Source organism: Limosilactobacillus reuteri subsp. reuteri (assembly GCF_000016825.1).
GTDB classification, from domain to species: Bacteria; Bacillota; Bacilli; order Lactobacillales; family Lactobacillaceae; genus Limosilactobacillus; species Limosilactobacillus reuteri.
Window position 1 is genome coordinate 1,891,542 of the sequence record NC_009513.1, and the last position, 57,671, is coordinate 1,949,212.

At 37.4% G+C, this 57,671-nt stretch carries 51 protein-coding genes, 3 pseudogenes, 1 riboswitch and 3 other annotated features (1 of these 58 only partly in view); of the genes and pseudogenes, 25 read left to right on the forward strand and 29 right to left on the reverse strand.

The features are described 5' to 3' along the window. Both LREU_RS09555 and LREU_RS09560 read right to left on the reverse strand, forming a co-directional pair. Nucleotides 1–1,406, reverse strand: partial view of a YfcC family protein gene (locus LREU_RS09555; RefSeq protein WP_003669322.1) — the 5' portion only. 148 nt of this gene lie to the left of the window's left edge; the window shows 1,406 of its 1,554 coding nt (coding positions 1–1,406); its start codon is at nt 1,404–1,406; its stop codon lies off the left edge, out of view. A gap of 168 nt (nt 1,407–1,574) precedes the next feature. Continuing rightward, complete coding sequence (locus tag LREU_RS09560; protein WP_003669323.1) at nt 1,575–2,228, reverse strand: histidine phosphatase family protein; 654 nt, start codon at nt 2,226–2,228, stop codon at nt 1,575–1,577. 131 nt (nt 2,229–2,359) lie between these two features. Here LREU_RS09560 and LREU_RS09565 point away from each other — a divergent pair, with 131 nt between their 5' ends. The 3 genes from LREU_RS09565 to LREU_RS09575 all read left to right on the forward strand — a co-directional run bounded on the left by LREU_RS09565 (nt 2,360) and on the right by LREU_RS09575 (nt 6,158). Beyond that, complete coding sequence (locus LREU_RS09565; RefSeq protein ID WP_003665058.1) at nt 2,360–2,623, forward strand: hypothetical protein; 264 nt, start codon at nt 2,360–2,362, stop codon at nt 2,621–2,623. Nucleotides 2,624–2,748: 125 nt separating this feature from the next. After that, entirely contained in the window at nt 2,749–4,878 is a 2,130-nt protein-coding gene (locus LREU_RS09570) for an LTA synthase family protein (RefSeq protein WP_003669324.1), read from the forward strand. A 158-nt stretch (nt 4,879–5,036) separates the two neighbouring features. After that, entirely contained in the window at nt 5,037–6,158 is a 1,122-nt protein-coding gene (locus LREU_RS09575; RefSeq protein WP_003669325.1) for a glycerol dehydrogenase, read from the forward strand. A gap of 163 nt (nt 6,159–6,321) precedes the next feature. On the opposite strand, the gene LREU_RS09580 is transcribed toward LREU_RS09575, so the two are convergent. After that, the gene (locus tag LREU_RS09580; protein WP_003669326.1) at nt 6,322–7,176 is read right to left on the reverse strand and encodes an alpha/beta hydrolase; all 855 of its coding nucleotides are present in this window, start codon (nt 7,174–7,176) and stop codon (nt 6,322–6,324) included. Between the two features lie 67 nt (nt 7,177–7,243). After that, nucleotides 7,244–8,455, reverse strand: a complete 1,212-nt coding sequence (locus tag LREU_RS09585; RefSeq protein WP_003669327.1) for a D-alanyl-D-alanine carboxypeptidase family protein — start codon at nt 8,453–8,455, stop codon at nt 7,244–7,246. A gap of 70 nt (nt 8,456–8,525) precedes the next feature. On the opposite strand from LREU_RS09585, the gene LREU_RS09590 reads away from it, so the two are divergent. Then, nucleotides 8,526–9,107: a hypothetical protein gene (locus LREU_RS09590; protein WP_003669329.1), complete on the forward strand. Its 582-nt coding sequence runs from the start codon at nt 8,526–8,528 to the stop codon at nt 9,105–9,107. Between the two features lie 198 nt (nt 9,108–9,305). Here the strand turns inward: LREU_RS09590 and LREU_RS09600 are convergent, their stop codons facing one another. Further along, nucleotides 9,306–9,962: a L,D-transpeptidase gene (locus LREU_RS09600; RefSeq protein WP_003669331.1), complete on the reverse strand. Its 657-nt coding sequence runs from the start codon at nt 9,960–9,962 to the stop codon at nt 9,306–9,308. Between the two features lie 516 nt (nt 9,963–10,478). Between LREU_RS09600 and LREU_RS09605 the strand changes: the two are divergent. The 3 genes and pseudogenes from LREU_RS09605 to LREU_RS09615 all read left to right on the forward strand — a co-directional run bounded on the left by LREU_RS09605 (nt 10,479) and on the right by LREU_RS09615 (nt 13,367). After that, nucleotides 10,479–11,864 (forward strand): annotated as a pseudogene (locus tag LREU_RS09605) (L,D-transpeptidase). 266 nt (nt 11,865–12,130) lie between these two features. After that, entirely contained in the window at nt 12,131–12,769 is a 639-nt protein-coding gene (locus LREU_RS09610) for an NAD(P)H-hydrate epimerase (protein WP_003669336.1), read from the forward strand. Between the two features lie 103 nt (nt 12,770–12,872). Beyond that, nucleotides 12,873–13,367 carry a winged helix DNA-binding protein gene (locus LREU_RS09615; RefSeq protein WP_003669338.1) on the forward strand — a complete coding sequence of 165 codons (495 nt, stop codon included), beginning with the start codon at nt 12,873–12,875 and terminating at the stop codon, nt 13,365–13,367. Between the two features lie 125 nt (nt 13,368–13,492). Here the strand turns inward: LREU_RS09615 and hisS are convergent, their stop codons facing one another. The 3 genes from hisS to LREU_RS09630 form a co-directional block, all read right to left on the reverse strand. After that, the gene (gene hisS / locus LREU_RS09620; protein WP_003669340.1) at nt 13,493–14,770 is read right to left on the reverse strand and encodes a histidine--tRNA ligase; all 1,278 of its coding nucleotides are present in this window, start codon (nt 14,768–14,770) and stop codon (nt 13,493–13,495) included. A 321-nt stretch (nt 14,771–15,091) separates the two neighbouring features. Continuing rightward, nucleotides 15,092–16,288 (reverse strand): MDR family MFS transporter, encoded by a 1,197-nt coding sequence (locus LREU_RS09625; RefSeq protein WP_003669342.1) that lies wholly within the window; start codon nt 16,286–16,288, stop codon nt 15,092–15,094. A 1-nt stretch (nt 16,289) separates the two neighbouring features. Beyond that, nucleotides 16,290–16,910, reverse strand: coding sequence for an LVIS_2131 family protein (locus LREU_RS09630; RefSeq protein WP_011953594.1), 621 nt, complete (start codon nt 16,908–16,910; stop codon nt 16,290–16,292). A 224-nt stretch (nt 16,911–17,134) separates the two neighbouring features. On the opposite strand from LREU_RS09630, the gene LREU_RS09635 reads away from it, so the two are divergent. After that, the gene (locus LREU_RS09635; protein ID WP_003665077.1) at nt 17,135–17,320 is read left to right on the forward strand and encodes an LBP_cg2779 family protein; all 186 of its coding nucleotides are present in this window, start codon (nt 17,135–17,137) and stop codon (nt 17,318–17,320) included. A 132-nt stretch (nt 17,321–17,452) separates the two neighbouring features. Here LREU_RS09635 and LREU_RS09640 read toward each other — a convergent pair whose 3' ends face one another. Continuing rightward, on the reverse strand, nt 17,453–18,397 hold the full coding sequence (locus LREU_RS09640) for a LacI family DNA-binding transcriptional regulator (protein ID WP_003669344.1): 945 nt from the start codon (nt 18,395–18,397) through the stop codon (nt 17,453–17,455). A 427-nt stretch (nt 18,398–18,824) separates the two neighbouring features. On the opposite strand from LREU_RS09640, the gene LREU_RS09645 reads away from it, so the two are divergent. Both LREU_RS09645 and LREU_RS09650 read left to right on the forward strand, forming a co-directional pair. After that, the gene (locus LREU_RS09645) at nt 18,825–20,531 is read left to right on the forward strand and encodes a LysM peptidoglycan-binding domain-containing protein (RefSeq protein WP_003669346.1); all 1,707 of its coding nucleotides are present in this window, start codon (nt 18,825–18,827) and stop codon (nt 20,529–20,531) included. A gap of 167 nt (nt 20,532–20,698) precedes the next feature. After that, entirely contained in the window at nt 20,699–21,013 is a 315-nt protein-coding gene (locus tag LREU_RS09650) for an ArsR/SmtB family transcription factor (protein ID WP_003669347.1), read from the forward strand. A gap of 104 nt (nt 21,014–21,117) precedes the next feature. Here LREU_RS09650 and LREU_RS09655 read toward each other — a convergent pair whose 3' ends face one another. The 6 genes from LREU_RS09655 to LREU_RS09680 form a co-directional block, all read right to left on the reverse strand. After that, the gene (locus tag LREU_RS09655; protein ID WP_003669349.1) at nt 21,118–21,354 is read right to left on the reverse strand and encodes a hypothetical protein; all 237 of its coding nucleotides are present in this window, start codon (nt 21,352–21,354) and stop codon (nt 21,118–21,120) included. 103 nt (nt 21,355–21,457) lie between these two features. After that, complete coding sequence (locus tag LREU_RS09660) at nt 21,458–23,440, reverse strand: ABC transporter ATP-binding protein/permease (protein WP_011953595.1); 1,983 nt, start codon at nt 23,438–23,440, stop codon at nt 21,458–21,460. A 97-nt stretch (nt 23,441–23,537) separates the two neighbouring features. Further along, a complete protein-coding gene (locus tag LREU_RS09665; protein ID WP_003669352.1) occupies nt 23,538–24,227 on the reverse strand; it encodes an ABC transporter ATP-binding protein in 690 nt (229 codons plus the stop codon). A 17-nt stretch (nt 24,228–24,244) separates the two neighbouring features. Then, nucleotides 24,245–25,303 (reverse strand): ABC transporter permease, encoded by a 1,059-nt coding sequence (locus LREU_RS09670; protein ID WP_003669354.1) that lies wholly within the window; start codon nt 25,301–25,303, stop codon nt 24,245–24,247. A gap of 10 nt (nt 25,304–25,313) precedes the next feature. After that, complete coding sequence (locus LREU_RS09675; protein ID WP_003669355.1) at nt 25,314–25,826, reverse strand: TetR/AcrR family transcriptional regulator; 513 nt, start codon at nt 25,824–25,826, stop codon at nt 25,314–25,316. A gap of 262 nt (nt 25,827–26,088) precedes the next feature. Continuing rightward, nucleotides 26,089–27,099, reverse strand: a complete 1,011-nt coding sequence (locus tag LREU_RS09680) for a zinc-dependent alcohol dehydrogenase family protein (RefSeq protein ID WP_003669358.1) — start codon at nt 27,097–27,099, stop codon at nt 26,089–26,091. A gap of 522 nt (nt 27,100–27,621) precedes the next feature. Between LREU_RS09680 and LREU_RS09685 the strand changes: the two genes are divergently transcribed. The 4 genes from LREU_RS09685 (at nt 27,622) to LREU_RS10665 (ending at nt 32,735) form a co-directional block, all read left to right on the forward strand. After that, the gene (locus tag LREU_RS09685; RefSeq protein ID WP_003669360.1) at nt 27,622–29,262 is read left to right on the forward strand and encodes an Nramp family divalent metal transporter; all 1,641 of its coding nucleotides are present in this window, start codon (nt 27,622–27,624) and stop codon (nt 29,260–29,262) included. Between the two features lie 265 nt (nt 29,263–29,527). Then, the gene (locus LREU_RS09690) at nt 29,528–30,205 is read left to right on the forward strand and encodes a hypothetical protein (RefSeq protein ID WP_011953598.1); all 678 of its coding nucleotides are present in this window, start codon (nt 29,528–29,530) and stop codon (nt 30,203–30,205) included. A gap of 328 nt (nt 30,206–30,533) precedes the next feature. Beyond that, complete coding sequence (thrS, locus tag LREU_RS09695) at nt 30,534–32,339, forward strand: threonine--tRNA ligase (RefSeq protein ID WP_011953599.1); 1,806 nt, start codon at nt 30,534–30,536, stop codon at nt 32,337–32,339. Nucleotides 32,340–32,600: 261 nt separating this feature from the next. After that, nucleotides 32,601–32,735 (forward strand): hypothetical protein, encoded by a 135-nt coding sequence (locus LREU_RS10665; RefSeq protein ID WP_003665092.1) that lies wholly within the window; start codon nt 32,601–32,603, stop codon nt 32,733–32,735. Between the two features lie 182 nt (nt 32,736–32,917). Here LREU_RS10665 and LREU_RS10415 read toward each other — a convergent pair. Then, a pseudogene (locus LREU_RS10415) lies at nt 32,918–34,151 on the reverse strand (MFS transporter). Between the two features lie 9 nt (nt 34,152–34,160). Continuing rightward, nucleotides 34,161–35,453 (reverse strand): alkaline phosphatase family protein, encoded by a 1,293-nt coding sequence (locus LREU_RS09705; RefSeq protein WP_003669369.1) that lies wholly within the window; start codon nt 35,451–35,453, stop codon nt 34,161–34,163. 229 nt (nt 35,454–35,682) lie between these two features. Here LREU_RS09705 and LREU_RS09710 point away from each other — a divergent pair, with 229 nt between their 5' ends. Further along, nucleotides 35,683–37,077 carry an APC family permease gene (locus LREU_RS09710; protein WP_003669370.1) on the forward strand — a complete coding sequence of 465 codons (1,395 nt, stop codon included), beginning with the start codon at nt 35,683–35,685 and terminating at the stop codon, nt 37,075–37,077. Nucleotides 37,078–37,141: 64 nt separating this feature from the next. Here LREU_RS09710 and LREU_RS09715 read toward each other — a convergent pair whose 3' ends face one another. Beyond that, complete coding sequence (locus tag LREU_RS09715) at nt 37,142–38,098, reverse strand: ketopantoate reductase family protein (protein WP_003669372.1); 957 nt, start codon at nt 38,096–38,098, stop codon at nt 37,142–37,144. 55 nt (nt 38,099–38,153) lie between these two features. Further along, nucleotides 38,154–38,389: a binding site (T-box leader), on the reverse strand. Between the two features lie 152 nt (nt 38,390–38,541). On the opposite strand from LREU_RS09715, the gene LREU_RS09720 reads away from it, so the two are divergent. The 3 genes from LREU_RS09720 to LREU_RS09730 all read left to right on the forward strand — a co-directional run bounded on the left by LREU_RS09720 (nt 38,542) and on the right by LREU_RS09730 (nt 40,792). Continuing rightward, the gene (locus LREU_RS09720) at nt 38,542–38,733 is read left to right on the forward strand and encodes a helix-turn-helix transcriptional regulator (RefSeq protein WP_003669373.1); all 192 of its coding nucleotides are present in this window, start codon (nt 38,542–38,544) and stop codon (nt 38,731–38,733) included. Then, complete coding sequence (locus tag LREU_RS09725; protein ID WP_003669374.1) at nt 38,733–39,260, forward strand: DUF3278 domain-containing protein; 528 nt, start codon at nt 38,733–38,735, stop codon at nt 39,258–39,260. Before LREU_RS09720 ends, LREU_RS09725 begins: the two co-directional genes overlap by 1 nt. A gap of 49 nt (nt 39,261–39,309) precedes the next feature. After that, nucleotides 39,310–39,574: a binding site (T-box leader), on the forward strand. Between the two features lie 81 nt (nt 39,575–39,655). Continuing rightward, entirely contained in the window at nt 39,656–40,792 is a 1,137-nt protein-coding gene (locus tag LREU_RS09730) for a 5-methyltetrahydropteroyltriglutamate--homocysteine S-methyltransferase (RefSeq protein WP_003669376.1), read from the forward strand. Between the two features lie 52 nt (nt 40,793–40,844). Here LREU_RS09730 and LREU_RS09735 read toward each other — a convergent pair whose 3' ends face one another. From LREU_RS09735 to LREU_RS09760, 6 genes are all read right to left on the reverse strand, one after another. Continuing rightward, the gene (locus LREU_RS09735) at nt 40,845–41,090 is read right to left on the reverse strand and encodes a cytochrome b5 domain-containing protein (RefSeq protein ID WP_003669378.1); all 246 of its coding nucleotides are present in this window, start codon (nt 41,088–41,090) and stop codon (nt 40,845–40,847) included. Nucleotides 41,091–41,102: 12 nt separating this feature from the next. Next, complete coding sequence (locus tag LREU_RS09740) at nt 41,103–41,321, reverse strand: cytochrome b5-like heme/steroid binding domain-containing protein (protein ID WP_003665104.1); 219 nt, start codon at nt 41,319–41,321, stop codon at nt 41,103–41,105. Between the two features lie 134 nt (nt 41,322–41,455). Next, nucleotides 41,456–41,689, reverse strand: a complete 234-nt coding sequence (locus tag LREU_RS09745; protein ID WP_003669379.1) for a cytochrome b5 domain-containing protein — start codon at nt 41,687–41,689, stop codon at nt 41,456–41,458. A 128-nt stretch (nt 41,690–41,817) separates the two neighbouring features. After that, complete coding sequence (locus LREU_RS09750) at nt 41,818–42,255, reverse strand: GNAT family N-acetyltransferase (protein WP_003669380.1); 438 nt, start codon at nt 42,253–42,255, stop codon at nt 41,818–41,820. A gap of 178 nt (nt 42,256–42,433) precedes the next feature. Continuing rightward, nucleotides 42,434–43,090 carry an NAD(P)H-binding protein gene (locus LREU_RS09755; RefSeq protein ID WP_011953601.1) on the reverse strand — a complete coding sequence of 219 codons (657 nt, stop codon included), beginning with the start codon at nt 43,088–43,090 and terminating at the stop codon, nt 42,434–42,436. A gap of 127 nt (nt 43,091–43,217) precedes the next feature. Continuing rightward, nucleotides 43,218–43,529, reverse strand: coding sequence for a winged helix-turn-helix transcriptional regulator (locus tag LREU_RS09760; protein WP_003675391.1), 312 nt, complete (start codon nt 43,527–43,529; stop codon nt 43,218–43,220). Between the two features lie 97 nt (nt 43,530–43,626). On the opposite strand from LREU_RS09760, the gene LREU_RS09765 reads away from it, so the two are divergent. Next, nucleotides 43,627–44,229 (forward strand): nitroreductase family protein, encoded by a 603-nt coding sequence (locus LREU_RS09765; protein ID WP_003669385.1) that lies wholly within the window; start codon nt 43,627–43,629, stop codon nt 44,227–44,229. 64 nt (nt 44,230–44,293) lie between these two features. Next, nucleotides 44,294–44,746, forward strand: coding sequence for a winged helix-turn-helix transcriptional regulator (locus LREU_RS09770; RefSeq protein WP_003669387.1), 453 nt, complete (start codon nt 44,294–44,296; stop codon nt 44,744–44,746). Here LREU_RS09770 and LREU_RS09775 read toward each other — a convergent pair. The 3 genes and pseudogenes from LREU_RS09775 to LREU_RS09785 all read right to left on the reverse strand — a co-directional run bounded on the left by LREU_RS09775 (nt 44,739) and on the right by LREU_RS09785 (nt 48,711). Continuing rightward, nucleotides 44,739–46,052: a hypothetical protein gene (locus LREU_RS09775; protein WP_003669390.1), complete on the reverse strand. Its 1,314-nt coding sequence runs from the start codon at nt 46,050–46,052 to the stop codon at nt 44,739–44,741. The genes LREU_RS09770 and LREU_RS09775 overlap by 8 nt on opposite strands. An 11-nt stretch (nt 46,053–46,063) precedes the next feature. Further along, a pseudogene (locus LREU_RS09780) lies at nt 46,064–47,248 on the reverse strand (MFS transporter); the annotation flags it as partial. A gap of 140 nt (nt 47,249–47,388) precedes the next feature. After that, nucleotides 47,389–48,711 carry a C1 family peptidase gene (locus LREU_RS09785; protein ID WP_003669392.1) on the reverse strand — a complete coding sequence of 441 codons (1,323 nt, stop codon included), beginning with the start codon at nt 48,709–48,711 and terminating at the stop codon, nt 47,389–47,391. A gap of 207 nt (nt 48,712–48,918) precedes the next feature. Between LREU_RS09785 and LREU_RS09790 the strand changes: the two genes are divergently transcribed. From LREU_RS09790 to asnS, 5 genes are all read left to right on the forward strand, one after another. Further along, nucleotides 48,919–49,560 (forward strand): NAD(P)H-binding protein, encoded by a 642-nt coding sequence (locus LREU_RS09790; RefSeq protein WP_003669394.1) that lies wholly within the window; start codon nt 48,919–48,921, stop codon nt 49,558–49,560. A 145-nt stretch (nt 49,561–49,705) separates the two neighbouring features. Next, complete coding sequence (locus LREU_RS09795) at nt 49,706–52,237, forward strand: M1 family metallopeptidase (protein WP_003669396.1); 2,532 nt, start codon at nt 49,706–49,708, stop codon at nt 52,235–52,237. 69 nt (nt 52,238–52,306) lie between these two features. Beyond that, nucleotides 52,307–52,405: riboswitch (THF riboswitch) on the forward strand. 54 nt (nt 52,406–52,459) lie between these two features. After that, on the forward strand, nt 52,460–53,020 hold the full coding sequence (locus LREU_RS09800; protein ID WP_011953602.1) for a folate family ECF transporter S component: 561 nt from the start codon (nt 52,460–52,462) through the stop codon (nt 53,018–53,020). A gap of 60 nt (nt 53,021–53,080) precedes the next feature. Continuing rightward, nucleotides 53,081–53,333, forward strand: a binding site (T-box leader). A 65-nt stretch (nt 53,334–53,398) separates the two neighbouring features. Continuing rightward, nucleotides 53,399–54,409, forward strand: coding sequence for an aspartate--ammonia ligase (asnA, locus tag LREU_RS09805; protein WP_003669400.1), 1,011 nt, complete (start codon nt 53,399–53,401; stop codon nt 54,407–54,409). A 19-nt stretch (nt 54,410–54,428) separates the two neighbouring features. Then, nucleotides 54,429–55,727, forward strand: a complete 1,299-nt coding sequence (gene asnS / locus LREU_RS09810) for an asparagine--tRNA ligase (RefSeq protein WP_011953603.1) — start codon at nt 54,429–54,431, stop codon at nt 55,725–55,727. A gap of 193 nt (nt 55,728–55,920) precedes the next feature. Here the strand turns inward: asnS and LREU_RS09815 are convergent, their stop codons facing one another. Continuing rightward, nucleotides 55,921–56,601 (reverse strand): EAL domain-containing protein, encoded by a 681-nt coding sequence (locus LREU_RS09815; RefSeq protein WP_003669403.1) that lies wholly within the window; start codon nt 56,599–56,601, stop codon nt 55,921–55,923. Between the two features lie 15 nt (nt 56,602–56,616). After that, entirely contained in the window at nt 56,617–57,567 is a 951-nt protein-coding gene (locus LREU_RS09820) for a GGDEF domain-containing protein (RefSeq protein ID WP_223659429.1), read from the reverse strand. Between the last annotated feature and the right edge of the window lie 104 nt (nt 57,568–57,671).

A 57,671-nucleotide genomic window follows, 5' to 3' on the forward strand; every position in this document is an offset into this window, starting at 1 on the left:
AATAACATTGCATATTGACCAAATTGATATGCAGTAACAACTGTATACCGTGGAATGTGAACCGTATCAGCTAGTGGCGCTAAAATTGGCATTGCTAGCACTGCTAAACCAGATGATGATGGAACAATAAAGCCTAAGACAAAGAATACCAACATCATCACAATAATGAAAAATGATCCGTTCATATGTGCAACCATTTTTGAAGAAGCATAGAGAATTGTATCAGAAATATAGCCGTCATTAAGCACTTTATTAATTCCCCGTGCCAAACCAATAATTAATGACACACCGACTAAACTAGCTGCTCCATCAGAAAAAGCCGTTGTGGTCTTATATTCGCCTAAACCGTCTTGGCGCCCGAAACAAGTTAAAAATATAATAATAATAGCAATTGTTAAGAAAGCTGATGCCATGTTAGGAAAGGCCCATCCTTTGGCCATTACTCCCCAAATCATAATTGGGAAAGCACAAGCAAATAAAATTAAAATAATTTTCTTTTTTAAAGTAAACCGCTGATCTTTTTCTTCGCTAGTAGCCATTCCCCACATTTGATCAAATTTATCCCGATCATCATATGAATAGGAAAACTGTGGGTTCTGTTGTACTTTGCGTGCATACCAATGCAGATAAAATAATAAACAAGTAACTGCAATTACCAAGCCAAAAATCCGTCCTGCCATTCCTTGCGTAAAAGTTGTCCCAGCAGCATTTGACGCAATAACAACCGAAAACGGATTAATGACTGAAAAGGTTGTTCCAAGTGAACTTGCCAAGAAAATGGCCCCAACACAAACAATTGAATCATACCCCATCGCAATAAAAACTGGGGCTAAAATTGGGTAAAAGGCAACCGCTTCTTCTTCAATCCCACATAGCGTTCCACCAAGTGCTAGTAAAACTGTCACGAGGAATACCAAAATAAATTCTTTTCCCTTAGTCTTGGTAGATAATGCTGCTAGTCCAGATTCAAAAGCTCCACTTGCTTTAACAACACCAATCAAACCACCTAAAACTAAGATAAAAATCATAATATCAACTGATTCAATTGTACCATCAACCATACTAGAGAAAATATCGCTGACCGAAGCCGGATGCTGTGCAAGCCGTTTATAAGTTCCTGGTACTGAAATTGGCTTATTAATTGCTCCTGATTTAAACTGGTCGACATCAATTTGAATGTGCAATTTATCTAATGTTGCCTGTGTCGCAGGATAACTAACTTTTTCTCCAGTTGGTTGCGTTACTTGGAGATGATTATTAACATATGCTAGCTTAGAATAACTTCCCGCTGGAACAATCCAAGTAAGCATTACTGCGATCACTGTCAGAAAGAATAAAATTGTAAATGCACCTGGCATTTTTAACTTAAACCGATGCTTTTTCCCTGCTGTTGCTTCTCCCATCATTCTCACTCCTTAAGTCTTCTTTCTCCCTTCTATTAATTTTAGCAAGCGTTTTCAACAAACTTCGTAATAAGTCAGATTAATTCAACAAATGCATATTTATTATTTAAAAAGCAGGTTAAACCCATTAGATTTACCTGCTTTTTAGTATCTTCACCTTTATTACTTAGGCTACTTATTATATTCAACAATTTTCATATCATTATCAGTCAGCGTTGCACGCGTCAGACTTCCATTTGCTGGACGCTCAGTCACATCATACTTTCCATGACCAAAACGTTCGACTAAGCTTAAAACAGTATTCCCATGACTTACCCATAAAACATTTGCGTCGTCAGGTAAATCAGCATTTCTAATTAATTCAATGCCTTTATCCATTCGTTGCCAATACTCTTCATTATTTTCGGCATCATGAAATGGATCAGCATCCTTTAACCAGTCTTTGGCTTGACCGATGGAATATGCGGTTACAATTTCACGGAAGTTCTTAAAGCCATGAGGGGCACCCGCGTTGTACCAAGCAAGGTCCATATTCGTTCCTTCATATGATCCATAAAACTCTTCCCGAAAATAAGGCGCGGTGACTGGATGAGCTACAGAATTAGCGTTATTAAGATTTAAAATCACTTGTGCTGTTTCCATGGCTCGGGAAAGGTCACTACAAAAGGCACCATCAAAGTGAATATTTTGCAACTTCTCACCAGCTACCTTTGCATCTTCTTTCCCCTTCATAGTTAGTGGAGAATTACTCCACCCTTGCAATTTATTGTAAATATTAAAGAAAGTCTGTCCATGGCGAACAAGATAAATATTCAATTTAGTCATAACAATCCCTCCATAATTTTATTGTACCGCTTACAAGTCCTTAAAACTATTTAAGTATTAACTTTGAGCTTTAAACACATATTCTTCATATTCTCCACGTAGACTAAAAAATATAGAAGGAAGGAATTATTATGAAGCTTAGAGACACTAGTCAACCAAATATTGTTGCTGCTAAGATTATTAATGTTACTCCGAAAAATGTTACCGTAATTACTGAAGAAGGCCACTTACTCAAGATTCCATTAACTAAACAGTATCGGGAAGACAAAACTTTACGGGCATCATTGGTTGATATCTTGAAAGCAGGGATATGGATTCCAGTAAATAAAAAGCTAAAAAAATTATTTAGTTACGACTGGCTTTCTGCTCCTGCCTTGGTCCCAGCAAAGAATTAAGTTTCTTCAATGATTTCCATAAAAAGAATGTTTTATAGTAATCTATGATAAAATAATTCTTGATTTGTCGAAATTGCACTTCGATAATATAGAACAAACCATATTGATTGCGAGGAACATTCCTAATGAAAAAATTAAGCAAATTTGTGGATACTAGGATTGGTTTTTTCACCCTCCTAGTTATCCTTTTTTGGTTAAAGACCCTGTTTGCTTACTTTACTGACTTTAAGCTTGGCGTTACGGGAATTTTTCAATACCTTATCTTAATTTTTAACCCGTTAGCGACTACCTTTTTTATTTACAGTTTAGCATTCTACTTTAAGCGTTCGCGGTTCTTCTACCCGGTTATTATGGGCTTAGACATTGCGAACACATTATTACTCTATTTAAATGTCATCTATTATCGTGAATTTACCGATTTTATGACAATTGCTACGATGACTGGTTATTCAAAAGTTAATCAAGGTTTAAGTGGTAGTTCACTTGCCCTCACTAACTTCCATGATGTCTTTTACTGGTTAGATATCGTCGTAATTCTTATTTTAATGCTCTGTAAAGTTATCAAATTTGATCCACGAGCAATTGGAACACGGTTAGCATTCGCATTTAGCTCCGTTGGTCTTGTCTTATTTGGGGTTAATTTGTCTTTTGCGGAAATGAGCCGCCCTCAATTGCTCAGCCGGACATTCGATCGTTCTTACATTGTAAAATATCTTGGTATTGATACTTTCACTGGTTATGATTTAGTAAAATCACAACATATTAATAATATGCGACAAAGTGCTACTAAACCTGAACTACTAAAAGTTAAAAAATTCACCGATAAGCACTACGCTCCGGCTAATCCCCAAATGTATGGAATCGCCAAGGGCCGTAACGTGATTATCATCCACCTTGAAAGTTTCCAACAATTTTTAATTAACAAGAAGATCAACGGTCAAGAAGTTACCCCATTCCTTAACTCACTTTATAACGGCAAGGATACCTACTCGTTTGATAATTTCTTCCACCAAGTCGGTCAAGGTAAAACCAGCGATGCAGAAAACCTCTTAGAGACTAGTACATTTGGATTGCCACAAGGATCATTATTTGCCACGTTAGGAAGCGACAACACTTTCCAAGGCGCTCCAGCTATTCTTAATCAACGTGCCGGTTACACGAGCGCTGTTTTCCACGGAAATGTCGCTAGTTTCTGGAACCGCAATAATGTATACAAGAATTTAGGTTACCAATACTTCTTTGATGCTAGTTATTACGATACTTCTGGAGACAAGGCTACCGGATATGGACTTAAAGATAAGTTATTATTCAAAAACTCAATCAAGTATCTCCAAAGTTTACAGCAGCCATTCTATGCTAAATATATCACTGTTACTAACCACTTCCCTTACACGCTTGATGACGAAGATAAGGATCCTAACTTCCAAACAACTAATACTGGGGATAGTAACGTTGATAATTACTTTGTAACAGCCCATTATCTTGATCAATCAATCCAAGAATTCTTTAATTATCTTCAAAAGACTGGACTTGATAAGAAATCAATTATTATGATTTATGGTGATCATTATGGGATTTCAAACAGCGAAAATACTTCCTTAGCAAGTGTTCTTGGAAAGAGTGCAGATGATTGGACTGACTTTGATAATGCTCAGCTTCAACGTGTACCACTAATGTTTGTCATCCCTGGTACGGGGCATGGAAAGGTTTACCATACCTATGGTGGAGAAGTGGATGTTCTTCCAACCCTCCTTCACTTGTTAGGAATTAGCAGCAAACGCTACATTCAGTTTGGAACTGATCTCTTCTCTAGCAAGCATAATCAAGTAGTTGCCTTCCGTAATCGAGATTTTGTTACCCCAACTTATACTAGTGTGGGCGGAACAATCTACAGTAATAAGACTGGTAAAGAAGCTAAACTTACCAAGAAGCAACAAGAGAAGTTAAAGAAAGATCAAGAGTTTGTAAATGAGGAATTGACTCTTTCTGATTCGTTAAACGAAAAGAATCTCTTGCGGTTCTACCATCCAAAAGGGTTTAAAAACGTTAACCCAGCTGATTACAATTATTCAAATGGTCTAAAACGAGCACAGCGAATTGAAAAGAAGAAGGGAATTAAATCAACAAGTATTTACTCAGAAAATGGTGACCGTTCAACTGTAGATGACTACAGCACTGACGCCCCTGAGCAAAACCACTCTTCCACTGATTCCAACCGTATTAAGATTACTAATCCAGATGCGAATAATAAGTAGTAAGGGTACAAAATAAGTATAGTAGGGTCTAGCAGAGCACTGTGTTCTGCCTAGGCTCTATTTTTTAAGTTTAAGCTAATTTCAATCAACTAAACTTTTCCTCCAGTAGCAAAAGTGATATTGTTAACTTATACACAAAGAATAATGGAGGGATTTTTATGGTTGAAGAATTTGGCTCACCATCGTCTTACATCCAAGGAAAAGGTGTCCTTTTTGAAAGTGATAAGTATCTTAAAAACTTTGGCACAAAACCGTTATTATTGGCTGGCGAAACAGTCTATAAAATTGTAGGTAAGCGTTTTGAACAGTATCTTCAAGAAAGTGGTTATGATGTCACCCGTGTTCAATTTAATGGTGAATCATCCACTAACGAAGTAAACCGGGTTACAGAAATTGGTAAAGAAAATAATGTAACTGTCGTTTATGGTCTTGGTGGTGGTAAAACAGTTGATACCGCCAAAGCAATTGCCGACAATCTCCATCTACCAGTTGTAATTATGCCAACATTGGCTTCAAATGATGCACCTTGTTCTCGTCTTTCAGTAATCTACACTGATGACGGTGGCTTCGATCATTATCGTTTCTACAACCAAAACCCTAATCTGGTTTTAGTTGATACTCAAGTTATCGCTAATGGTCCCGTTCGGATGCTTATTTCTGGAATTGCTGATGCTTTAGCTACCAATGTTGAGGCACAAGCAGTTGCTCAAGCTCATAGTGATACAATGCTTGGTGAAAAACAAACCCTTGTTGGAAATGCAATCGCCCAGAAATGTGAAGAGACATTATTTAATTACTCGCACCTAGCTGTAGCTGATGCAGAAACCCATGTCGTTACACCAGCATTTTCTAATATTGTTGAAGCAAATACACTAATGAGCGGTCTCGGTTTTGAAAGTGGTGGTCTATCTGGTGCCCACGCTATTCATGATGGCTTAACAATTTTAGAAGAGACTCATGATTTAACACACGGTGAAAAGGTCGCATACGGTACCTTAACACAATTAATGTTGGAAGGCGCTGACCAGGAACGCTATAACAAGTACTTCCAATTTATTCTTTCTTTAGGCCTACCAACTACTCTTGCTGATCTACATTTAGAAAATGTCACCGATGAAGAACTGCTCAATGCTGGAAAAGCCGCTTGTTCAGAACAAGATACCATGGATCGTTTGCCATTTAAGGTAACTCCAGATGACGTTGCTCAAGCATTACGAGCAGTTGATGCATATACTAAACAATATTTAACTAATCATCGTTGTCACCATAGTCGTATGTAATAAAAGGGAGCTGTGACATAAGTTAGGTCACTTCCATAAAAAACGAACAGCGCAGTACAACAATGGCCTTCAGTGTCCGGTAAAGCCGAACACTGAAGGCCTATTGTTGTTTGCGGGGGCTCGAAAACGAAGTCACAAGTGACTTCTGTCTCGCTCCCTTTTGTTATTTACCCCATAAGAAATTAATTAATGCCTTATCAACTTGAGCATTATTATGAAGTTTCGAATGTTGAGCATCTTTTCCTGTTATTTTTAGAACACGGTATGACTTTGCCCGAGCAGCTACTAAATATTTAAGTGACAATGATGAAGCATTATCAACAGTACCGTCTGAATGATTACCAACATCACCAATAATATTAAGAACCGCTACTTGACCTTTGGGATAAGTTTGCCGGACCTCTGTCATTTGACGATATGTGGCGTTCATTTCATTTGGCTTTCCGTCTTTATTTAATTTCATTCCAACTGGTTGCTGAATAGCAGCAGGTACCTGTTTAAAATTCAATCCCGCAAAATGACCTGCAATATCAACCTGTTTTTGTAATTGAGGCATATTCTGATTTTTACCGTTTTGCAACATATAGTAAATAATCGAAATATTTCCCAGGGAATGACCAACCATATTAATCTTAGTTATGCGATAGCGTTTCTGTAATGCCTTTACAACATTTGTCGCATATTCGCCATGCTTATTAAAATCCAACTGCCTATTGTTATCATAATTCACCTCAACAATTGGATTGATGGCCCCTTTATGCATTGAACCATGAAGAGTAACTTTTCCGTTATTAGCAACATCAGCTCGCAAGACTGTGCTCGTTACCCCAGCTTTTTTAGCAGCATTTACCATGTGTTCTTCTGCATGATAACTACTGCCTCCACCATGGAAAAATAACGTTGGCGTTGTTGATTGCACATACTTACTATGTTTTTGCTGACGCCAAACTGCCCCACCAATTATTGCCAGGATAACAATTACTATCACTATACCAATCCCAATATGGCTTTTTTTCATAATTTCACCCGCTTTTTTGTTTACTTAGATTATAAGCCTAAGAACAATAATGCAGTCAAAACTTATTTTAATGCAGGAGACGTTGCCAAAAGTTTCCACGACGAACATCATTAGCACTATATAGAGAGTAAGTTAATGGTTCCCCATTAAGCGTTTCTAACTGATCACTCGTTATCCTTAAACTGCCGACACGTTCACCTTTCCAAATAGGTGCTTCTAATTTTTTCTTTTTATATTGTGTTCCAATTGTATAGTCCGTTTTTGTATCATACGGACTCCAAATAGTTACTTGTTGTGGCGTGAGTTTCATTGTTTTTTCAACACCATTAGCTACTTTACGTGTTGTTACTGATGATGGAACTTTTATTTTTTGTAAATGGTCCTCTGTTTTAAGGATCTTATATAAATTCTGAGTAGCCTTAAATCGGTTGTCTTTATTGCTTCCTTTTGAATGTAAGATAACAGTAATAATGCGATGTCCTTGATACTTACCTGTACTTGCAAAACAAGCTCCCGCACTGTCAGAAGTCCCCGTCTTCAAACCATCAATCGTTACTCCTTTTACAGCGTACTGCTCTCCCGGTAACATCTTATTAAGATTTTTTTCAGTCTTAACTTGATCTTTCGCTATTTGAAATTTTACTTCTTTTTGTGCTGTAATTTGCAAAAGTTCAGGATAATGTGTCACAAAGTATTGCGATAAAATGGCAACATCACGTGCACTCATTGTATTAGCAGCATTATTAGGAAGATCAGCTAACTTAAAACTTTTCATATCTCCATTATCTAATCCAACTGAATTAACAATGTTGGTCTTAGTCATTCCAATTTTTTTTGCTTTTTGCATCATTTTAAGATTAAATTCATCGGTTCCATCCCCGGTAGCGGTCGCAAGTGCCACGGTAGCTCCATCAGCTGACTTTACAAGGGCTGCATTGATTAATGTCCGAACTGAATAAGATTGACCAGATTTTAGGCCGATTGAAGAATAAGCAGCATCATTAGAAATAGCCGCAATTTCAGGAGTTATTTTTACTTGAGTATCCCACGAAAGCTGCTTCTGTTGGATTTCATCTTCTATTACCAAAATAGTTAATAATTTTGTAATTGAAGCCACCGGAAGAGCCTTATCTACATTTTGCTTATAGATAATTTGCCCCGTTGAAGCATCAGCCATGATCGCTGCAGAAGCATCAATTCGATTATTTGCTAATACCGATTGACTTCCTACCATTAGCATCATGAATAGAGATAAAATAAAAACTGTCAATTTTTTCATAAAATCTATTCTCCTATTTTCTCCAAGTACGGTAAGATAAACTTAATAATAAATAATAAAGGAATTCATTATGAATAAAGAACTTAAATCTCTGCTTTTCATCTCAACTGGCCTATTCCTTATTTTTGTTCTAATTTTTAATCTTTATACATATAATGCTGCTAGATCTATTCCCCAAGCTAGCAAAACAAGCCAAATTCTTAACCAAAATCGACTTCGCGCCCCTAACATCCACCGTTCCTCGGAAAATTGGGCATACCCTAAGATCGATAACGCTCCTATTGAATTGGTCGCCGTCAAACAAGCAAAAAGAATTCTAGTTATCAACTCAAATAAGCGACAAGTTATTTACATCATCCACGCACAAATTAATTTACCAGCACAAAAAAATTCTTTTCGCTTACTTCATGCTCGGGGACAGCAAATTTATCACATTAATGGTTCCCAGCAAGCCATCGCTAAGAACTGGTTAGGCATTAATGATGGGAACTACATTGAAACCCCCGTTACAGATATGAATAATCATCAGGTCCCACGCAATCTACGAAAAGCACCCAAGATCGAAAACACTATCCAAGTGTCAACCCCCGATGCTAAATGGCTTCAAACTTTGCCTGAAAATACACCCTTAATAGTTAAGGAGGACTATTAATATGATTTCACGATTAAAACATGGACGTTTTTTTAATCACTTATTTGGAAGTAATCTTATTTTACTAATAATAATTATCTTTTATAATCTTCTTACATACTTCATCCCATTAATCAAAATTTCAATCACGCAAATAATTTTTTTCTTTCTAATAATCGATCTGTTCTTGATTATCTTTAAAATTTTAGCGCTACAAAATTAGCCGACAATCTCAATCTTAGTACCGACTGGCAAATTCTTTTCCATCCATTGTGCGTCTGGCACTGAAAGCCGAATACACCCGTGAGAACCCTGTGTTTTTCCAAGTTTAGCAGCTTCTTGTTCATTATATTTTCCGTCTGCTTTAGTCGGAACACTATGGAACAAGTATTCTCCATGATTCTTCCAAGAAACGTAGTAATTAGCTCCCTCTTTCAACGATTGATTGAAGAAGCTATCTCCTCGCTCTTGTTGAGCATAAAATGTTCCTGTCGGGGTCACACTTTTCAGCTTACCAGTTTTAGGATCTTTTTTATAAATTCCACCTGTGCTATACATTGTGTAAATGACTTTTGAACCATCATACAAATATGTCCGATTATTCTTTAAGTCAACTTTAATCCAAAAGTCCTTCACCTTATTCAAATCTGGATACGGAACTGTTTCCGAGGACTTATGCCAATCAATTGGGGTTCTCATGTGACTTTCGCTGTTATCGATTTCCTTTTCTTGTGTTGGCTTTTCTTTTACTTGCGATTCAACTACTGCTTTTTTGGGATGTGCATTTGAAGCAGCATGTAATTCTGGACCAATTGCAATTATTGCTACTAATAAGCAAAATATTCCATAAATCCAATGCTTTACTCGTAAGTTCAAATTAATTTCTCCTTTACAGATAATTCAAAACATCACTATTATAATTATAGGGAATTTTTTATTCAATATACTTTAAAAAAGGTGTACAAAATGCGAGATAATCTTAAAGTTTCATACTTAACTGCTATCTTTTTCTTTATTGTTGCTATCATTTATGCAAATCTTGCGTAATAATCGTGAGGATTCTACTATGACATCATTTTTTTCATTCATATCAAATATCTGGTCGTATATCATCAACCATAAATGGTCAAAGGATATTTTAAGAGCCAACATCCTTTTTATTCTTTTAGTTATTATTTATGATCTTTTTCACTTTTCATTAAAAATAATTAGTTGGCGGATCTTTTTCAAAGTATTTCTGCTATTAAATATTTGTTTGTTTTTTAAGTTTCTTTTAGATGGCATTGATCGCTATTTAAGGACACGGTAACTTTATAAATTCTTTATTGAGTTATCAATTTTCCGTGCTAAGATAGGAACGTAATTATTTATTTTCGATTTGAGGAAGGTACAATGCATTCATATATTAAATACTGGATAGCAGGAATAGGAGCATTATTAATTATAATGATTGCGGGGATGACTGTTCACCAGAAAAATCATTTCAACAAAAACGTAACCATCAATAATGTTGCCGTTGGGGGACTAACAGCCAAGCAAGCTTTTGAGAAGGTAAAGGGGACCTCAGGAGCCACCAAGGTATATGTTGACAATAAGCTAGTTTACCAAACTAAATCTATGAAGGCTAACTTTAGCAATAATGATGAACAAAAATTTAATCAAGCACTGAAAAAGCAGTTTACATTTTTCCCATCTCATAAAGCAACAAACTTATCAATAAAGCCAGATAACTTTGATCAAGATTCGTTTAATATTGCGAAAAACAAATTAACTAACAAGGTATATCAACTCAACACAAGTCGTAAAGCTCCCGTTGATGCTTACGCGGTCTACCAAAATGAGAAAGTTTCTGTAGTTCCTGCAGTTAAGGGTAATAAATATGATTTACAAAACGCTGTTAATCAACTAAATAATCAAGCCGGAAGTACTAAAATTAATATTACTTTACATAAGGAATAGCCGATTGCGGCAAATAGCAAAACCGTTAAGATCGAGGAAAAACAGTTAAATAAGTTAAAAGGAAAGGAAGTTACTTACCTCGTTCAAAATGAAAAGTATAACCTCACTACCAATCAAATTATTACCCGGGCAACTTATCAAAACGGCAAGTATCATTTCGACACTACGGCCTTAAATAAACAAGTAAAAAAAATTAATGAGAAACATGCAACTCTTGATAAGCCATTTAAATTTAGAACTCATTCTGGAGCAGAAATTACCACTACAGCTAATGGTTCCTATGGTTGGAAAATTAGTGAGAAAAAAGCTGGCAATTCATTAACTAAAGCAATTATCGATGGCCGCCAAGAAGTTGATGGCGAGCACGATATTGAAGGAAAAGGCTATAACACTGCTGGACTCGGCTACAATGTTACATCCAATAATGGTATTGGCGACACTTATGCTGAGGTTTCATTAGCTGACCAACGAGCTTATTTCTACAAAGATGGTAAATGTGTCCTTGAAACAGATATCGTTAGTGGAACTAATAATGAAGGTAACAAAACGCCAAAGGGAGTCTGGTATATTATGTACCAACAAAGTCCTTCTGTTCTCCGTGGACAAAACGATGATGGATCAAGTTATGCAAGTAAAGTTAATTATTGGTCGCCGTTTACTTTAACAGGATGTGGCTTCCACGATGCAAGTTGGCGGCACAATTGGTCCAAGACTGCTTACCTAAGCGATGGTTCGCACGGTTGTATTAATATGCAACCAAGCGTGGCGGGACAAGCCTTCCATGATTTAAAACAAAATGAACCCGTTATTATTTATTAATGCTCTAGGGGGCTCTAGCGTTCGGTTTCCGGACGTTAGAGGCCATTGTTGTACTGCGTATTTGCTTTTTATGAAAGTAACTTAACTTATGTCACAGTCCCTATTATTTTAAAAGAACACCTAACCGGACTGTGGTGAAAAACTCGCAAGCTAGCTTACTTTTTATTCTCTTAATTAATATATACGTAAAAAATTCTCCTTTGCACCTCATAATTCTAAAATAGTGGTACAGTAAAAATGTATCTTAACCTTAGGAGGCTTAGATTATGACTGATAAAATTGTTACTGCAGAAGAAATGCGACATTACGATTTTTACACCATTAATACAATCGGTATCCCTTCCCTTGTGTTAATGGAACGAGCTGCCTTAGCCGTTCGCGATGAAATTTTACATGCTTTTCCGATTGCGCTAAAAGATGTGGTAGTAGTAGCTGGCAGTGGAAACAATGGCGGGGATGGAATAGCCATTGCACGCTTGCTTCATATTGCTGGTGTCCATGTAACAATCCTCAATATAGGTAATCCTCAGCATGCATCTGCTGAACACCAAACACAAGAAAAAATCGCGCAATATTATCAAATTCCCGAAACCTCTGATCTCGCTGTCCTTAATAAGGCAACATTAATTGTCGATGCCATGTTTGGAATCGGAATCGATCGTGCAGTAAAAGGAGCTTATGCCGACGCGATTAATGCGATCAATAACACTGATGCGGTTGTCGTTGCAGTAGATATGCCATCAGGAGTTAATACTGATACTGGAGAAGTAATGGGAACTGCTGTCAGAGCTACTACAACCGTAACTTTTGCCTATAATAAGGTCGGCTTAACCAAGAATGACGGAAAAGATTACGCAGGAAATGTTGTCGTTGCAAATGATATGGGAACCTATGCAGTAGACTGATTGGAATATTATTTACCGAGCCGTTTTACTATTAATCGCTGAATATTAATATTATTATAATAAGTGACGAACGTTTCAGTGAACTAATTTGGAGGTAAATAATATGTCAGAGTTAACAACCAAATTATTTATAGATGTTAAAAATTTTGAAAAATACCAATCAATGTTAAAGTGCCAAGTACACATTGAAGAAGAACGTCATGGTGATTATTGCTTACCAGGTTTTCCTGATCGTCACAATTTCCACCGTCTTCTCCGGATTTTACGTAAACATGATGACGGTTTAACTAGCAAACAACTAATTTACGACTTCGATTACCGGCCAAGTGACCTTGAAGATGCTACCAAGGCATTAGTAACAAACAATTTGGCAAATACCACCCCAATTAACGAGGAAGACTATAAAATTCGGCTTAACACTGAGGGTATTGAAGTTGCTGATAATTTGCTAAAGCGTCGTGACAAGATTGCTGAAGCTGCTTACCACACATTAAGTGAAAATGAACAACGAGAATTAGACCGGCTCGTAAATAAGCTAACTGAGGATTATGCGAACCGCGACGTAAATTACAACGCCCTTGGAAATATTTGCCGTTAAAATATAATATCCTATTCAAAAAAGGCAGAGGCTAAGAGAATTCGTTCTATGATCTCTTAGTTTCTGCCTTTTTAGTAGCGACAAGTCTTATTAAGAAAGTACTTTCCCGCTCACTTTCAATTTAGTTATTTCAAATATTCTGCCGGATTTGCTACAAAATCGCTCACTTTAATAGTTGTTGCATCCTTAGTAGCAGCATTCTTTAGTTGGAAAGTTCCTTCTTCAACTTCACGAGCACCAAACACTGCAAAGTACTTCGCATTACGACGGAAAGCTTCTTTGATCTGCTTACCAACTTTTACCCCGCTGTAATCTTTGTCAGCCACAATTCCTTGCTGACGAATTTTACTGAGGACTTCAAATGCCATTTCATCTCCTTGCTGATCTGCACTAGCAAAGAAGACGTCTAATTGGTCTTGAGGAGCAAATGCAGGATTTTCTTCTTGGAGTAAGAGCATTAATCGTTCAACACCCATTCCGAAGCCAATTCCACCTTCTTCAGGGCCACCAAGCTGGCTAATCAACCCATTATAACGGCCTCCTGCACAAACAGTCGTGTACCCACCACCAAATACTGGTGAGTCTGACATAATTTCAAAAATAGTATGGTTATAGTAATCTAGGCCCCGCACCATATTGGTATCAATTTCAAAATCAATTCCTAATTTATTTAATAAAGCCTGCACTTCGTCAAAGTAAGCTTGTGATTCTTCATCAAGGTAATCAAGGATTGATGGAGCTTCTGCAACAATCTTCTTATCACCCTCATCTTTACTATCAAGTACACGCAATGGATTCTTGTATAAACGTTCTTGAGAGTCTTTACTCAATTCATCATAGTGAGGCTTCAAGTAGTTAATTAATGCTTCACGGTAGTCTTCACGAACCTTCTTATCCCCAAGAGTATTAATAACTAATTTAACATTTGGTACCCCAAACTTCTTAAAGAGCGCCATTGCCATCGAAATAACTTCCACATCAATTTGTGGTGACTCATTGTTTAATGCTTCAACCCCAATTTGGTGAAATTCACGTTGTCGCCCTGATTGTGGCCGTTCATACCGAAACATTGGCCCCATGTAATAAACTTTATAAGGTTTAGGATATTCTGGACCATAGAGCTTATTTTCTACATAAGCCCGTACTACTCCAGCTGTTCCCTCAGGACGCAATGCAATATGCCGATCACCTTTATCATGAAAATCGTACATTTCTTTTTCAACAATATCTGAAGTATCGCCCACATTTCGTGAAAAAACATGGTAGTCTTCAAACATCGGTGTTCGAATTCCACGGTATCCAAACTGGTTAAAAACTTCGCGCGCATTTTGTTCTACTTTTTCCCAAATGCTTGTAGTTCCTGGTAAGATATCTGCGGTTCCCTTTGGCTTTTGATAATCCATATGTTTCCCCTTTCGTTACGTATAAAAACAAAAGCCCTCTAAGACTTTAACAGCCTTAGAGGGCGATATTCATCACTGTTCCACCTCTATTTTACAGTAACCTCACAGTCACTGCCTCATGGAGTTGCGTTAACTCCTGATGATAACGGAATCACCGGAACAGACTACTAAAATTCATCCTTTCAGCTAGTAGAGGTGGATCATGTCTGCTCCCAGCTCTCAGCTCAACTGGGTCTCTGTCAATTACACAGGCACTTTGTTTCTACGTCAATGCTTTTATAATACATTAGTGATTTTACCATAGCTTACAGATTTTGGGTATCATTTATCCAAATTAAGCCGTCGCTGAACTCGGTGTAAATGCCATAAATAAAGACAGATAATAATCAGAGTACCGGTCATTAGACAAAAGACTGAAATAAATAAAAATTGATAACTTCCTTTTTCAATGACAAATCCACCGTACAATGGACCAATCGCCCGTCCAACCGACATCATAATATTAAGCAGTCCTTGGTAATGCCCAGCTTCATCAACATTAGTCAGTTGCGCAATCCAAGCAGGCAAGCCAGCAAAACTAGTCATTTCACCAATTGTTAAGATTACAAAATCAATAACAAAAGCTGTCAGGGTCCGAGCAAAAATTAATAAGAGAAAGGATAAGGCAAAAATAAAGATTCCCACAATAATTTGCGTTGATAAACGAACATAGGGACTTAACTTATTAACAAGTGGTTGGCCGATAATAATTAACACCCCATTTAATGTCCATAACATACTATAGGCATAAAATGGAATCCCCATGTTTGTCATATGAACTGCCATTACACTTTCCCATAAAGAATAGCTTAAATGAACCGTAATATAGTTTATGAGGATAAACCAAACTAAGATGATCCATCGCGAATGCAATTGGCGGGAATCATGATAGTGTTCTTGTATCTCTGAATTATCTTTAATTGCATCTACAGCCACATTAAATGTTAAAACTACTACTAACATTAACAAGGCATAAAAGATTGTTGCTACAGCAAAAACTACCACTACACTAATCGGCAGAAGAACGCCGACCAGCAACGTTCCAATCACAACCCCAATATTAAAGGCCATATAAATATAATTAAAAACATAGCGGGAAGAATGATCGCTAACCAACGTCCCATAAGAATTAACAATCGTGGCATTGATTCCATCACCAAAGCTGTTAATTGTAATTAGGACAGCATACCATGGCCAATCATGAATAAAGATCAATAAGAATATTGCTAGTGTTGAGAGGCTAACTCCTAAAATAGCTGTTTGATATTGTTTCCAATGGTCAAATAACCACCCTCCCAAATAATTTCCCATCATCATGGCAATCGACATTATTAACATCACAAAGCCAGCAGTCGTCAGAGTTTGGCCAAGGTAATTATGAAGATACATAGTTGTAAGCGGCCATAAAAAAGCTGCCCCTGTGTTGTTTAACAGACTTGCAAGGGCAACCCATTTTAATTTTACTGTTTGCTGTTCCATTTTAACGTTCAGATACCATATCAGAGGAAGGTACACGTAAAAGCGTATAGGTTACAGCACTATGATTTGCTTTTAACCCTAAACCATTAATAGCAGTATTTTTATACTTTACATCCATTACCGCTGCAAAAGCATGTCCTGTCTTGGCATCCTCTTTTTCTAATTGCTTTTTATCCCATGGCAAAGCGCTCGCATCTAAGGTAACTATCCGCGATCCATCAGCAACTGATCCATACCGTGAATTTGTTGTGTATTTATCATTTCCAGCCCAGTACGTATATGACACAATTGGGTGCTTGCCGCTTTTACTCCGGGTCGCTAAAACATAATAGAAGTCATCTGAATTATTTCCCATTTGAAGGGGATGATAAGTGATTGAAGTCTGTGTTTGTTGATGATTATTAATGTCAACTGGACGGAAAAATGTGAGATATGACATCCCCCCGAGCCAACATAACGAGACAACTAATAAGATCACGTAACGGATCACTAAATTTAATTTAAATACTTTTTTTGTCTTCGCAATCAGCATTAATTGTTTAACACGGATATAGTGGATTACATAACAAAAAAAGGCAATTGCACATATCCACGATAGCCATCCTAGCCAATTCCAACTCATAATTTTCAATACTCCATTCTCTAAATTATTTACTATGATTATCACACAAATTGATCCACTTGTCGTTAAATCTTAATAACAAACGAATAAATTTAATAAAATAACTACAAGGATAAGTTCAAACTGTGCTAAACTAATTTTTGGTAACAAACTGTGTCTTGATTTAGAATAAGAGATAAGGTTAGTATTATTTAATAATATACCTACTAAGGAGGAATGTTTTCATGGACAATTTGAGTGAGCTTGCTCAAGAATTGATTAATTTTGAGCGCGAAAATGACTTAAATGATAATGAAGTTGCTTTCGGCAGTCATTTATCTGTTGAACGAATTCACGAAATTAAATCATCCAATACCCCAGTAACTTCAGAGGAAGTCGAATTGCTTCAACGGTTCATGCAAAGTAAGTAACATAACCATTCATGCCATTGTGGCAAAATCAAAATTTAATACCTTCTAAAGCAGAACTAATAATATTTCTCTGCTCTAATCTAAAAAAGGATCTAAAAGAAAACATCACTTTCTTCTAGGTCCTTTTTCTGCTTATTTTGGTTGATAAAATTCAACCGGAACAAGTTTAGTTTCTATCTTTTCATGAGGTGTTTCTATTCGCTTCATTAAGGTCTCAATTAATTCTTGTGCCAACAATGAAATTGGTTGGATTACTGTTGGAAGATAAGGCGCTACTTTCCGAATTAATCGCGAGCCATCATAACCTGTAATAAAAAAGTCTTTATTTATTTGCTTTCCTGCCTGGTAGTAAAGATTGCTAATCGTTAATGCTTGAACGTCATTAGAAGCCAGCACTCCATCATAATTACCAGGGAACGTAGCCTCAAGATCCAAATGCTGGATAGCTAAAGGTTCAAAATCTCGTTTTTGTTTGTTCAAAAAATCAAGTGCCCCTTGAATTCGATTGATGGTAGGCGAAACAGAAGTATCTTCATCCACAATTACCGCTAAGTGTTTTACATCATGTTCTACTAAATACTTCGCTGCTAGTTCACCCCCATGATAACTATCAGCTGCAACAATTGGAATATTGTCAGCAAGGTATCTGTCAAAAGAAACAATGGGAGCAGTAAGTTGATGATATTCCTCTATTCCCAGATTATGAGAACCCGAAATAATCCCATCTACTTGATTTGCCATCAACATATTTAAGTATTCATGCTCTATTTCCGGATTTTGTGCCGATGATGCAATAATTGTTTTATAACCCTTTTTAAATAACTCATGTTCAAGCTCATTTGCTAGTTCTGCAAAAAATGGATTAATTAAATTAGGAAAAATCAAGCCAACAAACTTAGATGGTTTCCCCTGCATCGCCCGTGCCAAGGCATTTGGTTGGTAATTCAACTCTCGCATCGCCGCATGGACCTTATTAATCGTCTTTTGACTTAAAGAACCATAATTATTTATTACTCTTGAAACAGTAGTTACTGAAACCCCCGCTAACTGAGCAACATCTTTTAACTTAGCAACCATTCTAAAACTCCTTGATTAATTTCGTTTAAGCTATTCCATTATTATAGCTCACCATATTTGAACAATCGACGGTTACTTTAAATATAATTTTAATCGCTATTTTTCCACAAATGGGTTCTATTACATATGTTTAATTTATCATTTATCCAAAAATATTTTTCATTTGATAAAACATGTTTTGTGAAGATGATAATTATTGATTTTATGATATTTTCTCCCCTGTTTTAAAGGATTTCACTTGCTTTTTTACCTTCAAATTAAATTGACGCTAAAGAGAATTAATGCTAGTTTATAGGTAGTTGAATCTTTAGAACTTCTTAAACTTTTTTGACCTTTTTGATATTATTTTTATTTATGAAATGATTAATAAGCCACTTTTAGGAGTAATGTTTAGGAATTTCAAATATAACTTAAGGAGTCACTGCCAATGAATCGTCAACCTAATAATGATCCATCAACCCATTTTAAGATGTATAAAAGCGGAAAAAAATGGGTCTTTGCTGGATTAACTGCTGTTACCTTATTAACTGCTAGCGGCGCTGTTGCTCATGCCGATGATGCTTCAGTTTCTTCTGCAGAACCTGCCGCTACAACTACTGCCAATACACAAAATAATACAAATAGTGTCGCTGATTCTTCTGCTGTCGCTCAAAGCACAGCAAATAGCGCCTCAACAGAAAATAGCGCTGCTTCTAATGCTAGTCAAGCTGTCGCTAGCCAAGCCGCTGCTACTTCAGCCTCAGCACAATCTACTGAAGCTAAACAAGCTGCTCCTGCTACTCCAAAGGCTGCTAGTGCCGCTGCTGCACCGCAAGAGAACTCAACAACAGATTTAAGCGCCCTCCATTTCAGTAATAACGCTTCACAACAAGCATTCATCCAAAGTGTTGCTCCGGGTGCAATCCAAGGATGGAATGAATACAAGGTTCTTCCTTCAATTACAGTCGCCCAGGCTATCGTTGAAAGTGGTTGGGGCCGTTCAGCTTTATCAACCCAGGCCCATAACTTATTTGGAATTAAGGGTTCCTATAATGGAAATTCAGTTGTAATGCGTACACGGGAAGTTTATGGTGGCCGGAGCGTTTACGTTAACGCCAATTTCCGGGCCTATGCTAACAACTCCGAATCAGTTACTGATCATGGTCGCTTTCTCAACGTAAATAGTCGTTACCGTAACTTACTTGGCGATACTAACTATGCATCTGTTGCAAATAAGCTTCGGCAAGACGGCTATGCTACCGATCCAAGCTATGCTAGTACCTTAATTCGTTTTGTTCAGACATATAACTTAAACCAGTTAGATGCCGTTGCCCTTTCTGGGAAAGTTGTTACGAATAAGCAAACTGAAAGTGCTCAAACTCCCGAAACTAATGTAACTGTCTCAAACACTGGATACTACACGGTTAAAGGCGGAGACACGTTATCACGTATTGCCGGACAGTTTAATACAACTGTAAATAAACTCGCCACCTTAAATGATATCCACAATGTTAACCGTATTTATGTTGGTCAACGGCTCTTGGTTCGTCAACCTGCTGAACAACAACATCAACAAACAACCCCTAAGCGAACTGAAAACAATACTACCACTAATAGTAATACATACACCGTTAAAAGTGGCGATACCCTTTCAGGAATTGCTGGTAAATTTAACACTACTTATACTCAATTAGCTCAGCTCAATCATATTAGTAACCCTAATGTGATTCATGTAGGGCAAGTATTAACGCTTCATCAAACTACAGCTCAAAATACTACTAACCATCAAGAAAGCCAGCAAAATAAACAAGTTACTACTAGTGCTAATGGCACCTACACCGTTAAGAGTGGTGATACCCTTTCACAAATTGCTGCTCGTTTTAATACCACAACATCTGCATTAGCTTCAACTAATCATATTAGTAACCCTAATTTAATTGAAGTTGGTCAACAATTACGGATTAACAATAGTGCTAGTGCTCAAAAAAACACTTCATGTCACTCCAATACTAACAATGGAAATTACGTAGTCCAAAGTGGTGATTCATTATCAAAGATTGCCGCTTATCATGGCTTAAACTGGCGATCAATCGCAGCTAAAAATAACATTCAAAGTCCATACACAATCTTTGTTGGACAACGTTTATCACTTTAGTCAAGTAATTATTAAATTATTATATAATATAAAGCAAGAAGTATAAGAAAATCTATGCTTCTTGCTTTTTTGTTTTAAAAAAATTCTTTTCTGTTCTAGAATAAAGGTAGGCAGTTTATTATTAATATTCACTAAATTACTATTAGGGAGTTTATAGAAAGTAAGTGATGTTTATTGTGGTAGACCGTTGGACAACAGATATTCCAAATGTTAATAAAATCAGTCAATTATTTAAATTACTAGGGAATCCTAAAAGATTACAATTATTATATTTGCTGATTCAACATTCGATGAGCGTTTCAGAAATTAGTATGAAGTTGAACTGGGAACAATCGGGGGTTTCTCACCAACTGCAACTATTGAGAAAATATAATTTAGTTCAACAACGGCGAGAAGGGAAAACCGTTATCTATCATTTAGAGGATCCGCAGGTAATGACCTTGATCGCTGATGTATTAAGTCATGCAGAAAAAATCATCTAATAATTTAGTGAATATTCTTTGGGATCCCCCCATTGAAATAAAAGAAAGGCGTTTAGAACTCATCCTAAGTCAAACTTAGACGATGACTTCTAAACGTCTTTTCGTTAGTTAACAAATTTAATTTCTAATCGTTCATCTTCCAAAATTCCTTTTACAATCAATGACTTACCATCATAGAACTGATGCTTATCTAACCAAAATCCAAGATGTGCGTGACTATAAAACTTAAAACTATACCGCATTGCATTATTCAGTTTACTAACCCGTAACACACCTTGTGAGCCATCGGAACAAGTAATATTTTGTGATTGATTATTATCATGAACATAAATTATTGTCATTCTTCTCGCCTCCGTTTTTATTATATCCTATTTTCGGACTACCTAAAATATTTTTAAATAAAAAAGCAACAACTTCAGCTATAGGAAAGTTGTTGCTTTTTAACTAATCTGCAGCTAATGCATCAATTGGATTAAGGTTTGCCGCCCGGCGTGCAGGAAGCAATGCGGCAATAAACGAAATTACAATCGCAATTACAATTGCAAAGATTACATTTCCAACAGTAATTTGCACAATATTATATTTAATCAAGCCATACAGAGCGTGGTTAATAATAACCGTTACAACTGCAACAATTAGCAGTGCAAGAATTGCGGAAAACAGTCCAATAAAGACAGATTCAGACGTAAATAATCGGCGAATATCTTTCTTTCGTTCACCCAAGGCTCGCAAAATACCGATTTCTTTTGTCCGTTCCGAAACTGACATGTACATTGTCACAATAATCATTAATGCCGACACAAGTAATGAAATTCCAGCAATTGAAGCAAGAACCGTGGAAGCAAGACTAACATAAGTATTAACAGTTTTAAGGATCGACCCGACTGTAATCGCTCCTAATATCCGTTTGTTATTACTACCACGAAGATTGTCGATCTTATTCGCTACTCCTTGAACATTGTCAAGATTTGTTACATTAACGGTTACAAAATTAGCAGCAGTAGCGGCATTCGCTTTTTGAAGCAGTGCACGCATGGTGGAGTACGTAATTGAAGTCCCGGCACTCGCGCCTTCTGTAATCCCTGCTACCTTGAAGTTTCCAGAAACGGGAACTGGATTATTATTGCCATCTATCCATGTAAATGAGAGATGGATAGTTTTACCAACCATTTGCTTATAATTTTTGGCACTTGATAATTGGATTGCTTGTTGCTTTGTAAGAACGATTTCACCATTCTTGGGTTTATGTCCCTGCTTGATTGAATTGCTAGTAATTGCCTTACTCCAGGTACTTAATGAAGTTCCGCTCTGCTTTTTTCCATTATAATCAAGCTGAAAGGCGCTCACCATAATTCCCGGCTGGACAGACGACACATTATCAAGCTTTCGTAACCGGTCAATATTATGGTCACTAATCGTCATTGATTGAGGATTAGCCGCCATCGTTTGTCCTAACGATGATTGAATTTGTTCCTGGGTCATCTTTTTACCAGTTGTGTTTTTAAATACGGTAATTGCCTGCGGATTAGCAAGAGAGTTAATCTGATTTTGAATGTAACCATTTATCCCATTACCTAAACCACTAAACAAGAGTACGGCAAAGATACCGATTGCAGTTCCAAGCATAATTAACGAATTACGCCAAAAGTTATAGGTCAAATGTTTAAAAGCCGTTCGGTAGCTCGCCATCGCCGGTAAAACTCGTGGAGTAATCTCTGTTGGGTCTTCTGGAATCGGATAAACAGGACGCAATCTTTCATCGCCGTCAATTTTTCCATCAGCTAAATGAACAATTCGTGTCCCATTATCCGCTACTTCCTGGGAGTGAGTAACAGCGATCACTAGTTTCCCATCACGAGCAATTTCGTCTAATAATGCTAATACTTCTTTGGTATTCTGTGCATCTAAGGCTCCTGTAGGTTCATCAGCAATAATAATTTGCGGGTCACTTGCTAATGCTCGGGCAATCGCTACCCGTTGCTTTTGCCCTCCTGACAAATGGTTCGGATGCTTTTTTACTTGTTCACTTAAACCAACCTTATCTAAGAGTTCCAACGCGCGCTTTCGCCGTTCTTCCTTAGTCAACGTTGTCATATCCAACGCAACCAAAACATTATCCAGCACCGTCAAGTGAGAAATTAAGTTATAGGACTGATAGATATAACCCACCGTCGCGCGCCGATAGCTATCTAGTTGCTTTTCCTTTTTATGGTCGAGGATTTTACCATTTACGAGGACTTCACCTTCAAAGTTACGATCAAGGCCCCCAATGATATTCATTAAAGTGGACTTTCCACCACCTGATTCCCCAAGGATGGATACAAATTCTCCCCGATCAAACTGCAAGTTAATTCCCTTAAGAACTGGAAATTCCTCTTTATCAAGATAATATGATTTATATATGTTTTTTAATTCTAAAAAAGCCATTGCATCCTCCCCCTTCACTATTTATTTAGTCCGTTTATTATAGCAAGGTTCGTTATAAAAAAGGCTTTTTGCTCATAATTCTTTAACATTATTTATATTATTGGTCTGTGGAATTTTTGCTTAATGTAAGTTTCCCATCGGCTAACTCGTAAACATTATCTGCATATTCACGTAAACGTAAATCATGGGTTACAGCAATCACCGCTTTTCCTTTCTTTTTAGCCAGATCTTGAAATAATTGTCCCACTGACTTTACTAAATTACTATCTAAAGCTGCTGTTGGTTCGTCTGCAAGAATTATCTCAGGATCGGTATATAAAGCACGCGCAATCGCTACTCGTTGGTTTTGACCTCCTGACAATTCAGAAGGGTATTGCTTGAGCAGTTTTTTTATCGCGAGTTTTTCCAATAATTCATCAAAAGCTGCTGATGAAATATTACCGCTCTTCTTTACACGATCAACAAGTTTAAATTGATCAGCCACATTTAGATAAGGTAGCAAGTTATACGACTGAAGAATAAAACCAATTTTCTGCAAGCGCAGTTCATCACGTTTTTTAGAAGATAACTTTTCAATATTAATTCCATCAATTAACACTTTTCCGGAAGTAGGCGTTTGTAAACCGCCCGCAATTGTTAAAAAGGTACTCTTTCCTGATCCAGAAGGCCCTAAAATCAAATTTAATTCTCCCGCTTTAGCAGAAAAATTAACATCTTTAAGAACATGAACACGGCTAATTCCTTCGCCATAATATTTGTTAACATCTACTAACTTCAATTTTGACATAACATTTGCCTCCCATCTTAATTCAAGGCCTGTACGGGGTCAATCTTAATAATCATTCGCACTGGTAATAATGAACCAATCATCCCAAGAACTATTAATCCCACTGCCATTAAACTAATTAGGGGCCAATTCATAATAACTGGTACCGACATTGGAATTGCCACACTCGTAAGAAGGGTTAAAATAATTCCTCCTATTACACCACTAATCATTAGGAAAATTGATTGAGTAACTGTTGCAAGAATTAAGTGCCGCGCAGGAATTCCTTGAGCGCGCATAACTGCATAATGACTTATTTTTTGCATGGTAAGAATATATAAGAAGACCGCAATTACAATTAACGAAATTACCATTAAGAACCCAATCATAAAAGTAAAGGTATTATTTTGTGCTGAATATCCCGGTAGCTTATTAATATATTCGTTAACAGTGTAGTGTTGGAGAGCGGGATAGGAACTTTTACTAAGCTTATGGTCAGAAAAGAGTCCGCTAGCAACAGCCGAACTATTTAATCCTCTCAGTTCCCGCCAAACTGGTAAACTACCATATACGACGGGCGCAACACTAAATTTAGCGTCATTGACAAAACCAACAATCTTATATTTCTCATTTTGAGAATTGATTGTTACTCGATCTCCTAAATGATAACCCTTTTTGCTTAAACTCTTATCAACAACAATTTCGTTATTTCCCTTGGCTTGACGACCACTTGTAATCTTGATCTTTTCCCGGGAAATAAATTGGTCAGGATCTAAACCGATAAATTGAGCACTTTCTTTACTTGCCCCTTTTTCTTTAAGAACTACTGGTGCTTGCCCAACAAGCGCAACATTCTTTTGATCCTTACCTGCTAGTTGATCGCGAGTGATAATCGATTGTCCAAGGTTATCATTACTATTTTTGTTTAGAAAAACAGTTTCCGTACCCCACTCTTTAATGGCAGCATCATTTTCATTTTGCAATCCCAACATCATTCCCATTAAGAAAAACATTAAGTAACTAATCAAAACAATCATGGCAACGATTAATCCGTAATGCAGCTTTTCATGTTTTATTTCTTTTAGTGCTAAAAACATATTCTACCTCCTACTGCAATAGTGCAGTTAGTGCCTTGGATAGCCGTTCAATTGCTTCACCTTGTTTATTGGGATGAAGAAGACAATCCTTAATTGTTTCATGACTTAAAACCATTACACTCCATTCTTGAGCACTATGAATTTTAATTTGCGGTTGTGTATTATCACGTAACAATCCTTCATTTGTTTGAAAGTGTAAACGCATAAAATCGCGGTACTTGCTTCCGTTGATTTCATCTACAAAAGCTTTAATCTGATTAACATAATCACTCGCAGCTAAAATGTGGTTAGCCCGGGTAATTGGTGTATGGATTTCTAAAATTGCCACTTGGTAAAGATACTGATACGCCTCCGTTAAATCCGCAAAATACTTATAAAATGCTCCTCTGGCGATTCCCGCTTGCTTTACAATTCGTGCAACTTGAGCACTTGCTAAGCTATGTTGACTAAATTCTGTTAGTAATGCGTTAGTAATAAGTTCTTTTTTCTGTCGATTTAAATTTTTAAATGTTGTACTTGGCATCTTAATTCCTCCACCGCATCGTGACACCGTGTCACCGTGAATGTATTTTATACATTATCATCAAAGTGACACCATGTCAATCATTAGATAAAAATTATAATACTGCTATTTCTGCAAATTTTGCGATTGTAGCGCTTTACCTAAGGCTTGATTTAATTGCTAATTACATTCACTTGCATATGAAATAAAGCATAAAAAAAGCGAGGTGAGAAATTTATCTCGCCCCGTTTTCAATAGATTTAATTTTTATCTTAATCTAGAATTAAGCTTCTTCGCCGCCAACCTTAACGACAGCTTTTGAAACCTTACCTAATTTACCACTAACAAAACCTTCAACACCATCAAGGTCTAATTCGTGTGAGAAGAGTGGTAATGGGTCAACAACACCAGAAGAAAGAAGTGCAATTGAGTCTTCAAAAGTGTAAGGGTTAATGAAGGCCCCTTGAATTGTAAGTTGCTTTTGGAATACATCGTAAGTGTTTACTGAGAACTTGTCATCAGGGTTACCAACACCAAACATTAATACTTGAGCACCACGAGCTGCAGCTGCAAGTGCTTGTTCTTGAGTAGCCGGCAAACCAACAGCTTCAACAACGATGTCATATGCATCAGCAGGAATTTCTTCCTTAGTCGTATTGATAGTCTTAACGCCAAAGTGCTTCCGGTTGTTTTCCAACTTTTCATCTGAACGACCAGCTAAAGTAACTTCGTGAATACCACGAGCCTTCAAGATTTGTGCAAATAATTGACCTTCAAAGCCATCACCTAATACTAAAGCCTTTTGGTATGGGTGAGTTTCAAGTAAGTCAACACCGTGCATTGCACATGAAATTGGTTCAACAACGGCAGCTGCCTTTAATGAAACATCATCAGGAATTGGGTAAACAACTTTTGCAGGAGCAGTAAAGTATTCTTCAAAGCCACCGTTACGGGTAACACCAACAGCATCAAGATGTTCACATAATTCTGGGCGTTGAGTCCGGCAGTACTTACATTGACCACAGTAAATGTTAGGGTCTACAGTTACACGATCACCTGGCTTAACGTTAGTAACTTCTGAACCAACTTTTGTAACTACACCTGAGTTTTCGTGACCTAAAACAATAGGAGGAACAGCTGATGCAGATCCAGGAAGACCAGCATAGAGTGCCTTATCAGTACCACAAATACCAGCGTAGGCAGTGTGAATTAAGACTTCATCAGGCTTAATTTCAGGTTCTTTAATATCTTCAATTTCAAGTTGCTTTTTACCTGTTAAAACAAGTGCCTTCATAATCAAAATACCTCTCTTGTGAATTTAATCATTTGTCAAGTGTTAGTATAGTGTGAAAACGCCTTAATTGTCAAACGTCCAACAATTATCTCACATTCTTTTTATCATCATAAAACGTTAAACTTACTAAATATAAACTCAAACAAAAGCTGATATAAAAGGCTTTTGAAAAAAAGTAATATTTTTAAATATTTTTTTCTTCACTAAGTTTAAGCTATTTTTTTGCTATTACATAAATGGTTTTACCATCATTTTTTCAATTACATAATTTCACAAGGTTTTTTATCCTATTTAGCTTTTTACATCAAGAAATAAAATGTTTCTATATATAAAGTAATAAATTCTAAATTTATATAGAAAATTTCTCCAGCTTTTAGAAAGCGCTTAACCACCATTAGGCACGCCAAAACTTATCTCCAACCGCTCCTCAAGATCGTCCAAACGGCTGTTATAACGGCGATTTTCCATTGCAGGATATATTTTTTTATGTTACCCTAACAAAGTATTCGAACTTAGTTAATTATGATTTCCAATCTAATTAACAAAACTCAAACGAAAGGTGGATTTGGCGTGGACGACACAAAGAATCAACACCGGAAGCATAAACTTATTGAATATGCTAACGGTAAATCACTAGAGGAAATCAACGGAACAGTTGAAGTTCCTCGTGGAAAAGGCTTCTGGCGAACATTATTCGCTTACTCTGGTCCCGGCGCATTAGTTGCTGTGGGTTACATGGATCCAGGTAACTGGTCAACTTCAATTACCGGTGGACAGAGTTTCCAATATACCTTAATGACTACTATCTTGATTTCAAGTTTGATTGCGATGTTACTTCAATACATGGCGGCTAAACTCGGAATCGTGAGCCAAATGGACCTTGCTCAGGCAACACGGGCACGTACCGGTAAAGCATTAGGTATTATTTTATGGATTATGACTGAGTTGGCGATTATGGCTACGGATATCGCTGAAGTTATCGGAGCTGCTATCGCATTAAACTTACTGTTCCACATTCCGTTGATCCCATCTGTATTTATTACTGTTCTTGATGTTTTAGTACTGCTATTATTAACCAAGATCGGATTCCGGAAGATCGAAGCAATTGTTGCATGTTTGATTTTGGTGATCTTATTTGTTTTTGCTTACCAAGTTGCCTTATCTAACCCTAACTGGGGTGGCGTATTTATGGGCCTGCTCCCATCAGCCAAAGCAATTGCCCAACATCCTGAAATCGGTGGTATCACTCCACTAACTGGTACCCTAGGTATTATTGGTGCGACCGTTATGCCTCACAACTTATACCTCCACTCAGCAATTTCTCAGACTCGGAAGATTGATCATAATGATCTTGACAGCATTCGACAAACAGTTCGCTTTACTACTTGGGATTCAAACATCCAATTATCTCTTGCATTTATCGTTAATTCCCTTCTTTTGATTATGGGGGTTGCTGTTTTCAAGACTGGTGCTGTTCAAGATAGCTCTTTCTTCGGTCTGTATGATGCCCTAAACAATACCTCAATGCTTAGTAATCCAGTGTTAATTGCTGTTGCTAAGTCAGGTGTATTATCTACTTTATTTGCCGTTGCTTTACTTGCTTCTGGGCAAAATTCAACAATTACTGGAACATTAACTGGTCAAGTTATTATGGAAGGTTTCATTCATATGCGAATGCCTTTATGGGCACGACGGTTAGTTACTCGGATTATTTCCGTTATTCCGGTTATTGCTTGTGTTGCAATGACGAGCGGTGAAAATACTATCCAACAACATACCGCCTTGAACCTTTTAATGGAAAATTCACAGGTATTCTTAGCTTTTGCCCTTCCGTTCTCAATGTTACCATTATTAATGATGACTAACAGTGAAGTTGAAATGGGTGAATTTAAGAATAGGGGCTGGGTTAAGGTTTGCGGTTGGATTTCTGTAATTGCCCTTACCTTCTTAAACCTTTACAACCTTCCTGCAACTTACGAAGGCTTTGGTATTTGGTCAAAAGGAACATCTGACGTTCTCGCTTATATCACAATCATTGTTATTCTTGCTCTTCTTATCTGGACTTGTGTTGAACTCTATAAAGGGGACAAGCGGTTTGCTGCTGAAGGCAAAGGATTCGGCCAACGTGAAGCTCAAATGAAAGATTCAGTTGTAGAAGATTAAAACAAAGAACTGGAAGTAAATTTCCAGTTTTTTATTTTTGTAACGATTCTTTCACAAAATGTTCATACTTGAACGGTATAGTATAGACAATCCCTAATATAAATAAACCCCTATTTTTCTTCTATACTATCCCCCTCAAAATAGCTATGAAGAAATACGAAAAGTGGTCGGCCCATAATGAGTCGGCCATTTTTTAATACATCTAGGCTCACCATGGTATAATAAGGAACTAGATATATTACTCATTAAGTATGAGGTGAAATCATTGAATAATAAAGATAATAATCAAAATAACAATAAGCGGCGGCCTACACGGGTTGAGCTCTATGACACTCCTAAGCCAGGTGAAGAAAAGAAAAAACGTTCTTTCTTTAATCGTAAGCCTAAACAGCCTACCCCTAACCATAAACACAAGACAGCATCCCCTAACAAGAAAAAGAATCCATATGGAATTTCACGCCGAATGTTTAAGGTCATTTTAGGCTGTCTATTAGTTGTCTTAATTGCAACCATTGTTATTTTCTTAGTTAAACAACAGGACCCTGTCAATGTTGATAGTAATGACACTACTGTCTCCACCAGTACTTCATCACGCAAGAAACATAAAAAGAACAGCAGTAGCAGTCATAAACATCGTTCAAATTCCAATGACAGTGATGATAATGATACTCAAGATACTTATAGTATTTCAACGCCTAGTCGTTCAAATAGCACGCCTCAGACAAATCATTCAACTAACCAACAACCAACTACTAACTCTTCCTCAACTCCACAACAAAACCAACCATCGCAGGAAGAACACCACGATCAAGGCAACAGCCAACAACAATCTACTTCACAACCAGCAAGTAGCAATTCTGGGTCACAGCCTAATCAAAGTTCGCAAAGTACTAGCTCCCAATCAAACCCGCAACCTGCTTCATCTCAAAATAATCAACATTAATTTGGAATAAAGGGGTTGTCAATTAAAGTGGGCGTGCTATAATCAAGACAATCGATTGAAGGATATGCACCTTCAAAGTCCTCTACAGAGAGTAAGTGCCTTGAGTGGAAGTACTTATGAGTGACAATGATGGTTGTACCACCTTCCCTTATTATTAGCCGAGATAAGGCTAGTCGGATCGTGTCCGTTACCGCACCTTAGAGAGGACATTACTAGTGTGTCCTAAAGATGGGTGGAACCACGCTAATTTTTGTTAATTGACGTCCCTGATACTTTCAACATTGAAAGTATCAGGGACGTTTTTATTTATATTAAAGGAGAGATTTCTATGGCTCAGGTTGCTGTTATGTCCCCAGACGGATCAGTTAAGAAGATCGATCGGGATTCACAAGAAGGTTTAGAAGCATTACGTAAGCTTTCTGCATTAATGTTAAAGGCTGCATTAAAACAAGAATTTAAGGGTATTCGACTTGGTGAAGCTGTCGCTGACGAAGATGGTTTCCACGTTGATTCTGATAAAGATAATCAACAAGTTTCTGCTGACGAATTACCAGCTCTTGAAGATGTAATCAAGGGAATGGCAAAGAACGATGTTAAGGTAGAATTTGTTGAAGTACCTGTAGAGGAAGCACTTGCCGAAGTAAAAGATGATCGTTTCTCAACTGAATTGATCAATGAAAATGCTAAAGACGGCAAAGTAGCAATGTACCAACTTGGTGATGTCAAAGCTGTTGCAGATGATGACATTCTTTTATATGGTAACGTTGTTAAAAACTTACGCCTTCTTTCTGTTGCTGGTGCTTACTGGAAAGGTATGTCTTCAAATCCAATGCTTCAACGGATTTACGGAACTGTCTTCTACAAGAAGGACGCATTAGAAGAAGACTTAAAGAAACGTCAAGAAGCTAAGGAACGTGACCACCGTGTTATCGGTAACCAACTTGACCTCTTCTTTGTTGATCCTAAAGTTGGTGCCGGTTTACCATACTGGTTACCAAAAGGTGCTACTATTCGCCGGACCATCGAACGTTACATTATTGACCGGGAAGTTGCCGATGGTTACCAACACGTTTATACTCCAGTCCTAATGAATCTTGATGCCTACAAGACTTCTGGTCACTGGGAACACTACCGCGACGATATGTTCCCACCAATGGACATGGGTGATGGCGAAATGCTTGAATTACGGCCAATGAACTGCCCAAGTCATATTCAAGTTTACAAGCACCATATTCGTTCATACCGTGATCTTCCATTACGGATTGCTGAACTTGGTATGATGCACCGTTATGAAAAATCAGGTGCTCTTTCTGGTCTTCAACGGGTTCGTGAAATGACTTTGAACGATGGTCACACCTTCGTTACCCTTGACCAAATTCGTTCTGAATTCGCTAAGATTTTGAAGTTGATCATGAGCGTTTACGAAGACTTTGATATTACTGATTACAGCTTCCGTCTTTCTCTTCGTGACCCTAAGAACGTTAAGAAGTACTACGCTAATGACGAAATGTGGGAAAAATCCCAATCAATGTTGAAATCAGCAATGGACGATCTTAACCTTGATTATTATGAAGCTGAAGGTGAAGCTGCCTTCTATGGTCCAAAACTTGATATTCAAACTAAGACTGCTCTTGGAAATGACGAAACAATGTCAACGATTCAACTTGACTTTATGCTTCCAGAACGATTCGGACTTTCCTACGTTGGTCAAGACGGTAAAGAACATCAACCAGTTATGATTCACCGTGGTGTTGTTGGAACAATGGAACGGTTCATGGCTTACTTAACAGAAATTTACAAGGGTGCATTCCCAACTTGGCTAGCCCCAGAACAAGTTCACATTATCCCTGTTAACGAAGAAGCCCATGGTGAATACGCAGATGACCTCGCTAAGAAGATGAAGGCTGCTAATATCCGTGTTAATGTCGATCACCGAAACGAAAAGATGGGCTACAAGATTCGTGAAGCTCAAACACAAAAGGTTCCATACACTCTTGTTGTTGGAGACGACGAAAAGAATAACAATGGTGTATCTGTTCGTAAGTACGGTGAAAAAGAACAAAACGAAATGAGTCAAGAAGCATTTATGAATGAAATTCTTGAAGATATTGCTTCTTACTCCCGCGAAAAGTAATTAAGATTAAAAATGGCTTTATCACAACTTTTGTGAAAGCCATTTTTTTATTTTAAATTTTATGAAAGTGAAATTTTTAGCATAACTTTAACCACCAAAAATAAACCGTTTTCGAAGCATTCGTGAAGTTTTGGACAACCTAAAATTAATGATTGACACTATTCATCAAAGGTTTTATAGTAATAAACGCTCGCTTCTGAGCCACTAAATATAATAATTAATCATAAAAAATAAAAACTATTTATTTTGGAGGTATAAGATATGTCTACTATGAACGATTTATTTAAAGCAATGGGTAAAGCTACTGAAGAACGTCACGCAAGCGGTCTTTCATTTGAAGTTAAGACTGATGCACCCGCTGGTATTGGTCAAGGTATCCTTAACGTTCGCAAGTAATTTTAAAAGGACTGCGGCATAAGTTAAGTTACTTTCATAAAAAGCAAATACGCAGTACAACAATGGCCTCTAATGTCCGGCAAAACCGAACGTTAGAGGCCTATTGTTGCTTGCGAGGGCTCCCAGAGGCTAGCTTCGCGTCGAAAAACGAAGTCACAAGTGACTTCTGTCTCGCTCCCTTTTTATTTATCCTTAATAGCCGAAGCAAATATAAACATAACTAACCCCAGGGCAAATAGAACACTTAATGAAGCCGCACCAACCGTCGATTTACCAGTCCATTGAGTAACGATTCCAACAATAAAGGGACCGAGAATTGCGGAAAACTTCCCAAGGATATTATAGAAACCAAAAAATTCACTACTGTCATTTTTAGGAACAAGGCGGCCGAAGTATGATCTACTAAGTGCTTGAAGTCCGCCTTGGCTTGACCCAACTAAAATAGCTAAAATCCAAAAATCGATCAAAGTTTCTAACCGTAAAGCATAAAGACAAATAAAGAAATAAACGATAATGCCTAGCATAATAATTCGTCTCGTAGAAAACTTATTAGCAAGCCAACCATACAAAAGTGAAAATGGAACAGCAATTAACTGAACTACTAACAAAACCACCATCAGCATCATTGTTTGAATTCCTAAGTCTTTACCAATAACTGTTGCCATCGTAAAAATTGTATCAACACCGTCAATATAGAAGAAATAGGCAACTAAAAACCATGTCAACTGCTTATATTGATTAATATGATGCATGGTTCTTCTCAGACGGCGCAAACTATCGATAAAAGGATTTGTCACACTGTTGATGATGACCATTTTTTAATAACGGCCACGCAAAAATACCCCACCAAACTGCAGCCAGAATAAAACTAAATCGGGCTACTCCATAACTGTTTAGGAGACCGCCAAAGCCTTTACTTAGTTCTGCGACTAAAAAGATGATAAAGGCGACTACTCCTCCTAGATAGCCCATTCCATAACCAGTCGACGAAACACGGTCCATTTGCTTATTATCAGCTACATCTATTAGGAAACTATCATAAAATAAATTTCCTCCTGAGTAACCAATGATCGACCCAATATAAACAAGTAAAAGCACCTGCCAATATTTGGTTGGAACAAGAGCAAGGCCAATTGTCAGCAAAATTCCCAACCAAGTAAAGAGATTTAGCCAGCGTTTTTTTGCATGCGGATAATCAGCCAATGCTCCCAATAAAGGTGCAAGTAATGAAATAATAAGCGTACCAAAACTATTTGCGTATCCCCACAGCGCTGTCGAGTTTGCTGCACTAACACCTGCATGATCAGTTACTGCTTTGAAATAGACTGGTAAAACAGCGGTCACAACTAAAATTCCATAACCAGAATTTGCCCAATCATAAAAAATCCATTGCCATTGTTGTCTTGTAAACTTCACAACGTCACCTCAGTCTTTAAAGATCGCATCAATTGCTTGTCCGGCAGTTGGAGCCGGATAATGTAATCCTAATAATTTAGCAAATGTCGGTCCTTCATCAACCAGGTGAGCATTTTCAACAGTCGCACCACCTTTGATTTGTGGACCGGCAAAAATAGCAGTAGTGAAGTAATTTGCTTGTGTTGGCCCGTAGCCATGGACCCCTCGATAGCGATCGTGAGTTCCAATTGATTCCGAATCAACTTTTTCGACAATCGCTGGCCTGTTTACCTCATCAGTGAAATAGTATCCCGGTTTGGCTTCGACGAGGAATGTGCACTTAGGATCTGCGCCCCGTTTGATCGCCGTTGCGTTATCATAGATTCGCTCAACGCCTTCGACACCAGCAATCATTTGCTTAAGTTTTCCTCGATCCACGGCACCACGAGTGTAAATATAAGTTTCTCCATCGCAAGTTTTAGCAGTGACTTGCCAGTTATTTCGATAAGTACTTTTCTTTCCAAGAGGGTGAAGAAGTCCTTGTTGCGCAAATAGCATATTCAAATGAATCATCTTATCAACATTAATTTGATAGTGATCTCCTAAAATTACAAAGTCTGTTTGCGGGTAAGTACCGGTATCTTTTGTCGCTTGAATTATCTTAGCTACGCGTTTATCTAGACGGTGCAATGCTTCTTTTGCTTGTGGTGATCGAACCCCATAACGGTGACGCATACTATCCATATCAACTAAGTGAATTAAGGTTAAGTCTGGCTTTTTATTTTTAATCGTATCAACCGCACATGCTGTTACAAAATCGTCAAGCCACGGTTGCTTAATTCCGTGCCGTAATTTACCGTATTTCTTATTCATTTCATATAAAAATAACGGACTACTTGCCTTTAACGAAACCAGTACTTGATTTGTCCAAATTCGATTAGGAAAGATTTCCGCAAGGTTATAATCAATCTTACTGCCAGCAGTAACAGGCCACAAAAATGCAGCAGTTGTTAAGTCCTTTTCTTTTGCAATATCATAGAGGGGCATCGATTGAATATCTTTTCGATACCAGAACCAGTCAGGCGATTGCCGGCGTGGCTGCAATTTAGTATTGTTAACAATTCCATGCACAGCCGGATACTGACCGGTAATAATCGAAGTATGGGATGGGTAAGTTAACGTTGGAAAGATTCCTTTAACTTTTTTTACCCAGGTTCCTTTTTTTATTAAATTCGCTAATGTTGGTGTTATTTGGCGTAATTCGTTTAGGTCACGAAACCCTAGTGAATCTAGCGAAATGACAATTAGCTTATGCTGTTTCATTTGTTCATCTGCTTTCTTTTCAAACTCATTAGCTATTTTAAAATAAATTATTGTTAATAACTAGTTTTGAAAGCAATTATCAAAAGCCATTCTCATCGTAAGCGCCAAAATTTGTATGATAGAACGGTTAACCCCTATTGGTAGACCGTGGATTGCCAATAAGTTTTAAAGTGAAATTTGATTCACAGTAATTTTTAATGTAAAATTAAGTTTCAGTTTTCAGTATTTTATGAAAGGAATCATAATCATGCAAAATCAGTTACCCAAGGGAAAAGAGCATGAGAAAACTCTCGGCCTCTTCGACCTTTCTATTCTAGGTATTGGCGCAATCATCGGAACTGGAATTTTAGTTTTAACTGGAATTGTCGCCGCGGAAGATTCAGGCCCCGCAATTGTTTTCTCTTTTCTGATTGCTGCTCTTGCTAGTGGTTTAATTGGTCTCTGTTATTCAGAATTAACCACTAGTTTACCCAATTCAGGAAGTGCCTTTTACTACGCGTGGGTTTCAATTGGTAAATTTATGGCGTTCCTTGCTGGATGGACGCTGATTGGGGTCTACGTTACTACAACCGCTACAGTAGCCAATGGGTGGACTGGGTACGTACAATCGTTCCTAGAAGTCCTCGGAGTTAATTTACCGCATAAATTACTGGTTACGCCTGCAGCTGGTGGTTATGTAAACCTCCCCGCTGTCTTGATGATCCTTTTTATGACGATTATTCTGACACGTGGAACCAGTGAAAGTAAACTTGTTAACAACTTCTTGGTTGGTGTCAAAATCTTTATTATTGTTCTATTTATCGTTGTTAGTGCTCAACATATCAATCCAGCTAACTGGCACCCCTTTTTACCATATGGATACAAAGGGATTTTCACAGGAGCATCTGCTGTCTTCTTCTCCTTCCTTGGATTTGATGCATTAGCTACTTCTGCTGAAGATGCTAAAGATGTTGATAAAAATATTCCCCGGGCAATAATTTTATGTTTAGTCATTTCAACGGCCCTCTATATTTTAGTTAGTCTTGTTATGACGGGAGTTCTAAGCTATAAAGATTTGAATGTCTCTGAAGCTATGTCATATGTTCTTTTAGCTAAAGGTCATAAATACGTGGCTGAGATTGTTTCACTTGGTGCTGTTTTAGGAATTATGGCTGTCGTCTTTGCATTCATCTATGCTGGCTCAAATATCATGAAGTCAATGAGTCGAAGTGCCTTTCTTCCTCAAGGCCTCGCTAAAGTTAATGACAAAACTCAAAGTCCTAATCGTGCTATTTGGTTAGTCGGACTTCTTGCAGCTGTCTTAGCCGGAGAATTCGATCTCCATTATCTTGCATTAATCGCCAACATTGGATCATTGGTTGTCTTTGCTTTGATTTCGCTTATCGTAATTATCTTACGGTACCGTTATCCAGAATTAAAACGACCATTTAAGGTACCTTTTGGCAACGTTATTCCTGTTCTATCAGTATTGATCTGTATTGTTTTATTAGTAAGCATCTCACTCAATGCTTGGTTAACATACTTATTATGGCTGGTAGTTGGATTAGGCGTTTACTTCTTCTATTCCCTTCGTCATGCCAACGAATTTAACTTCCAAGACGAAAGTGATATCCCAGGCAATTAAAATTTATTTCTAAATTATGATAGACCTCCTACATTGATCTAAAATGTTAGAGGTCTATTTAATACTATTTAACACTTCGATTTTGTCGAGTTGTTTCCGCTAAGTGGACTAAATTAGTAACAAAATTATGGGTTTTGGCTTCATAATTATATCGGCGACCCAGCTTAACAAAGTAACCATTAATATAATCAACTTCCACTGGACGATTATGACTCATATCTTGGTACATTGAAGGATAATGATGCGGACAGCCAACTTTAGAGACATAATTTACACTTTCTAGCTCTTCTGCTCGCGTATTAACTAATTGTACTCCTGCACGTTCACAGACATCATATGCTTCATCGATTAATTGCCGAGATAGTTCATCAGCCTTATCAAACGCCGCATACTCACCCATTGTAATTTCAAACATAGTACAAAGGGTATTAACGACTGAATTAAAGACCACTTTTGCCATCAACGTTCCCATAAAATCAGCTTTAAGGGATGGATTAAAGTTTGCTTTTTTGAGCTCTGTCATTAACGCTTGTGTCTTCTCATCAGGCTTTTCAGTATAATTAGCCCAATTAGTCGTTCCCATCCCTCGTTCTCCAACAAATTCAACTTCGCCAGGTTTAGTTAAGATAGTTGCTACTAAGGCAGTTCCAGCAACTACTTTTTCTTTTGGGAAATACTTCAATAATTTTTCAACATGTCCCATTCCATTCATCGCTGTCATCGCATATTGATCCTTCAAGAAATGTTCACAACGTTTTAACATATCATCTAACTGCATTTGTTTTAATTCAAAGAAAACAAAATCAGCATCTGTAGCATTGTATTCTTCAGGTGTATAAACATTAACGGGAACAAGGTGTCTATTTTTATGCTCGCGAGTTACATAAACTCCTCCTTGTTCTTTCATCTTGTTGTAATGTGGTAACCATCCTTCAACAAAATCGACTTCATTACCTGCTTCTTGTAATAGAACACCAAACCGTAATCCCATTGCACCTGCACCAACGACTGTAAATTTCATAATTCTCTCTCCTTTTTATGACTATAAAAAAGCGTCCTTAGATTAAACAACTTAACCTAAGGACGCTTTTTGCGTGGTACCACCTTAATTCGCCAATAATTCACATTATTAGCCTCAAATGTTCAATGTTTCCATTAAACACGTCAGCTATAATGGGCTGATCCCACCATTAATTACTAATTTCATCATGGCACTCAAAGTGATTTTCATTATAAGCAGGTTATCCTTTTCCATCAACCAAGGACTCTCTGCTAATCCACTCATAATTACTCTTCTTTTCAACGTGTTTTTATAATCATATTTTAATTTTTATCTAATTTAATACTTTGAAGTGTAAATGTCAAGATTTATTTTTTGTCATGTATACTTGACATTTATTTGATGCATAAATAGAATATTAAATATAAGATGTCTTATATACACGACAAAAGGAGGGAGGAATATTGAATAATGTTAGGAAGTATCGAAAACAGCAAAAATTATCTCAGTTGGAGCTTGCCAAAGAAATCGGAGTCGCACGGCAAACAATAAATTTAATCGAAAATGATAAATATAATCCAACTCTTGGTCTTTGCTTAAACTTGGCACATGCGCTTCATACTGACCTTAACTCTTTATTTTGGGAGGAACCATAATGAAAGAATCAATCGGTACAAAAATATTTAAACAATTCTATAATATCTCTGGTCCAATCGACGAATACAAAAAAACTCAGGCAAACACTATCGGTAATACGGTCGCCATTATGCTTTATTGGTTTAACATTGCCATCTCTCTCCTTACAATAATAATTGGTGGTGTAACAAAAAATTATTTATTGGCATTTTTTATACTTAGTGGTACGATTCTCATTTTTACTATATTCATTGCTGGTGGTTATGTTATGTATGCAGGTCACAAATATCACCTTGCAGATCAAGAAGTAGAGAAAGGTGATATTCATTCTGCCTACCGAAATATTATTTTCAAAAGTTTAAAAATTGGTATCTTAGGGGCAATCTTTGCATATTTTCTTAATGCTTTTGTTTTATATCTCTATTTTGGAAACTTTATTCGTCAACTAAGCGATCCTAGTAATATTGTTGCATGTATTACATGTGGTGTTACGGTCACATTATTATTACTCCTTGTTTACTACCTTCGAATAAAAAAAGTAAAATAGTTTCTTGACATTCATATTTCATCCGCGTATTATAATGACAAATAAATGAGAAACAGCTTAGAAAAGATGAGTAATCTTAGAATCTTATTACAGAGAATCACGGTTGATGAGAGGTGACATAAGAGACTAAGATGAAGATGGTCTTGGAGCTTCACGAATTACGAGTATTTTATATAAGTAATTCACGATTGACGACCGATAAAACGTCTGGGTATAGCTTCCATTAGTGTACCTATTGAGGATAGTATTGTGAGATGCTATCAAATTAGGGTGGTAACACGTTAATTAACCATTGATTAATCAACGTCCCTAGGAAAAGTAGAAATATTTTTCCTAGGGGCTTTTTTATTGCTTCAATTCTTGAACCCATCACAAATAGAAAGGATCGATTTACTATGACTGAATTCACTACACGTACTACATCACCATTTCGTTATGACATCGTTGGAAGCTTCCTTCGTCCTCAAGAGCTAAAAGAAGCTCGCGCAAAATTTGCAAACGGCGAAATAACACAAGCAGACTTAACAGCTGTTGAAGATAAAGCAATCATTAATTTGATTAAACAAGAAGAAGCTGCTGGCCTAAAAGCAGTTACTGACGGTGAATTCCGGCGTAGTTGGTGGCACCTTGACTTCTTCTGGGGATTAAATGGCGTTAAAAAAGCTACTCTAAAGGAAGGCTATAAGTTTGCAGATGAAGAGACTCGTCCTGAAACTGCTCAAATTACGGGAAAAATCTCCGGCGAAAACCACCCCTTTGTCGAACATTTCAAATTTACCCAAGCTCATACCTCTGATGGCGTTCAAGTTAAACAAACCATTCCTGCGCCAGCACAATTTTTAGAAGAATTTCTTCGTCCCGAAAATCAAGCTAATGCTAAAGAATTTTATCCCAACCAAGAAGATTTAGATCATGACGTTGCAACTGCTTATCATCAAGTAATTGAAGATCTTTATGCTGCTGGTTGTCGTACTCTCCAACTAGATGACTGTACATGGGGAATTTCTGTTAACGCCTTTGCTAACCTAAAGAAAAAAGACCCCAATGCTGATGTATCTCAGCTTGAAGCCCTTCAAAAGCGATTCTTAAAAGTAAACAATGATGCAATCGCTAATTTACCTGCCGACTTAACAATTAATACCCACGTTTGCCGCGGAAACTATCACTCAACATGGGCGGCTGCCGGTGGATATGGACCAGTTGCCGACACGCTATTTGCTAAGGAAAACGTCACTGCCTTCTATCTCGAATACGATAGTGAACGTGCTGGCGGATTTGAACCACTTAGCAAAGTTCCTGATGATAAGTATGTTGTTCTTGGTTTAATTACTTCAAAATCAGGTGAACTTGAAGATAAGGAAGCAATTATCAAACGAATTCATGAAGCCGCACAATTCCATCCATTAGATAAGCTCTGTCTTAGTCCTCAATGTGGCTTTGCATCAACTGAAGAAGGAAATATTTTAACAGAAGAACAACAATGGAAGAAGGTTGCACTTGTTAAAGAAATTGCTACAGAAGTTTGGGGATAATTTCAAATGAATAATAGCAGGGACTCAAGATACTTTTGAGAGTTCCTGCTATTTATTCTTCTCCAACTAAAGTCCCCACCTTGGGTAGATTTGCCAATACGCGGTCTTTATGGGGAGAAACCTTATACAGTGCATCCGTTAAATCATAACCGGCTTGATATCCATGATGAATCCCATTTTTCCAAGCAGGACTATGAGTCACATCGTAAACAATTCCATCGATTGCAATATATGCAGCTGCTCCATTCTGTCCATTATATTTACGCAACTCATCTCTGGTAAATGTTTGATTTGCCATCCAACCTACTCCTTAATCAGCTAATTTCCCGACAACTGTTAACTTTTTTAGAATTTCATCTTTTTCTTTTGAACGGCCAAAAACGACTTCCATTAACTCTTTTATGCTGATTCCTTTTTTAGGAGCATCTGTAATGTCATAAACTAACCCATCAATTGCCATGTAATGTGGTTTTTCGCCATCACCATTATATTTAGCTAATTCATCTCGTGTAAATTTTTTCTCAGCCATGAGTTGTTCCTCCTAAAGTCCATTATTATTTTAAATATAACACTATTATTTAATAAATAAACTAAAAGCACTCCAATGACTAGAAATACAATAATTTAATTTTATAAAAAAGACTAAGATAAACCCAGTCTTTCTTACACTAATTGTCCTACTAACGGTAATTTGGCCAACACCCGATCTTTATGCGGAGAGTAATTAAACAGAACATCTGTCAAATCCAATCCTGCCTTATTTCCATGATGGGTACCATCTTGCCATGCGGGAATATGAGTTACATCATAGACACGATTATTAATTGCTACATAAGCTGGATTCCCGTTTTGCCCATCATATTTTTTTAATTCTTCTCTTGTAAATGTCTTTGCCATAATATTCTGCCTCCTTATTTGATAGTGTCAGTTCAATATCCTCACTATATCATGGAAGCGCACACAACAAATTAATAATTATCTTACTTTAACGCAAAATTACTACTCTATTAGTATTTTCTTCACAATTAATCCAATACCATATCTAAGTGCGGGATATTATCTTCAAGGTAAACATCTGAAATCGGCTTAAGTCCAAACGATGCGTAAAATTCTTTAAGATATGCTTGAGCTTGAATTTGAATTGTCTTATTTGGGAAAAGACGCTTAGTTTCATCGATCGTTGCCTGAACTAGCTGACGCCCGTATTCATGTCCACGAAATTGTTTTAAAACTAATACGCGGCCAAAAGTCGCATGAGAGCTATCCTTAGCCATAATTCGCGTATAACCCACTAATTCTCCTCGCTCGTCCTTTAACATTAAATGGTGAGCTTGATAATCCTGTTCATCGATTTCTTGATAAGGACATTCTTGCTCAACAACAAAAACCCTTACCCGTTCTTCTGCCAATTTACACCATTCTTGAGCTGTCATTTCGTTTAATGTTTTTACTTCAACATTCATATTAAAAACCTCCTAAAAAATAAAAGAGTACTAACCAACTTCTTCATGTCATTGTGACAGGCCCTAGTAGAAGATGGCTAGTACTCTTAATGTCTTTAATCCGGGGACTAAAGACGAGTCGTTATTAAATTATTCGGTATCGGTATACAATGAATTAATCTATCTTGCAATTAGCGATTTAATACCATGCCGGTTTATCCCCGTCTGTATTGGGTTTATTCACACCAAAGTTTTTTCGTGCATACGGTGCCGGATCATCAATGATTTTTGCTACAAAATTACCAATCGACTTTCGCGAGACCTCGGTACCTTTGAACGCTTCCCCTTTTGCAGTCGTTTCGTAATCTACTTCATCCTTATCTGTTAACCATGCTGGTCGAATGATCGTGTAATCAAGGGTTGAATTTTCAATTACATCGGCAGCACTGCGATAAGTTCCTAAATAGCTATCTTCTTGGCCGCCACCTAACATCTCATTATTCCACTCACCAAATTTACCTGGAACTTCATCATAGATTCCAATCGAAGAAATCCAGACTAATGGCTTTACAGCATATTTTTCCATTAAGCTGACAATATTTTTAGCTTGTTGCGTAATTTCAGGATTACGTAGATTAGCATAAACCACATCTGCCCGTTCAATTGCTGGCTCTAAATCACCAATATTTAGGACATCCCCTTTAATAACTGTTTCGCGATTTTCATCGACAACATTCATATTTTGTGGGTGCCGGGTAAATAGTAATAATTCATCATTACCATTTGCTAACAATGCATCAATTGCGTGTCCAGCAATTTTTCCCGTTGCACCCAGAATCAAAACTTCTCTTGCCATTATTTCTACCTCCTCATAAATTCTACTTTTAGTATACAATTCTCTGTACCAATTAAAAGTAAGTACATACAAGTAAGGTAGTTACATTCAGGTAAGATATAATTGATGGACAAGTAATCAGCAAATTTTATTTTTTATTATATTTTTTGCCCCACTGGTTAATTGACCTAATTATTGGTACCAAACTTTTTCCTACTTCTGTCAATGAATACTCAGTCTTAGGCGGCACTGTCGAATAAACACGCTTTTGAATAATGCTTGCTTCTTCTAAATCCTTTAGTTGAAGAGCCAACATTCTCTTTGAACAATCTGGAATTAATTTTTGCAACTCCGAAAAACGACAAGGCTCATATTTACTAATTTGATATATAATTACGCTTTTCCATTTTCCGTTTATTAATTTAAGCGTATTTTCAATTGGACAATCTTTTTCGACCATTTTTTCTCCTTTCTCTGGTGAAATAAAATTCACTTCTTGTATATTTTTATCTTTCAATTACTATTAGTAAGTAAATAAATGTACGGGAGTGATTATTATGAATTCACAATTTAATAGTTTATCTGCAAATCGTCGTTCAATCTATGCGCTTGGTGATAATCTTTCACAAACACCAGAAGAAATTTTTGACTTAGTGAAGCAAACAGTCAAAAACTCACCAACTGCTTTCAATAGTCAAACAGTACGGGCAGTCGTATTATTTGGCAAGTCATCAGACAAAGTATGGGAAATTGTTGAGGACGCTTTACGCAAAATCGCTAAGAGTCCAGATGCTTTTGAACAAACAAAGGCCAAGATTGATAGTTTCAAAGCTGGTTATGGAACGATCCTCTACTTTACTGACACTACAATTGTGCACCAATTAGAGAATGATTATCCATCATATGCAGCTAATTTTGCAAACTGGGCTGAACAAGGACTTGGTGGTGCTCAACAAGCCGTTTGGACAGCACTCGCAGAGCAAGGAATCGGTGCCAGTCTTCAACATTATAACCCATTGATTGATGATGCAATTCATCAAGCATTTAATCTTCCAGCTGATTGGCAATTGCGTGCTGAAATGCCATTTGGTTCAATTGAGGCACCAGCTGGGGAAAAGACTCATCTTGATGACGAAGAGATGTTCAAATTAATTAAGTAAACTTATTTTTCTTCATCCTCTTGAACGTTATATAATTATTGTAAACGTTAAAGGAGGAATTTTAATGGAACGGCAACCTAAAATGTATAATACTGGAGCAGACTACGCTCTAGCAATCATCGGTGGTAAATGGAAGTCTGTCATCCTCTATCTCTTAGCTGGTCATCCCCGACGGACAAGTGAACTAGTTAAGCAACTAGGCACCTCATATAAAGTCTTGAGTGACCAGCTTCGTGAAATGACAGATGCCGGCCTCGTTATCCGTAAAAGTTTCAATACAATTCCTCCGCACGTTGAATATCGCTTAACTCCTGAGGGTGAGAACCTTTATGCCGCCCTTCGTTATTTAAATTACTGGGGCGAAAACAGAGCAAAACAAACTGGTGACATTAAAATCATGTGTACTGACGAAATGAAGCAGGTCGGCGATGATGGTTTGTGTGTCATCACTAAAAAACATCTTAATCATTGGCGCCAAGAAATTGTAAAAAGCAAGGACAAAGACATTTCTATCTAAGTTCTTGCTTTTTTGTGTTCTTTAATCTAAACGCCAATGCCATTATAAATATAATCATGTAACCCGCAAGAATAAGATGCGTATTCATGATAATTGGAAAGCTTTGAATACTTGTTTTTCCTACTGAGAAAGCACCAAAAATTTTATTCATTCCCGTTGTTCCAGCAAAAATAAATAAGCTTCCCCACATTACTAATTGGGAAATTATCCCCGCAATTGATGCAGAGTAATAATTGACGATCGAAGAAATACTATAATTATGGGTTGCTTTCTCGTAGTCATCAATTGCTGTTTTACGTTCTGCACCGGCAAAGCTACGGATAATAAATACGCCAATAAAATATGTTGGCAGCCAAAATGTTAATAAAATTCCAATTGTTAGCATCACTAAATTAATTTGATAAGCCTTAAAATGGAATAAATGGTGGGTTTGTTTTACCAATAATCCTCCAAAGACGAAAGCAAATAAGTAAGCAACAATTGTCCAAGAATACATTTTTGTGCCATACAAAATACCAATAAAGACGGTACTATACAAGGTCCAATACTGACCACAAGCACCATAAAGCATTATTCGTTGCCGTAAATGATTGGGATAATGAAGTAATCGCCGATGGTTTACAAGCAAGGCAAGGATCATCGTAATGAGGAAGATTAATAAAAGAGCGGTTCCCCATTCAAGTGGTTTCCCAAAGCCTAAACTTCTCCCTAATCGCAACAGTAACATTGCGCCAAGCAAAATTAATGCTAGTAAGTAATTAGCCCCATGTAGACGAACTGGCAGCGGACGAATTGCATGGGGTGTTTCCCAAATTGATCCCATTGCACAAAAGGTAATGATTAACATTAAAGCAAAACTAATTACTGGCTTCTTTATCCACACAATTATTCCAACACCGATCAAAACTATAATAACTTGAAAAAGTGGTTTAAGATGATCCTGTTTAGGCAATAGCCCTTGTTTCATTAATCGCCTTCGCTGACTTATTGCGGTTGGGAATAATTGAGAAGCAATCCCTGCCCCTACACCTGACAAATCCCAGAAGATTGGTTGAAATCCACCAAACATCCCTAAAAAGTAACCAATAATTCCGCTATAAAGACCAATCCAGGCCAGCCGTTGATAATCGTATTCTAAATCACGGCAAAATAATAAAATTGTATGCCGGAAAGCATAGAAAATAGCGAAAGGCAAAGCACCAACAAAGACATCAGACTGCTCCTTAGTAAGAGAAATATACAGCAGAAAAGGCATTAAATTTAATAATAAACTACAGACACCAGTCAATTTTTCTAATTTTTTCATTTTTATTACCTCTAATGCTGGTCAATTGCACTATTCAGTTTCTTTCGATTTACTAGAAAAATAATAATAACTAACGGGACAATAAATAGCATTACGGGATAAAAATATTTCACGGGTAACGTACTATCAATAATTCCCCCGATGATTGGTCCAAGCGTCATTCCAATATCAAGACCGAGAAAGAATGTCGAACTTGCTAGCCCTCGTTCATTATCTGGAGCTAGCATCATTGCAGTTGATTGACAAACGGAATAAATAATACCATAGCCAAATGCCATTCCAGCGGCTGCCAGCGCCATTTCAATATTATTTTTCATAATACTTAACATAATAAGATAAAAGATTGTTGCGACCGTGCTTAAAATTAACCAGGGTTCAAAACGAACAGTATCAAATTGGGTCCGTAAGAATAACCGGCTAAGTAAAAGAACGACAGCATAAATTAAGAAATAAGCGCCGACAGCGATAGATAAGTGCCGTTGTTCAGCATATTCAACAATATCTGCCTGCGTTGCAAAATATGGGATAGCAAATAAAGCTGTTAGAAGAGCAACTGGAATAGCATCTCGCTGAATAATTTTAATATGGAGGCCACTTTGTTTTACAGAGTGTGTTACCGGTTGGGCACGATTACTGACAAACTGTATTGTGACAACAACTAGTAAAGCCGATAATGCAGAAATCACCATTGCAGCTCGATAACCAATAACTTTATACAAGTTAATTGATACAGCAGGAGCACATGCCATTGCCAAAGCATTCATTAGTCCATAAAAACTCATTGCTTCGCCAACATGATTAAAGGGGACCAAATATGATAGCCATGTTGTCATACAAACCGTACATAACACAAATCCTAACCCGTTAATCAAACGACATATTAACAGGAAAGTGCTATTAGGCGTTAACACATAACCTGCAACCCCAATAAAGCACAATAATCCACCCCAAAAAGCTAATGAATATTTCGAAAAACGGTCAGTCAGATTACCAGCAATTGGTCGCAAAAACATTGAAACAATACTCATCATTCCGACGATTATTCCCGCAAAAGCACTTGATGCTCCCAAATCCTGAGCATATCCGTTAATCAATGGGTTACAGTACATATTACTAAACATAAAAAAGAATGAGGCTGCCATTACGAGCACAACATCCTTTGTAAAAATCGATTTTTCCTTCGCCATCAATTCCCCTGCTTTCTTTGCATGATTTCAATTAAATTCTAATTACTATCATACAACTATTTGGGAAAGTTAAATGATTTCCCAGGAAATAAATAAAGAGATTGGGTGTTGTTTCCCAACCTCTCTGTGTGTACTTCACTATTTATATTTTACTGCAAAGAATCCCAAGCTGGTAGAATAACGGGTTCACTGTCAGCTACTTTCTTTACTCGATCGCTAAGGTACTTCTTATTAATAACAGCTTCATAAGTATACTCTTCAAACCAATCTTGGGTCATTACAAAGTATCCGTTATCACCATTATCTTTACCCCAACTGTTTTCAATCTTCCATCGTGTAGGTTGATCATTTACCATGTCAAAGCCTGTTAATGTCATTGCATGAGAAACAACGGCTTGCTTAGTTTCCAAACGATGCTTCTTATCCATTACAAAGTCAACATCAAGCAATTCCTCTCGATGATATAATTTTGCATCCATCAAACCTCGCTTACGGTCCATTTGTTGAAGAACATCATTCCCAACCCAAACTGTTTCACCAGCTTGCAATTGTTTGATGGCTCCTTCTTGTAATTCTGCAAAAGGAACATTAACAAATTTAATTGGCAAACCACCAACCACACTATCTTGAGCTGGCATTAAATAACTCCGATCCATTTCATGATCAGGAGCGTTAGTAACTACAACATAGTCACTTAAGTTTGTATCAAAGTATTCATGATAGAACTTTAATGGCGTTAAGCCAAGAACTTGGTGGAACTTTTTATCATCATCCCGATATTCAAGATCAAATTTTGCAGGCGGTTCACCAAATGAATAAGCTGCAATCTTATAAACGTCACCCATCATTCGTTCTTGTGCTTCCTGTAATTCCGCTGCACTGGCATTCGTTTGCACCATTGCCCGTAATTCAATTGCATCTTTGCGCATTAAACTATCAAATACTTCGGCCACATCTGAAGTATCCTTCGTATTATGTGTGTCAGGCATTACATATTCTGGAACAACACCATATTTTTCGATAATAGAAGCAGCATTCGCCCATTGTCCACCATCATTTAATGCGAAACTAAGATAGAAATCAACAGTTCGATCATGCAAAGGCTTATCAGCAGTTGCAATAATCTTTTGGAAAAACATATTTGCCCGTTCAATTCGGTCCCAGAAAAACAGATAATTTTGTGATAATTCAAAGTCCTTGAACTTATATTTTGTTGCAAACTTATGACGCAATGTGTTTAATGCTGCAAAAGACCAGCAACGCCCACTATGACGCTGGTTGGTTGGCTTACCTGTCTTGATTTCATAAGAAAATGCTCGATGAAGACGTTCGCTTGCCGTTGGATCTTCACTCGCAGCTTTAATCCCATTTTTTTGTATTGCCCGGGCAATAATTTCTGCATCTTTACGTGAATGAAATTCTTTCTTTAATTTTTCAACCATTTTTGAGGTTAAATCGTGTTCTTCAGTCACAATAAATCCCTTCTTTGCCTAAAATTCTAAAATGACTTATACACTATTAATGATACCGCATTTTAGGCAAAATTATTGAATTAAAGCTTTGATTCATCATTATCCTTTACCGCTTACAAAAAATTAGTTAAAATTATATGTAATAGGTCACTTTTAATTATAAATTGGATAAACTGCGTTAAAATTCATCTAGGAGGTCGATTAGTTATGAAGAAAGTATTTGTTGTCGGCGGTTCAGGCCGTGTCGCTACTGACTTAATTAAAGATTTAGTTGCTACTGGTAATGAAGTTACAGCTGGTGCTCGCCATCCAGAAAAAGTTATTAAGTTAAACCACGTTACTGCTGTAGAATTGAACCTACATGATAGCGTTGAAAAAATCGCTGAATTAATGAAAGACATGGATGCAGTTTACTTTGTTGCCGGATCACGTGGCAAAGATTTACTGCAAACTGATGCGATGGGGGCAGTTAAAACAATGCAAGCTACCGAAAAAGACGGTATTAAACGTTACATTATGTTAAGTTCGCTCTATGCCTTACAACCTGAAATGTGGCCAAAAGTTCCATCATTAGCTTCAATTATGGACTACAATATTGCCAAGTTCTTCGCTGATAATTATCTTATTTCAAATACGAACCTTGACTACACTATCCTTCAACCCGCTAACTTAACTGAAGAACCTGGTACCGGTAAAATTCAAATTGGTGAAGGCTCTGCAACCTCTAATCCGATTCCAGATGTTGCCCAGACTTTAGCCGATATCTTACAACACGATAATACAATCGGTCATGTTATCATGATGCGGAGTGGCGATACGCCGATTGAAGAAGCACTGGATCAAATTTAATTTTTTACAGATTGTAGATCAGTCAAAACAAGATATGGCTGATCTACAACTTTTTTCTATTCCAAAATCAGGTAATAGTTTAGCTAATTCTTCTCATCAGCCGTATAATAAACATTAAAAACAAATTAAGAAGGGAATCTTTTACATGGCAAAACTCGAACGCTTTTATAATACTTTCCAACCTGACCATTATGATGTTTTTATCGATATTAATCGAGCAAAGAAAACCATTAATGGAAAAACAACTATCACTGGTAACGCGACTGATCCTCAAATTGCAATTAATCAAAAGAATTTGCAGGTCACCAGCGTTCAAGCAGACGGTCAAGAATTAGACTTTAAGATTGATAATGATGCCGAGGCAGTTCGGATTACCCTTCCGCAAACTGGTAAAGTAACTTTTACTGTAACTTATAATGCTAAGTTAACCGATTCAATGATGGGAATTTATCCATCATACTATGAGGTTGATGGGGAGAAAAAGCAAATTATTGGAACTCAATTTGAAACAACTTTTGCGCGGCAAGCTTTCCCCTGTGTCGATGAACCAGAAGCTAAAGCTACCTTCAGTCTAGCAATTAAATTTGATGAGCATCCTGGTGAAACCATTATCGCTAATATGCCAGAAGATCACGTTGAAAATGGCATCCACTACTTTGAACCCACTGTGCGAATGTCCACTTATCTTGTTGCCTTTGCATTTGGAGAACTCCAAAGTAAAATTACTGAGACAAAGGGTGGCGTTAAAGTAGGGGTATTCGCAACGAAAGCGCACCAACCAAAGGAACTTGATTTTGCATTAGACATCGCCAAACGATCAATCGAATTTTACGAGGATTTCTATCAAACGCCGTACCCTCTTCCACACTCATGGCAGTTAGCTTTACCTGATTTTTCTGCCGGTGCAATGGAAAACTGGGGATTGGTAACCTACCGTGAAGCTTACTTATTACTTGATCCAGACAATACTTCTCTTGAAATAAAACAATTAGTTGCAACTGTTATCACACACGAACTAGCTCACCAGTGGTTTGGTGACCTTGTGACAATGAAGTGGTGGGATGACTTATGGCTCAATGAAAGCTTTGCTAATATGATGGAATATGTTGCCGTGGATGCTCTCCAGCCTGACTGGCATATTTGGGAACTTTTCCAAACTTCAGAAGCTCCAATGGCATTACAACGAGATGCAACTGATGGTGTTCAATCCGTTCATGTTGATGTTAACAATCCGGCCGAAATTGATGCCCTATTCGATGGTGCGATTGTTTATGCCAAAGGATCGCGAATGTTAGTAATGGTCCGGGCTCTTTTAGGTGACAAAGCGTTACGAGAAGGCCTTAAGAATTATTTTGCTGCTCACAAATACAGTAATGCAACCGGAGCTGACTTATGGAAAGCTCTTGGCGACGCATCGGGGCTTAACATTGGAAAAGTCATGAATTCATGGCTTGAACAACCCGGTTACCCTGTTGTAACAGCAAAAATTAATGATGATGGCGATTTAGTATTGTTACAAAAGCAATTTTTCATTGGTGACGGTAAAGATGTTGATCGTCAATGGCAAATTCCACTTAATAGCAACTATGATGAAGCTCCACAAATTATGGCTGAACAAGAACTCAACCTTGGCAATTATCAAGCATTGCGCGATAAGAATGGTCAACCATTCCGTCTAAACCTCGGCAATAATTCACATCTCATCGTAAAATATGACGATACGCTATTAAACGATATTTTAGATCACGCTGATGAATTAGATCCGATTACCCAACGTCAACTTCTTCAGGATCTGCGGTTACTTGCCCAAGGCCAACAAGTATCTTATGCGTCATTAATTCCATTATTAAAGCAATTTAAAGATAGTTCTTCGGCAATTGTTAACGCCGAACTATACCAAATTGCTAATAGCCTTAAAATGTTTGCTAAACCTGATTCTCCTGCTGAACAAGAACTGCGACAATTCTTTGATTTATTAAGCAAGGATCAGGTAAAGCGGCTTGGCTGGTTACCTAAAGATGGTGAAAGCAATGACGATCAATTAACGCGCCCTTACATTCTTAGTGCTTCACTATTTGCACGCAATAATGATTCAATTACTCAAGCTCACCAAATCTTCACCGAAAATCAAGATAAATTAGAGTCCCTTTCGGCGGATATTCGTGGGTTGGTTCTTAAAAATGAAGTTCAAAACTTCGGAAGTGCTGAATTATTCGATAAATTGATCAAAGCTTACCAACAAACGGCGGACGCAAGCTTTAAACAAGACTTGCGAATGGCAATACCAAATACAACCGATCCAGCATTAATCGCAAAAGTTGTTAGTTACTTTGAAGATGCTGACATCATTAAGCCACAAGATTTACGAGCATGGTATCGCGGACTTCTTGCCAATCAAGCAGGTCAGCAAGCGGCCTGGAATTGGCTTCGTGATGAATGGCAATGGTTAAATGACACAGTTGGTGGCGATATGGAATTTGCTACCTTTATCACTGTAACTGCTGGTGTCTTCCATACTCCAGAACGATTGAGCGAATTTAAGGATTTCTTTGAACCGAAACTTAATACACCAGGTTTAACCCGGGAAATTAAAATGGACATTAGCGTAATTGAAAGCAAAGTTAACTTAATTAACAAAGAACAAACAGCCGTTAATGATGCAATCGCTCAACAATAACGAAATTAATTAATAGTAAATTTCACCTATTTTGTTGATTCGTGTTTAGACTTAGCATATATTACTACTGTTGGGGTAGGAATCTCAGAGTTATTGTCTAACGGAACGGAATGTGAACGTTAGGAGGAGGCTTATAACTAGCTGCTTTGTTATTCCGCATTCACCATGAACGGAAACGTCAATGTGTTCCCTAACAAAATTTTCAAAAGGGAGTGGATTGATATGTCTACGTTATCATTTGCCGGACCGCGTTTTACTACAAAGAATTTAACTTTAGCTGCTATGCTGATCGCACTGCAGGTAATCTTAAACAAACTTTCAATTGGAGATCCAGCGGTTTTAAAATTTAGTTTTGGTTTTATTGCCACCGCACTTATTGGCTACTGTCTTGGACCATGGATTGGTGGCTGGTCAATGGTCGTATCTGATATCATAAGTAATACTATTTTAAATTCAGGAAGCTTATTCTTTCCTGGCTTTACCCTCTCAGCATTTATCGCTGGTGTAATTGCAGGAATGTTCCTATACCAACAACGGATAAGCTGGCAACGAATTTTAATATATGAGTTTTTCCAAATTCTTCTTACTAATGTTATCGGCACAACTTTATGGCTTTACCTTATGAGCTTAAGTTCCAGTAGTACCGGCCATACTTTCATGGCTCTTCTCTTCATTCGTTTGCCAAAAGAGTTGATTACCTGGCCGATTGAAACCTTGCTTGTACTAGTTATCCTGCGGCAATTATCACGATTAAATTTAATTACAAAAAAGAATGAAAAATAAATTTATTTAAAAAAGTATTGCATTTTAAATGAATTAGGTTAAAATACAATTAACAAAATAAGAAAAGCGATGAGAAAGAAGAGTAACTAGTTGTATTCGTTCAGTGAACTGGTGGTAGTGAGAAACCAGTCGACCCTACGCTAGTGAATAACACTTTCGCGAGTGCTGCCAACCCAAATAGGTTTACTTAAAGTAGGCTTGGCCGGATCCGGACCGTTACCTCACCGGCAGAGCATGATGTGCTCTTGAGGAGGCCTAGTTTTATACTAGACAATTTGGGTGGTACCGCGGAAAAAAGCCTTTCGTCCCTTGATTATAAGGGGAACGAAGGGCTTTTTTAATTCATTCCTAAATCTATTATTTTAAGGAGTGTCTATTATGGACTTAACTATTCCAAAGGATTACGATCCACGTCTTTCAATTAGAGAAACTGAAGCTGCTATTCGTTATATTCGTGAAACTTTCCAAGACGAATTTGGTAAAGAGTTAAACCTTCAACGGATGTCTGCACCAATGTTTGTTGAAAAGAGTACTGGATTAAACGATAACTTAAACGGTGTTGAACAACCAGTATCGTTTGAAATGAAGGATATGCCAAACGAAACTGTTGAAATTGTCCATTCTCTCGCTAAGTGGAAACGTCTTGCTCTTAAGCGGTACGGTTTTGGGATGCATGAAGGTCTCTACACCAACATGAACGCCATTCGTAAGGAAGAAGACCTCGATAACTTCCACTCAATTTATGTTGACCAGTGGGACTGGGAAAAGATTATTAGTAAGGATGAACGAACAGAAGAAACCTTAAAGGATACAGTTCGTGATATTTTCAAAGTGATTAAGCACATGGAACATGAAGTTTGGTACAAGTTCCCGCAAGCTGTTTACCATTTACCAGATGAGATTCACTTTGTTACAACGCAAGAGCTTGAAGATCGGTGGCCAGACCTCACCCCACTTGAACGGGAAGATAAAATTGCTAAAGAACTTGGTGCTGTTTTTGTAATGAAGATCGGTGACAAGTTGCAACGCAGTGGTAAGCCTCACGATGGTCGAGCACCTGACTACGATGACTGGAGCTTAAACGGTGATATTATTTTCTGGTATGAACCTCTTCAACGCCGGATCGAAGTTTCAAGTATGGGAATTCGGGTTAGTCCAGAATCAATGAAATACCAACTTGAACAAGCCGATGCAACTGATCGTGAAAAATTACCATTCCATAAAATGTTGCTCAATGGCGAATTACCATATACAATTGGTGGAGGAATTGGTCAATCCCGTCTCTGTATGCTCCTTCTTGGCAAAGCTCATATTGGAGAAGTACAGGCAAGTATTTGGCCAGAAGATATGATTAAGAAGTGTGAAGAAAACCACATTCAAATTCTATAATTTAAGGGAGAGTATAAAAGTGGAAACTATTACAATTAGTGAAGTACCTAAACATGTTGGGGAAACAGTTAAAATCGGTGTTTGGTTAACTGATAAGCGTTCAAGCGGTAAGATTGCATTCTTGCAACTCCGTGACGGAACTGGGTTTTTCCAAGGAATCATCCGTAAAAATGATGTTTCGGAAGAAAAATTTGATTCTGCTAAGCACGATTTACACCAAGAAACCAGTTTTTGGGTAACCGGTGAAATCGCTGAAGACAAGCGTTCAAAGTTTGGTTATGAAATTCATATCAAAGACTTTGACATTGTTGGCGAAAGTGAAGACTACCCAATCGGTAACAAGGAACATGGAATTGACTTCTTGCTTGATAACCGTCATTTATGGTTACGTTCTCGCAAGCCGTGGGCATTAATGCGGATTCGAAGTCGTGTTAAGCTTGCAACAATGGAATTCTTCGAAAAGCATGGATTTACTCAATTTGATGCTCCAGAACTAACTGGAAGTGCTCCTGAAGGGACAACAGAATTATTTGAAACTGACTATTTTGACCGCTCTGCTTTCCTTTCACAATCTGGTCAACTATATGCAGAAGCTGGTGCCATGGCATTAGGTCGCGTCTACACGATGGGTCCTACTTTCCGTGCTGAAAAATCAAAGACTCGTCGGCACTTAATGGAATTCTGGATGATCGAACCAGAAATGGCTTGGATGCACCAAGATGAAAGCCTTAAGATTCAAGAGCAATACATTGCTTACTTGGTTCAAGACTTAATCGACCACTGTGCACGCGAACTTGAAATGGTAGGTCGTAGTGTAGAAAGTTTGAAGCCATTTACTGAATTACCATATCCACGAATCACTTATAAAGAAGCAATCGAAATCCTTCAAAAGGGTGGCTTTGATGTCGAATACGGTGCTGACTTTGGTTCACCAGAAGAAACCTACTTGGCAGATCAATTCCAAAAGCCAGTATTTATCTTGAACTATCCTAAAGAAATCAAGGCTTTCTACATGCCTGAAGACCCTGAAGATTCTCGCCAAGTTATCTGTGCGGACTTGCTTGCTCCAGAAGGCTATGGTGAAATCATTGGTGGTTCTGAACGTTCTTACGATTACGAATACATCACAAACAAACTTGAAGAAAACGGCCTAAGTAAAGAAGATTACGGTTGGTACGATGATTTACGGAAGTACGGTTCAATTCCTCACTCTGGATTTGGAATGGGCCTTGAACGATTCTTAGCTTGGATTACTCTCCAAGACCACATTCGTGAAACTATTCCATTCCCACGGATGCTTAACCGTTTGAACCCTTAATAACGAAAAAGGGACTGTGACATAAGTTAAGTTACTTTCATAAAAAGCAAATACGCAGTACAACAATGGCCTCTAATGTCCGGCAAAGCCGAACGTTAGAGGCCTATTGTTGTTTGCGGGGGCTCGAAAACGAAGTCACAAGTGACTTCTGTCTCGCTCCCTTTTTTATATACTTTTTTAGAACTTAAATTAATTATTCTTCATTAAAATATGCTGTGCCTTTTCCCCAATAAAATCCTTGTTGTAAGATAACCGGATTTCCAGCAAATTTTTTAGCTAATTGTCGATTCGAAATTCCTTCAATAACAAAGGTAAGATGATGTTTTTTCGCAAAAGCTAACCACGCATTAACAAAGCTCATCATCAGTTCATAATCTTCATCCTTAAAAAGTAATAGTGATAATTTGATTCGACTAACAACCTTTAACTGCCTTTTAATGAATGCATAGCTATTACTACCCGCACACACATCATCAATCGCCAATTCAAACCCCACTTTCTTAAGACGTTGGATTTCTCTATCTAAATAATCAAGACTATGAATCGTTTCGCGGCGTTCCGTAATCTCAATGGCTACGTGATCGTGATATGCTTCGCGAATCTCTTCTAAAAATCGCCAAATACTTTCAAATTTCATTTGACATGGTTCTAAATTAATATATATTTTGCGATTTTTTTGCTCGTTTAAAGCATTTTTTAATGATTTACGGCTTGCCTTAATCCATGCATCGTTACCCTCTTGTGTTGTGAGGCTGTGCAAGAAATTAATTCCTGGAAATTCGCCATTATTATTTCGAATAAGCATTTCATAAGTGTCAATTTCAGCATTCATCGCTTGATCAACACTAAGGATTGGCTGAAATATATTGTACATTTTTATCCCTAACTTTTAATAATTGTTATTTATTTTACGTTCTAAACTAGGCTTTTGGGGACGTTGATGATGCTGATCAGTAACAATCCATCCACGGCCATTGTTCTTTACACTATATAACATTTTATCAGCTCGCTTCAAGGTCGTGTCAAGTAATTCATCATTCAAACGATCAGTTAAACTGCATGAAAAGCTAATTGTTAATTTCATTCCTTCCTTGGTAACAATCGATTTATTATTAAAGAATTTTTCAATCGACTGGAGTAATTGATAGACTTCTTCTAGTGAATGGTTAGAAACTACAATAGTGAATTCCTCACCCCCGAAGCGATATACATAACCATGCTTGGGAAATGCGGAATGAATTTGTTCGCGAAAAACTGTTGAGAAATAATTTAACACTTCATTACCAACAAAGTGACCGTATGTATCATTTATCTTCTTAAAGTGATCAATATCTAATGCCCCGATTACGATATTATGGATTTCATTATTATTAGCTAATCGATTAATTTCTTGACTAAGAGCTCGGTAATTAAGTAACCCTGTTAAATCATCACGTTCACTTTCTTTTTCAAGAAGCTTTATTTTTTGCTCATTTTTCTTTTCACTATAAAAACGCTGATCTTCAAACATCGCAATAACAAATAATCCTAGTGTGGCTGCAGCAATACTTACAGGAGAAAAACTGCGAGTAATCGCAAGCGATACTAACTCGACTATTCCCAACGATGCAATGGCATAAAAATAACTAATTCTTTTTGAAATTTTACACCACCGCGTTAAAGCCAAGCAAATTGTTGTAAAAACAATCGATTCAACGATCCAATACCACCAATCTTTTAGTGGTAAAATCCCCATCAAATATTCCACGACATTCACAAATAACGGAGTTAGAGCTAATAATGCCCACCATATTTTGTACACTTTATCGCGAAAAAGCATTGTAACAGAAACAACTTGCATGAAAACGACTTGTCCGATATTAAATAAGGACAACTGAAACAGGCAAAATTCCTGAATAAAGTAAGTTATTATAATAACGGCTCCTAGCCCCCAACTAGTTAACC

What these genes read in the sequence shown, in the direction of transcription:
- LREU_RS09560 (WP_003669323.1), bottom strand. Translation starts at nt 2,228, where the DNA reads ATGACTAAATTGAATATTTATCTTGTTCGCCATGGACAGACTTTCTTT.
- LREU_RS09565 (WP_003665058.1), top strand. Translation starts at nt 2,360, where the DNA reads ATGAAGCTTAGAGACACTAGTCAACCAAATATTGTTGCTGCTAAGATT.
- LREU_RS09570 (WP_003669324.1), top strand. Translation starts at nt 2,749, where the DNA reads ATGAAAAAATTAAGCAAATTTGTGGATACTAGGATTGGTTTTTTCACC.
- LREU_RS09575 (WP_003669325.1), top strand. Translation starts at nt 5,037, where the DNA reads ATGGTTGAAGAATTTGGCTCACCATCGTCTTACATCCAAGGAAAAGGT.
- LREU_RS09580 (WP_003669326.1), bottom strand. Translation starts at nt 7,176, where the DNA reads ATGAAAAAAAGCCATATTGGGATTGGTATAGTGATAGTAATTGTTATC.
- LREU_RS09585 (WP_003669327.1), bottom strand. Translation starts at nt 8,455, where the DNA reads ATGAAAAAATTGACAGTTTTTATTTTATCTCTATTCATGATGCTAATG.
- LREU_RS09590 (WP_003669329.1), top strand. Translation starts at nt 8,526, where the DNA reads ATGAATAAAGAACTTAAATCTCTGCTTTTCATCTCAACTGGCCTATTC.
- LREU_RS09610 (WP_003669336.1), top strand. Translation starts at nt 12,131, where the DNA reads ATGACTGATAAAATTGTTACTGCAGAAGAAATGCGACATTACGATTTT.
- LREU_RS09615 (WP_003669338.1), top strand. Translation starts at nt 12,873, where the DNA reads ATGTCAGAGTTAACAACCAAATTATTTATAGATGTTAAAAATTTTGAA.
- hisS (WP_003669340.1), bottom strand. Translation starts at nt 14,770, where the DNA reads ATGGATTATCAAAAGCCAAAGGGAACCGCAGATATCTTACCAGGAACT.
- LREU_RS09625 (WP_003669342.1), bottom strand. Translation starts at nt 16,288, where the DNA reads ATGGAACAGCAAACAGTAAAATTAAAATGGGTTGCCCTTGCAAGTCTG.
- LREU_RS09630 (WP_011953594.1), bottom strand. Translation starts at nt 16,910, where the DNA reads ATGAGTTGGAATTGGCTAGGATGGCTATCGTGGATATGTGCAATTGCC.
- LREU_RS09635 (WP_003665077.1), top strand. Translation starts at nt 17,135, where the DNA reads ATGGACAATTTGAGTGAGCTTGCTCAAGAATTGATTAATTTTGAGCGC.
- LREU_RS09640 (WP_003669344.1), bottom strand. Translation starts at nt 18,397, where the DNA reads ATGGTTGCTAAGTTAAAAGATGTTGCTCAGTTAGCGGGGGTTTCAGTA.
- LREU_RS09645 (WP_003669346.1), top strand. Translation starts at nt 18,825, where the DNA reads ATGAATCGTCAACCTAATAATGATCCATCAACCCATTTTAAGATGTAT.
- LREU_RS09650 (WP_003669347.1), top strand. Translation starts at nt 20,699, where the DNA reads ATGTTTATTGTGGTAGACCGTTGGACAACAGATATTCCAAATGTTAAT.
- LREU_RS09655 (WP_003669349.1), bottom strand. Translation starts at nt 21,354, where the DNA reads ATGACAATAATTTATGTTCATGATAATAATCAATCACAAAATATTACT.
- LREU_RS09660 (WP_011953595.1), bottom strand. Translation starts at nt 23,440, where the DNA reads ATGGCTTTTTTAGAATTAAAAAACATATATAAATCATATTATCTTGAT.
- LREU_RS09665 (WP_003669352.1), bottom strand. Translation starts at nt 24,227, where the DNA reads ATGTCAAAATTGAAGTTAGTAGATGTTAACAAATATTATGGCGAAGGA.
- LREU_RS09670 (WP_003669354.1), bottom strand. Translation starts at nt 25,303, where the DNA reads ATGTTTTTAGCACTAAAAGAAATAAAACATGAAAAGCTGCATTACGGA.
- LREU_RS09675 (WP_003669355.1), bottom strand. Translation starts at nt 25,826, where the DNA reads ATGCCAAGTACAACATTTAAAAATTTAAATCGACAGAAAAAAGAACTT.
- LREU_RS09680 (WP_003669358.1), bottom strand. Translation starts at nt 27,099, where the DNA reads ATGAAGGCACTTGTTTTAACAGGTAAAAAGCAACTTGAAATTGAAGAT.
- LREU_RS09685 (WP_003669360.1), top strand. Translation starts at nt 27,622, where the DNA reads ATGATTTCCAATCTAATTAACAAAACTCAAACGAAAGGTGGATTTGGC.
- thrS (WP_011953599.1), top strand. Translation starts at nt 30,534, where the DNA reads ATGGCTCAGGTTGCTGTTATGTCCCCAGACGGATCAGTTAAGAAGATC.
- LREU_RS10665 (WP_003665092.1), top strand. Translation starts at nt 32,601, where the DNA reads ATGTCTACTATGAACGATTTATTTAAAGCAATGGGTAAAGCTACTGAA.
- LREU_RS09705 (WP_003669369.1), bottom strand. Translation starts at nt 35,453, where the DNA reads ATGAAACAGCATAAGCTAATTGTCATTTCGCTAGATTCACTAGGGTTT.
- LREU_RS09710 (WP_003669370.1), top strand. Translation starts at nt 35,683, where the DNA reads ATGAAAGGAATCATAATCATGCAAAATCAGTTACCCAAGGGAAAAGAG.
- LREU_RS09715 (WP_003669372.1), bottom strand. Translation starts at nt 38,098, where the DNA reads ATGAAATTTACAGTCGTTGGTGCAGGTGCAATGGGATTACGGTTTGGT.
- LREU_RS09725 (WP_003669374.1), top strand. Translation starts at nt 38,733, where the DNA reads ATGAAAGAATCAATCGGTACAAAAATATTTAAACAATTCTATAATATC.
- LREU_RS09730 (WP_003669376.1), top strand. Translation starts at nt 39,656, where the DNA reads ATGACTGAATTCACTACACGTACTACATCACCATTTCGTTATGACATC.
- LREU_RS09735 (WP_003669378.1), bottom strand. Translation starts at nt 41,090, where the DNA reads ATGGCAAATCAAACATTTACCAGAGATGAGTTGCGTAAATATAATGGA.
- LREU_RS09740 (WP_003665104.1), bottom strand. Translation starts at nt 41,321, where the DNA reads ATGGCTGAGAAAAAATTTACACGAGATGAATTAGCTAAATATAATGGT.
- LREU_RS09745 (WP_003669379.1), bottom strand. Translation starts at nt 41,689, where the DNA reads ATGGCAAAGACATTTACAAGAGAAGAATTAAAAAAATATGATGGGCAA.
- LREU_RS09750 (WP_003669380.1), bottom strand. Translation starts at nt 42,255, where the DNA reads ATGAATGTTGAAGTAAAAACATTAAACGAAATGACAGCTCAAGAATGG.
- LREU_RS09755 (WP_011953601.1), bottom strand. Translation starts at nt 43,090, where the DNA reads ATGGCAAGAGAAGTTTTGATTCTGGGTGCAACGGGAAAAATTGCTGGA.
- LREU_RS09760 (WP_003675391.1), bottom strand. Translation starts at nt 43,529, where the DNA reads ATGGTCGAAAAAGATTGTCCAATTGAAAATACGCTTAAATTAATAAAC.
- LREU_RS09765 (WP_003669385.1), top strand. Translation starts at nt 43,627, where the DNA reads ATGAATTCACAATTTAATAGTTTATCTGCAAATCGTCGTTCAATCTAT.
- LREU_RS09770 (WP_003669387.1), top strand. Translation starts at nt 44,294, where the DNA reads ATGGAACGGCAACCTAAAATGTATAATACTGGAGCAGACTACGCTCTA.
- LREU_RS09775 (WP_003669390.1), bottom strand. Translation starts at nt 46,052, where the DNA reads ATGAAAAAATTAGAAAAATTGACTGGTGTCTGTAGTTTATTATTAAAT.
- LREU_RS09790 (WP_003669394.1), top strand. Translation starts at nt 48,919, where the DNA reads ATGAAGAAAGTATTTGTTGTCGGCGGTTCAGGCCGTGTCGCTACTGAC.
- LREU_RS09795 (WP_003669396.1), top strand. Translation starts at nt 49,706, where the DNA reads ATGGCAAAACTCGAACGCTTTTATAATACTTTCCAACCTGACCATTAT.
- LREU_RS09800 (WP_011953602.1), top strand. Translation starts at nt 52,460, where the DNA reads ATGTCTACGTTATCATTTGCCGGACCGCGTTTTACTACAAAGAATTTA.
- asnA (WP_003669400.1), top strand. Translation starts at nt 53,399, where the DNA reads ATGGACTTAACTATTCCAAAGGATTACGATCCACGTCTTTCAATTAGA.
- LREU_RS09815 (WP_003669403.1), bottom strand. Translation starts at nt 56,601, where the DNA reads ATGTACAATATATTTCAGCCAATCCTTAGTGTTGATCAAGCGATGAAT.
- LREU_RS09820 (WP_223659429.1), bottom strand. Translation starts at nt 57,567, where the DNA reads ATGCAAGTTGTTTCTGTTACAATGCTTTTTCGCGATAAAGTGTACAAA.